Raw genomic sequence first — 41,281 nt, forward strand, 5'->3', positions numbered from 1 at the left:
GGGGATCGTCGAGCTGTCCAAAAATATCTAAAAAATCCATTTCTCCATCGTCCTTGATCAATTGCTTATGCCGCTATTATCTAAAATTCTGTTGGTTGGGTCGCTATTTTTAATGAGGTAGCCCTGGCCGGAAATCGCCTAAGTATTGATTTTAATATAAATGGACTTATAGTTGCTGGTTAAATTACTTGTTAAGGATTCTTTTATGCAGCATTTTCGACTTTCTTTTATTGTCACCGCCATTAGTTTGGCAATTGCCTTTTACTGGGGCAGCATTTCTGGTGGTGTGGCGGGCGGCGTGGCGGGGGCGCTCATCGCCATGATTTTGGGGGTGCTGGAAGTCAGCTTGTCATTCGACAACGCCGTGGTCAATGCGTCCATACTTAAACGCATGGACGAACGCTGGCAGCAATACTTTCTGACCTGGGGGATTTTGATCGCCGTGTTCGGTATGCGCTTATTGTTCCCCATCACCATCGTGGCGATGGCGACGGGCATAGATTTTATCGGGGTCACGCAAATGGCCTTGCATGAGCCTGCAACCTACGCCCAGCATTTGACCGAATCGCACGTCCAAATCGCCGCGTTTGGAGGCATGTTCCTGCTAATGGTGTTTTTCTCGTTCATTTTTGACGAAAACAAGGAACTGCATTGGTTAGGTTATATCGAGAAAAAAATGGCGGGTTTCGGCAAACTGGAGTCGATTGAAATCATCCTGGCTTTGGGATTGTTGCTGGGAACCCAATACTGGTTGCCTGAAGCCATCCGCCATGAAGCCCTGGTGGCTGGCGTATTTGGCGTGATTTTATACGTCATTGTCGATAGTTTGTCGGCCTTGTTTGAAGATGAGGAAGAAGGCGAAGAACTGGCGGACGTGCTGAAAAAAGGCAGTGTCATGAGCTTTTTGTACCTAGAAGTGTTGGATGCGTCCTTTTCTTTTGACGGCGTCATCGGCGCGTTTGCGATCACCCAAGATGTCGTCATCATCATGCTGGGCTTGGCGATAGGCGCGATGTTTGTACGGAGTCTGACCGTTTATCTGGTGCGTAAAGGTACGCTGGATGAATATGTGTTTCTGGAACACGGCGCCCACTATGCCATCGGCAGCTTGGCGGCGATTATGCTGGTCAGCATGGTGCATGAAATTCCTGAAGTGGTGACGGGCTTGGTTGGCGCGGTGTTGATTGGCTTGTCGGTGTTTTCATCTATCCGTTATAAAAAAGCCCTTGAAGAATAACGCATTTGCCAGAAGACCTTTCAGGTTTTAGAAACCTGAAAGGTCTAGTCACTCATTTCATTAACTAGCAGAGATTTTTTATGAGCAACGTATTTAGCTTTACCGGAACCATAGGCCGCGATGCCGAAGTCAGATACACCCCCGCCGGATTGGCGGTGCTGAACGTTAATGTCGCCAACAACATCGGTTTTGGCGATAAACAACAAACTTTATGGATACGCGTCGCCTTATTTGGCAAACGCGCCGAAGGCAGTTTGCAGAACTACCTGAAAAAAGGCCAACAAGTGTTTGTTTCTGGAGAGCTTTCCATGAACGAATACAAAGCCAACGACGGCAGCATGAAAACCGCCTTGGAATTAAACGCCAACATCATTGACTTGGTCGGCAAACGCAACGAAGGCGGCACGCCTGTAGGCTCCCCCGCCCCAGGCCGCGCCAGTGCGCCCCAATCCCAAGCACCCAGCCACGACAATTTCGACGAGCCTTATGATGACGATATTCCATTTTAATCGGTGGTTGGTTAGTAGGATGTAAAAAAACAAAAAAGCCCATGTTTTATGGGCTTTTTTGTTTTTGCTACGTTTATAGGATGTGCCGAACGGGAGGCGCATCATTCGCGTTTGTACACTCGACAGACGCGCTTCGTGCCTTTTATGTCCTGTGGGTACAGCACATCCTATGTAGTGCATTTTTTGCGTTGAATTTCCCTAATAGCTGCTTGGGCAAGGATACCCGATAAAAACCGGAAACGGACACTTTCCATTTTGTGTGCATGTTTCCAGTCTATTTTTCTTCTGTCATAACTCTTAGATACCCTCTCGGTGTAGCTTCCTTAATATGATTGCCCGATGCCGAACCCAATCGGACAATAAATCAATACTTATCTTATCGGTATAATTCAGTTCCTTTTAATTAGGGTGTATCAAATTATTTGGCTGCAATGGCTACCGGGAGCCAAATGCGTTGGGTTTGCCGCGACAAAGTGGGTGCTGATTGGAAACCTGATTTTTTATACTTTTATAATCATCTTGTTTTTGCAAGCTTCGCTTTGACGCCCTGCAAGCATCTTAACATCCACTGCACCGTGGCAGACCGGAAAATACTCAGATGTTCAATAGGGCGTTGCCCCGTACACCAAAATAATTGCTCCGGTTTGGCGTTGGTATAAAACTCCACATAGCGTACCCGCTTGAGCAAAAACTCCCGTTCAATCAACAGATAAAGCATCAAGTGGCTAGGGCTGTAAAACGAAAAAGATTCATTAAAAGTGGTTTTAAGCGTTATTAGCATCTCAGTGTTAATAAGACAAATACGGGAGGCGGCCAATTGGTCATTTATATAAAATTCAATAATTTCTGCTTGCCCTGTGGTGGCAAACGCTTTTAGGACATCGATATAAAACAACCCTTGAAGATTGGAAGCATGGATGGCGGTGCCTTCCCCGCCTTTCCATCCTGAGGTTTCGATTTCCCCATAACGCGCCAGGGCGTCTGGCATCTCTTCAATATTTGAAACGATTTTAATTTGGCTGTCCAAGCCATTTTTTTTCAGCCGATTTGAATAGCTCCTGATGTTTTGCCGTAAGTTTTTCGGGCGTTGTTGCCAGTAATCGGCAAAATTATTGGTGACATCAATATTGATGGTCAAAGCGTGGCTTAAATTATCAGTGTAATCCAGGGATTGGGTCAAAAAGGTATAGAGCGGATCTTGGCATAGCACATCTATCATGACCGGCAAACCTGGCAGTACGGCAAACAAGCCGGGCAACGCTTCTGGATAGCCACACAGCAACGGGGCGATTTGGGTTTGGCTAGGCATAAATGTCCCCCAGACACCCAGTTTTCTAGGTTCTAGCAACAACAAATTGCCGCGGTGTCCGGCGGTTGCAGGGTAGACGGCAAGGATCGCTTGCGGATTGCCAAAATGTTTGAGCAGCGCACCGACAAAACGCGAATCAAATAAAGGGTGGGATTGGTAAAGTTGTTGATTCAGCGCATCCCATTGTCCGGTATATTCAGAAAAAGCAGAGACGGGTAACAGTTTCCAGGTGGTCATGGTTTAGGCTTTCCTAAAATGTCGCTAAATTGGTCGATGATCCAATCAATTTGCGAGGCGGTAATATTTTGATGGCAGGGTATTTGGAGTAATTGCAATCTATAGCGTTGGCTAACCGGACAATCACTGGTGGCAAGCTCTTCCCATCGCCAAAGTGGGACGCCGGCATGTTTTAAGCGGTCGAAACCGGACTCCCCAGATTCCAATAAAACCGGAAACATGTAAGGCACAACATGGGCGGGGAGTTCTGGAAATAGCGGTTTCACATGCGGTATCCCGGCAATGCCCGCCATAAGCCTGGCGTAATTCCTACGCCTGCTGTCGATGATACTTTGCAAGTGGCTGTATTTCATCAATAGCCGGGACACATCCAAGCCTCTGACGGGCATTAAATCAGGGTCAAACCAACTCCACTGCGCTGTTGTTTCTGCTATTGTCGCCGGAGCTGATTGGGGCTGGGGTTTAGGTTTAAGCCTAGTCCGATATTTATCAAGCAGCAAAATGAGCCGCCCAAGCTTACCTAAACTGCCAAATTCCGCCGCGAGCAATAGCATTTGCAGGGTAGCGTGGAGCTGGCGCCTAAAGTCGGGTTTAATTGTTGCTGTTATGCTTGAAGGCAATTTTTCGCCGATCAAAATACCGCCATCAGGGCTGCAAAAAAATTTTCTGACACTAGCGACTGAATAATGGCCGCCAGTACCTAGGGTTTTGCCTTGGCTGGTCGTGCCAAAAAAGGCGTGGGCACAATCTTCAATTAATTTTAGCTTGTTCGCGTCGCAGAAAGTACGCCAATAATCAATATCTTGCGGAAAACCAAAATAATGCGGCAATAACAAGGCGCGGACTGGTTTGGTGGCGTCGCCCAATAATTTTTCCAGATGCTTTCGATTTGGCGATAAATCAGCATCCTGCTGATATAGCAAAACGTCGGCATTCAACCACAATGCAGGTTCAACCATTGAGCCGCAGTGGTAAGCGGGTATCAGCACCGCGCTGTCTGCGTTGACGCCTGATAAGGCAAAAGCGTGGGCTAAACAAGTCCTGGCGTTGCCAAAAAAAAGGCCTTGTTTAGTAAATACAGAAGCGTGGGTATTGTCGCTGGATTTTAAATTTAACGTGGAAAAATCAAATACAGGCTGTACGGGCAATTTTGCTTTAGGATAGAATTGAGCAAACGAATTGATGGTGTTAAAGTGGATGGTCATTTTAGAGGCAGTTTAGGCTTGGGTGTTCGCATTGTAACTAGATTAAATTGAAATACGCCGATTTTCGCTTACTATTTTTAACGTTTCTAGTTCCTTAGCCCCGCTTTTTCTTATCATTTAAACTCAATATTATGTCAATAAACGATAGCGTTATAACACTTCTAATAGAGGTTTTCCAGTTTCAGAATAAGGGCTTCCAATTTTCTACAGACACGCCTTTGCTAGGCTCCATCCCCGAATTTGATTCAATGGCGGTGGTTTCCATCATCACCGCACTGGAAAACCGTTTTGGCTTTATAGTCGATGATGATGAAATTGACGCGTCAATATTTGCAACCGTCGGCTCCTTAGTGGCATTTGTCGAGCAAAAACTGGCATGAACCCTTGCTTGCTATGAAGCCATTATTCATCCCCTGCCAATCGGGGCAGTTGTTTTGTGGATTTTACCCACCCATTAACAATGATGTTAGCCGCGCAATCATCCATATCCCCGCTTTTGCTGAGGAAATGAACAAATCCCGGCGTATGGTGGCTTTACAGGCACAAGCGTTTGCCCAGCAAGCTTATGCCGTTTTGGTTTTGGACTTGTTCGGTACTGGCGACAGTACCGGAGATTTTGGCGACGCAACGTGGGAAATTTGGTTGCAAAATATTGATACCACGATTGCTTGGCTAAGGCAGCAAGGGGCACAATCCATTGATTTATGGGGATTAAGGGCAGGTGTGTTGTTGGCAATGGATTTTGCCAACCGTACCCGGCATCCCATCGCACACCTCATCGCCTGGCAACCCGTTGTCAATGGCGATATTTTCCTCACCCAATTTTTACGGTTGCGGGTGGCGGCGGCAATGATGGACAGCAACGCCCCACGGGAAAAAACGGCTGATCTAAAACAACAATTGTTGGCAGGGCAAGCTTTAGAAGTCGCCGGATATGGGTTAAACCCCGATTTAGCCCGGCCTTTAATGGCATTACGCGCCGAGCAACTGCCATGTCAAACCGTTAAAGAAATGGCTTTGTTTGAAGTGGTGTCCAACCCGGACACGCCTATTGCCTTGGCCAACACGCAATGGCTTGCCACCTTGCAAGCCCAACACATCAATGCTTCGTTGACAAAAATTGTCGGCGACAGCTTTTGGGCCAGCCAAGAAATCAGCGAGGCACCTGATTTGATCACCGCCAGTTGTAAGAAGCTTGGGCAATGGCGGTAACGACCATCCACCAATTGCTACTGACAGCCTTACCGCCATCAATACCCCAAACTATTTGAATTCCATCCCGATTTGAACCCCCGGTCTTTATGATAACCAAACCAGGCTTATTGTGTTAAGCGAGCTTCAAGCGACAGAAAACCTAACTGAAATCCCGGTTATCTTTGCCTGCCAAGGACAAAACCTACACGGGATTATCCACCAAGCCGATATAAGCGCGGCCCTTGGCGTGTTAATGATCGTGGGTGGCCCACAATACCGGGTCGGCAGCCATCGCCAGTTTGTCTTGCTGGCGCGCCATCTGGCAGCCCAAGGCATCCCTGTCATGCGTTTCGATGTCCGTGGCATGGGCGACTCACAAGGCCAGCCGCACAATTTCGGGCAAATTGACGATGACATACGGGCGGCAAGCGATTATTTTTTTGCCTCCTGCCCGGCACTCAGCCAAGTGGTGCTCTGGGGATTATGTGACGGGGCTTCTGCCGCTTTGTTTTATGCGTATCAAGATCAACGGGTTAAAGGCATGGTGTTGCTAAATCCGTGGGTATTTACCGAACAAGGTTCAGCCAAGACTTATTTAAGACATTACTACCTGCAACGATTTTTTAGCAAGGATTTTTGGCTGAAGGTATTGTCGCTAAAATTCAATTACGCCAGTTCGGTGCTTTCGTTGTGGCGGATAGTGAAGCAAGCGGCCAGTAAATCCGCAACGCCAGAATCACAACATAAAGTGACAAAAGTCGATGAACATCTCGCCCTGCCGACACGCATGCGCGAATGCCTAAAGCAATTTGAATATCCCGTCTTGTTGATCCTTAGCGGACGTGATTTGACCGCCGACGAATTCAAAGAAACCGTTAAAGCTGATCCTGAATGGCAATCTTTGCTGAGTAACCCGCGCGTTTTTCGCCGTGATTTTGCCGAAGCCGACCATACCTTTTCTTCGGCGGCCTGGCGCGACCAAGTAGCCGAATGGTCATCCGACTGGGTAAAGAAATTATCATAATAGAGGCCGCCAAACCTGATACCAGAGAACAAAGAGGCTTTAACCGGTCTGGTTTCCATTAAAAATCACCATAAAATCCACTAGCCGATCCGATCAAATCCCCCGGAGAGCCGTTTTGTCCAATCAAGAAAATCAACCAATGCCAGCGTGTAGCGGGGATCAACCTTTGGTTTCCGTCGTAGTGCCCGTTTATAACGATGAAAGTACAATCAATGACACGCTTACCAGTATTTTCTCGCAGGATTATAAAAATCTCGAAGTCATCGTCATCAATGACGGCTCCACCGACGGCACGGCGGCGATTCTCGACCAGTACCTCGACCAATACAAAGATAGGATTAAAATAATCGACCAAAGCAATGCCGGCTCCGCTGTCGCTAGAAACCAAGGGATAAAAACAGCACAAGGCAAATATATTGCTTTCATTGACGCCGATGATCTTTGGGTGCCTTGGAAAATCAGTACCCAAGTTGGCTATCTCGAACAGCATCAAGATATTGGCATGGTCTATAACACATGGATAGAGCTGCATGATAGCGCCGATGGTTTGCCTAAAACGCCCCCAAATGCTACCGAATTGGACGCCATCGCAGAAGAAAAATCAGGCTGGCTTTATACACGTTTGCTGATGGAGTGTATTGTGCATACGTCTTCAGTATTGATAGTAAAGAAAATTTGCGATGAAGCCGGTGGGTTTGATCCAAACTTACGTCGAGGCCAAGATTATGACTATTGGTTGAGGGCCTCCCAAGCCACTCAAATCATGAAACTAAAAAGTGTTTTATCTGCTTACCGGATACACTCCAGCAGCATAACCAAAACCGCACCGCAAAAAAACTTTGAGGCCATGCTTCTAAGCAAAGCCGTGCAAAAATTTGGTTTGCGTGACAAGGACGGCACGGCAATCGGCAACCCTGTCATGAATAAACGGCTGGCTGATAGTTGGGAGAGTTTTTGTTGGCAAACCTTTGACGCAGGCCAATATGCAAAATCTTTTTCCAGTGCGATAGAAATACTCAAGTACAGGCCGCTCTATTACAAAGGCTGGCTATATTTAATCGCTTCATTGGCTAAAATGATTGTCAATGCCCCCGCCCGGACTTAAATCAGCACTTCCGCCGCCTCCGGCTGGCTAAGAAATTTACTAGGGCTGGCGGTATAGCCATAAGCCCCTGATTGGTAAACCACCACCAAATCGCCAATTTCCACTTTCGGCAACCGCATTTTGTCGGCAAGGCTGTCTAACGGTGTGCACAACGGCCCGACGATATTGACGTTTTCCAGCTCCTCGCCAGCCATGTTCGTTCCTATCGCCACTGGATAATTTTTGCGGATGACCTGCCCGAAATTGCCCGATGCCGCCAGGTGATGATGGAGTCCGCCATCGACCATCAAAAAAATCTGCCCACGCGAGACTTTTTTATCTATGACTTTTGCCACATAAATCCCCGCTTCACCGACTAGATAACGCCCCAGTTCGATGACGATTTCGGTATCGGCTTGCGCGGTTTTGAAGCTTGCCATTGCCACTGCCAGCGCGTTGCCGACTTGGCGGGTGTCCAAGCGCGTTTCCCCAGGGAAATACGGAATGCCGTAACCGCCGCCGATATTGAGCTTGCGTATCGGGCCGGGGCAAGCGTCAGCGAGTTGCAATGCGAGTTGCAGGCTTTTTTGCTGGGCTTCAATAATTGATTCGGCTTTCAGGTTTTGCGAGCCGCTGTAGATGTGGAAACCTTGAAAATCGAATCCCCGTGTTTTGATATGCAGCAAGGCTTCGGGGATTAATTCTTCATCAATGCCAAATTGCTTCGCCCCACCGCCCATTTTCATGCCGGAGGCTTTCAGCTCAAATGCGGGGTTGATACGCAATGCCACGCGTGGCGTGATGCCGATTTGCCCGGCAATCCGCGCGAGCGTGTCCAATTCATGGAAGGATTCGGCGTTGATGGTGATGCCGGCCGCCACCGCTTGCCGCAATTCGTCAGGGCGTTTGCCCGGCCCGGCCATGCTGATGTGCTCGGCGGACATAGTGGTGTCCAGCGCGACTTTCATTTCCCCTGCCGACGCCAGATCAAAACCATCGACGATGCTTGCCATGTGTTGCGCCACGGCGGGCATGGGGTTGGCTTTCATCGCGTAATGGATTTTTAACTCCGGCGGCATATCACGGCGCAGTTCGGCGACTCGTTGCGTCAGTAGCTGGCGGTCATAGGCATAAAACGGTGTGCCGCCGATACGCTGGGCAAGTCGTGATAGCGGAATGCCGCCGATCAGCAATTCGTTGTTGGAGACGGCGAATTGGGTCATGGGGGCGTGTTGGGGGATAGTTGAGTTCATCGCTGGTTTAAAATTTTACAAAAGTTTTTGTAACTGGTCGCGGGTCAAATCACAATCCCGAAGGATTTTAGCAAGCAGGCCAGGGCCGATGGTTTCGTTGCCATGCAGGCACAACGGTTGAGCGTCCATCCGCATGACGAAAGAAATGATGGCTGCCTTTAACACGCAATAATTCAAAACCTGTACCAACCAAAACAGCTAAAAGCTTTTTACCTGTTACACTGGGAAACGATGTCATGCCGCTATTGAAATCCGTTGAATACCTACAAACTCAAGGGATTCTGATACTTCATCCTGGACTTCAAGACACAATTCAATCGCCTCACGGATACGTTCCATCAATTCGTCCAGCGATTTGGCCTGGGTATGGCAACCCGCCAATGCAGGTACGGACGCGACAAAATAGCCTTCGGAATCTTTTTCAACAATCACATCAAATTCGCGTGCCATTGTGTAACTCCTTTAATGTTTGGTGGGAATATAAGCATGAAAAATCCTTTAAACCTATACTCTGAACGGTCACGATTTCGGTTTTTTTAGGTAGGGTACGCTGTGCGTACCTTTTGCATTGATTTTATGATGATTTTTAAAGGTACGCACAGCGTACCCTACGATGGATTGCAAAAACCGAAAACGTGACCGTTTGAAGTATATTCAACCCTAACTAGCTATTTTCATTGAAAATATTTGCAAACTGCCCAGTCAGTGACTTCCGGTCAATCTTTCCATTGGGATTTTTGGGCAAGCCCGCTAAGGCGATGACTTTGGCAGGAACCATGAAATTGGGCAATTGGGCTTTGCAGACATTGACAATCGTTTGTCCATCAAAGGCTTCCGGCTCGTCGGCACTGACCACGACCACCACCGCTTGCCCCAGAACATCATGTTCAATCCCCAGCGCGGCGGCTTCTTTGGCAAGACCGGAGGCGTAGACGACTTCTTCGATTTCCGTGGGGCTGACGCGGTAACCGGAGGTTTTGATCATGTCGTCCTTGCGCCCGACGAAATACAAATAGCCTGCTTCATCGCGCGTCACCGTGTCGCCCGACCACACGGCGATTTCCGTCAACGGCAATTGTGGCAACTGCCCAGGTGCGGGTTTGAACCGCACCGCCGTGGTGGCCGGGTCATTCCAATACCCCATCGCCACCAGCGAGCCACGATGCACCAGTTCGCCCGCCTCGTGCGCGTCGCAAAGGCTGCCATCTTCGCGCACCACCAAAATTTCGGCGTTGGGGATGGCTTTGCCCATCGAGTCGGGGCGGATGTCGATTTGTTCCGGCGGCAAATAGGTCGAGCGGAACGCTTCGGTGAGTCCGTACATCAGGAAAAAACGGCTGTCCGGCACTTTGGCGCGGATCGCCGCCAAAATGGCCTTGGGCATTTTGCCGCCGGAGTTGGTCATATAGCGCAAATGCCCATTGATGCCCTCAGGCCAAGTGACGTTCGCCAGTTGCGCCCATAGCGGCGGCACGGCGGCAAGTCCGGTGATTTGGTAAGTTTCCATCGCCATCACGACATCACGCGGCAACAGATAATCCAGCAACACGCAAGTCGCGCCTTTCAGCAAAGCCGTGGTGAGTTGGTTCAGACCATAATCAAAGCTGAACGGCAACACCGCCAGCAAACGGTCGGCGGCGGTGATGGACAAGTATTCACTGACGCTGATCGCGCCTGTAATCAGGTTGCGATGAGAAATCACCACACCTTTGGGTTTGCCTGTACTGCCGGAAGTGTACAAAATCGCCGCCATGTCGGTGTCGATGGTCGGTGGTGTTTGCAAGGTTTCCGCCGCATTGGCCATAAACCGCTGCCAGCTTATAACGCTTTTGCCCGCCACGGCTTCGTAGTCGATGTCTTCCGCGTCAGTGATGGCAATGGCCTGCAAATCCGGGCATTCCGCCAGCACTTCGGTTAGCCCAGGCAAGCGGTTTTTCGAGGTGACAAGGATAGTGACGTTGCAATTGCTGAGGATATAGCCAAGCTGCGCCGCTTTCAGCACCGGATTGACAGGCACAAACACGCCGCCCGCCAGACTAATCGCCAAAAAACTGCTGACGGTTTCGATTTGTTTAGGCAGGTATACAGCAACCCGTTGTTGCGGCTGCAAATTCAGGGCTTGCAGGGCGCGGGCTTGTTGCTGGACAAGCTGGCCTAGTTGTTTGTATGTCCAAGTCAATTTTTTATGGACAATCGCCTCGGCATCGGGGCTTATCGCCTGGGTTTCGGTGAGCAGGTGGTGGAATAGGGTTGGCATGGTGGTGGTTCTACTATAAAAAAATCGTATCTTTAATGATGCGTAGCCCAATGGGGTACTTGAAAACTCAGGTGTGAAGCACTTTATCCGCGTAATCTTTGCCCGCCGTTGCAGGCGGCAAATAATCCCCGTTCTCAAGGAAGCTTGCGATGGTTTCATCGACGATTTCACAAAGTTCGGCAAAGACTTGCTTTTCGTCAGTACCGTGACAACCACCATAAAAAAGCCCTGGACAACTGCCAACAAAACACTGGTCTGCATCAGACCATTCCACGATTTTTACATATCGGTATTTTTCATTCATTTTTTCGCCTCCGCGATCGCCGCTTCAACCGCCTTTTCTTGATATTTTTTGGCATCATCGCCCGCTTTTCCAGAAATGACCACTGATCTTATGAGGAGTGGGTGCATAAAATTTCTATGGCTGCCTTTTTCGCCCCGATTGACGAAACCAGCCTTTTCAAGTTCAGCAATCAATTCTCTGATTTTTTTGGTCATGAGGTCTGTGAACGATTCGGTGGCACAGTTGCAACCATCTGGTTTTATTTGATCTGCCCAATAATCCCGTCCAACTCATCCAAGCTGGTGTAAGTGATGACCAGTTTGCCACCGCCGTTTTCCTTGTGGTCGATGACTACTTTCGCGCCTAGCTTTGCAGTCAGCTCATTCTGCAAGCGCAAGGTATCGTTATCAATGCGTTTTTCTACTGGTGTTTTCGGTTCGGCGTGGCATTGTTTGACCAATTGCTCGGCGGCGCGGACGGTCAGGCCGTCTTTGACTATTTTTTGGGCGATGGTGAGTTGTTGGCTGTCGCTGAGCGACAATAAGGCGCGGGCATGGCCCATTTCCAATTGCCGGTTAATCAGCAGCTTTTTGACTTCAGGGTTCAGCTCGATCAGGCGCAACAAATTGGTGATGGTGGTGCGGGATTTGCCCACGGCATCGGCGATTTGCTGGTGGGTCATCGCAAATTCGTCGAGCAATTTGCGTAAGGCGTCGGCTTCTTCCAGTGGGTTGAGGTCTTCGCGCTGGATGTTTTCGATCAAGGCAATCGCCATTGCGGCACGGTCGTCGATCTCGCGCACCAATACCGGCACGTCTTGCAAACCCGCCAATTGCGCGGCCCGCCAACGGCGTTCACCGGCGACAATTTCGTATTTTTCGGCGGCGATTTGGCGCACGACGATAGGCTGGATAATGCCTTGCGCCCGGATGGAATCGGCCAATTCCTGCAATTTTTCAGGGTTCATATCCTTGCGCGGCTGGTATTTGCCGCGTTGCAGATATTCTATCGGCAGGTGTTGGGTCGGGTTGGTCGCCGCTTGGACCGCTTTATCCTCTGTTTCCTTGCCACCGTCTTTCGGCGCAATTTCACCCAATAAAGCATCCAGCCCACGGCCTAATCCACGTTTTTGTACAGCCATTGCTTTGCTACTTGTTTGTTTTAAGTGATTGGAAAAAGGCAGGGCCATACTGGGCGGGATGGATTTGCCACCCATCCCGATGTGAGTAATGGCCGATTGGATGGAATCAATGCAAATCAGCGCGGATGATCAATTCAAATTCCAGCAGCAAAATTCTCAGGGCTTCGGCTTCTTTTAAAAGCTGTAAGCACTCAGTCCGCAAAGCGTCATTGGATGTTTGCGTATTTTCCGCAGGCTTGCCTTTTTCGGCAGGGTCGGCAGGGTTTGCATCGGCAGGGTTTGTAGAGGTTGAATGCAAGGCGTCCATGGATTGCGTGTCAGCCAACAGCACTTCAAGCCCTCTGCCCAAGCCACGTTTTTTTTCAGTCAAGTGATTATTTTTTTTCATTTTGTATCATTTCATCGGCGAGGGACGTATAAGCCGTAGCTCCACGCGAGCTTTTGTCATAAGCCAATATGGGCAAACCATGACTGGGCGCTTCAGCCAAACGGATATTTCTGGGTATGCAAGTCCTAAAAACTTGATCGCCAAAATAGCGCAGCAATTGCTCGGATACGTCTTTGGTCAAACGGTTGCGGTCATCGAACATGGTGCGCAGTATGCCTTCCAAATACAGGCCGGGATTGACCGTGCTTTGGATGTTTTTCAGTGTCCCCATCAGCGCCGACAAGCCTTCCAGAGCGTAATACTCGCATTGCACCGGAATCAACAGGCTATTGGCGGCGACCATCGCATTTAAGGTCAGCATGTTCAGCGATGGCGGGCAGTCGATCAGGATGTAATCGTATTGCATGGTAACTTGCGTCAAGGCATAGCGCAGACGCAATTCTTTCCGGTCGGCATTCATCAATTGCACTTCGGCGGCGGTCAAATCGGCATTGCCCGGAATGACCGAGAATCCCAATTCTGGGCGCACCACCGCCGCCGCGCTGACTGGCACATCTTCCATCAGCACATCATAACTGGAGTAACTGATGTCTTCTTTATCAACACCACAACCCATGGCGGCATTACCTTGCGGATCAAGATCCACCAATAAGACGCGGCGATTGGCTGCGGCCAATGAAGCCGCCAAGTTGACGCTGGTTGTTGTTTTGCCTACGCCGCCTTTTTGATTGGTGACGGCAATTATTTTTCCCACTTACTTACCTCGGTTGGTCTAGCGTTTCTACCCGTATCAGGCATCTTTCGGCGGCAATGCCAGGCACGTTGATGGGGATCAGTGTTGTTTTAGCGGAAACTTGCGCCGATTCCGCCTCGGCTTGTTGGCCTTTCATGGCTAATAGCACACCGTTTTCCGCCAGCAAATGGGCGGTCAAGGCGATAATGTCCGGCAAACTGGCAAAGGCCCGTGTGAGGATGGAGTCAAAACCTTGTGTTGGTTGATAATCTTCCACCCGTTGATGGCAGACAGTAACATTTTTCAGTTTCAGTTCCAAGACGGCTTGCTGCACAAAACGGGTTTTTTTCGCATTGCAATCCAGCAAAGTGAATTCGCGTTCGGGACAGCAAACCGCCAACGGAATGCCCGGAAGCCCCGCCCCCGTACCGATGTCGATGATGCGTGTGCCGTGCAAATGCGGCAAAATCGCCAGGCTGTCCAGCAAATGCAGCCCGACCATTTCTTCTTTTTTACGGATGGCGGTGAGGTTATAGGCTTTGTTCCATTTTTCGATCAGGGCGATAAAGTCCAGTAAGGATTTGATGGCGGGCGGCTCCAAGGGCAAATCCAACGCCCTTAAGCCTTCTAGCAATTCTTGTCCGCAATTATCCATCAGGCAGATTTTTTCTTTAAATAAACCAGCAACAGGGAAATTGCCGCCGGGGTGATGCCTTGGATGCGGGAAGCTTGCCCCAAGGTTTCAGGCCGTTGTTTACGGAGTTTTTCACTAAGCTCATTCGATAAGCCAGGAATACCTTGATAATCCAAGCTTTCCGGCAGTTTCAAATGGTCATGACGCAAGGATTTGTCAATTTCGGACTGCTGCCTGACGATATAGCCCGCGTATTTTGCCTGTATTTCCGCCTGTTCGCTGACTGCTTCAGGAATTTCCCCACAGTCAGGCAAAAAATTCAGCAATTGCAAAACGTCAACTTCAGGGCGGCGCAACAATTCCATCAAGTTGGCTTCTTTTAACAAGGGCTTGCCCCAGTAGGTCTCCACTTGCAAGGCTGCTTCGCTTTCTGCCCTTATCCAGGTCTTTTTCAAGGTATCTTGTAAGCTGGTGACGGCGTCACGTTTGCTGACAAACGCCTGCCAACGGTCATCATCGACCAAGCCCAGTTCACGCCCTTTTTCAGTCAAACGCAAATCGGCATTATCTTCCCGCAACAACAAGCGGTATTCGGCGCGGCTGGTGAACATGCGGTACGGCTCTTGGGTTCCGCGCGTGATCAAATCATCAATCATCACGCCGATATAGGCTTCATCCCGCGCCGGACACCAGCTTTCCAGCCCCAACACTTGCCGGGCCGCATTCAAGCCGGCAATCAAGCCTTGCGCCGCAGCTTCTTCATAGCCGGTGGTGCCGTTGACTTGGCCGGCGAAAAACAGGCCGTCCAAGTGTTTGGTTTCCAGCGACATTTTCAAATCGCGCGGGTCGAAGAAGTCATATTCAATCGCATAACCTGGGCGGATGATTTCGGCATTCTCAAATCCTGGCATCGAGCGCACAAAATCGTATTGCACATCGAACGGCAAGCTGGTGGAAATACCGTTCGGGTAAATTTCGTGGGTATCCAGCCCTTCCGGTTCGATAAAAATCTGGTGTGAATCGCGGTCGGCGAAACGCACAATTTTGTCTTCTATCGACGGGCAATAACGCGGGCCTATGCCTTCGATCACGCCGGAATACAAGGGTGAACGATCCAGCCCCGCACGGATGATGTCATGGGTTTGCTGCGTGGTGCGGGTGATATGGCAAGGGATTTGCCGTGGATGCTGTCCGCGTTTGCCCATGAACGAAAACACGGGGACGGGCGTGTCGCCATGCTGCTCTTGTAGCTGGCTGAAATCTATCGTGCGCCCGTCTATGCGCGGCGGTGTGCCGGTTTTTAAGCGGTCGATGCGGAACGGCATTTCCCGCAAACGTTCCGCCAAGGCAATCGACGCCGGATCACCCGCACGTCCACCGCTATAATTTTCCAGGCCGATATGGATTTTACCGCCCAAAAACGTACCGGTCGTCAACACCACGGCTTTGGCTTTAAAATCCAGGCCCATTTGGGTTTTGACACCGGCGACGCGGTTGTTTTCAACGATCAAATCGGCAACGGTTTGTTGAAATAAGGCCAAGTCCGGCTGGTTTTCCAACACGCCCCGAACCGCTTGCTTGTACAACTTACGGTCGGCTTGCGCACGGGTCGCCCTGACCGCAGGGCCTTTGCTGGCATTCAAGGTACGGAACTGGATACCGCCCACATCTATGGCTTTCGCCATAATCCCACCCAGCGCATCCACTTCTTTGACCAAATGGCCTTTGCCGATGCCGCCTATCGCGGGGTTGCAGCTCATTTGCCCCACCGTGTCGAGATTTTGAGTCAGCAACAAGGTCTTCGCCCCACATCGCGCCGCCGCCAAGGCCGCCTCGGTTCCGGCATGTCCGCCACCGACCACAATCACATCAAAATCTTTTTTGAACTTCATGGTTTTTGCTTTACTCTGTTCTGTGCGCTAAACAGCGCAGGTCGAAAATGTTTTATATTATAAGAGGTAATCCATGAAAAAACGTAAAAATCAACGCCAATTGGACAGTTTGCCGCAGCAAAATCCCGTTGCCAAATTCGCCCACCAATTCAATAAAACCCAGGCTTTCTGTGATAAAACCCAATATCGCCGCAAAGCCAAACACTCGAAGCAGGAGGCTTCTGCAAACATTTTAACAACCAGAATGTTTGCACAAGCTTTTTGCTTCGTTTAATTCGAAGTGGTATTGGTACGTTAAATTCGGCTCAATTGTAAAATTTCTGCACAACTAAAAACGCTAAACCCCTGCTCCATCTTCAATAACCGTTGGTCCCCCCATCCAAACCAATCAGCGGTTCAAGAAGATGGCTGACCTGTGAGCTAACCCGCCCATCGGGATACAGTTGGATATGGCGGTAAGCAGGTGAAGCGTCATCCAATGCGAACTCTACGCTTTTGGGTTTGAATTGGAAACAAGTTGACGGTGTGCCCAACACCCGCAAGCTTGGAGTTTGTTTATCCATTGATTGGTGGATATGTCCGTTGAGAACCACTTTAGCCTGCGGGTATTGTCCAACTAAAGCTAAAAAATCTCCGCTATTGGTAATCATCATGGTGTCCATCCAGACACTTTCCGTCGCTAAAACATGATGATGCACGGCAATCAATGCGTATTGGCCTGGATACTGGCTTAAACACCGGTCAAGGAATGCCAATTCTTCTGACGGCAAAAAACCGCCTTCTTCACCAATAATCTGGCTATTTAGGCTAATAATTTGCCAATTCTTTAAAAACAATTGCTTACGGCAATTTACCAGCCTGGTGTTGAGGATTTTTTGCATTAGCGCGTAATCATCATGATTGCCGGGCAAACACACACACGGAGTACCGTAGCCAGTTATGTGCTCCAAAACGTATTGATAGCTTTCCATCACCGGTTGTTGTGCAATATCGCCGGTGAGCATAATCAAATCAAAAGTTTTTCTTTCAGCGAACGCCTGCGCCAACACTGCCCGAAAATAATAGGCGGTATCAACGCCAAGCAAGGTGGCAGATGGAGTGGCGAGGATATGGGTATCGGATAACTGCAATATCGACAGGCATTCGGTAGATAATGTCATCGTCAGGGCTATTCAATGTCTTTACAAAGAACCTTGGAATTTCTTTGTGGGTTATAAAGTGCCTTAAGCGGCTCAGGAAGATTGCTAAGATCTGACGATATAAAACCTCGCTCGATAAACCAGTGTACCGTTTGCGTCGATAAAACAAATAATTTTTTCAGGTTAAGCTGTTTGGCTTTACGGCAGGCATGGTCTAACAGACGATTTGCACGGGCGGAACGTTGATAATTTGGATGCACGGCAAGACAAGCCAAAATCCCAAAATGCCGTTGCAAATAGGCATGCAAGGCAATACAGCCAATAATCAGGCCGTCGCGCTCGATCACAAAATAATCGGCAATTTCCATTTCTATTTTTTCCCTGGAACGTTTCGCCAGTATCCCTTGTTGCTCTAGCGGCTTGATCAGTTCCAAAATACCGCCAATGTCGTTCATGATAGCAGGACGTAAATCTTCAAACGGCGTAGAACTGACCAAGGTACCGATACCATCACGCGTGAACAGTTCCAATAACAATGCCCCATTTTGGAGCCGATTGATTAAATGTACCCGTGCAATCCCTGAATTACAAGCATGAATTGCGGCTTTCAGAGGCAAGCTAATAATTTCATGAAGATTTTTATGTTCGTCAAGAAAAGCGGTGACCTCGGCTGTGGTCATTTGCTGGATTTTTTCGCCGCTGTCAGGATGGCAACAATTTTGTTCCGTCAACAAAACCAATTTTTCCGCTTTTAAGGCGATAGCCACGGCGGTCGCCACTTGTTCGGCGGACAGGTTAAAAATCTCCCCGCTGGGCGAATAACCAATCGGCGAAATCAGCACGACATTGTCTTGGTCAAGTTGCTGGTGGATCGCCTCGCTATCAATCCGGCGCACTTCCCCCGTATGGCAATAATCTATGCCATCAATGATTCCCAAGGGCTTGGCAGTGACAAAATTGCCCGACGCGACCTTGATTTTCGCCCCCGCCATCGGCGAATTCGCCAAGCCTAGCGACAACAACGCCTCAATTTCAACGCGCACCAGGCCCGCCGCTTCCTTCACGGCTTGCAAGGCTAAACCATCGGTAATCCGCAGATGATTATGGAAGCGTGGTGGTGCGGAGTTTTGCAGACGTTGGTCGATTTGCGGACGGATGCCATGCACCAGCACCAGGCGGATGCCTAAGCTATTGAGCAAGGCAAAATCATGGACATGGTGTTCAAAATCAGCCGCCAACACCGCTTCGCCACCAAACGAGATAACAAAGGTTTTGTTACGATGGGCGTGGATGTAAGGGGAAGAAGAGCGGAACCAGTTGACGAATTCGTGGGGTACAGTCATTGGGTATGTGTGGGATGGTTCATATAAATTGCGTAGCCCGTATGGCGCGATAGCGGAATACGGATTCTACATCAAACACCCTATTTCGTTGCACTTCATACAGGCTTGCTTTGTGCATACTTGAATTTAAAAGCTGGCATATAGGTAATATCACCAACGTAGACTTGATCGGGTCGGCTCACCTTAAATTCACGATCCAGAAAATTCGGTGAAATAGGCTTGTCATGTTTAGAATCGGTGGTCGCTTTAAACTTACGCTTGGTTTGGGCAATGGGTTTGTCGCTCTCATTGGCCAGCTTGACGGCTGGCTCTCTAAATCCGGCGGTATACATCAAACACCCATGCAAGCCGTTCAAAAATGGCAAGAAGATAAGCCTGGGTTGTTTGTTAAAAGGTTTATTATCAGGCGGGACTTGACATCAAGGGTTATATTTTCTCACACTGGGAAGGTTAATGCACTTTGCGCCCAACGTTACGGGGCGTGCCGCTAACGAAAGCCAAACGAAGCCGCCGGACCTTGATAAAAATGAAATTTTAAAACCGCCAACGGGCGGCGCGTCCCTTTAACTGGCTTGTTGGGCATTCAGCACGACGCATTAAAGCGGATAAGGGTAAACCCAAAACAATTTAGGCCTGTGCATAAAAAACATGCTCGATAACTTGAGCAGGAAGAGTAATTCTATCGAATAAAGATGCCGGATATAAAAAATCCTCGCCAGATTCATCAATCACCCGAATTTGGTTATGTTTTTCTGCCTCAGCATCCGCCAAAATTTCATAGAGCTTACGGGGTTCCAATGAAACTTCATAGCCACGGTTATTGATACAGATTACGAATTCGTGTTTGTGTTTGTTCATGATTGTGTGTCAATGTAACGTTTAATTTTAAATTCCCGTTTGCCAATGCCCGATGCTTCGTACCAATGAATTTCTGCTTCGCGGAGCGTTCCATCTTGCAAACGCACTGTGGCAAAGCCCTTACGCTTACGCCATAAACCCCTGCCCATGAATTTTACGAAGCCTTGGTAACTACCTAATGCCTGAGCCACGAGCAAAAGTTTCGGGATGCCTAATATTGCCAATAATTTCAAATTCCATTTTGGGATTGTAGCGCAATACATCAGAAACGCCCAAAGTTACAGAAATCCGTAGATGTTGCACAAGGGCGACAAAACCAACATGCAGGAAAAACAGATTGAAACAATTGCTGCCTTTCCGCTGTGAGAAATAGTCAAATCTGGTGTATGGTCGGCCTGAATCAGGCGGTCATCTGCTGATTTCGGCGGCCAGCGTCAGATGAAACACCAAGCCCAGTAATGTATTCCTCGACACGCAATTCTTGGTGCGGGTGGTCCGATGCCGGATTGTGGCAAAGGTCGATTCAATCGGGTTCGTCGTGCGGATGTGTAGCCAGTGCTCGGCGGGAAAATGGGATACAAACTACGTTACTGCGTAACGTCAGTTCATAATATCCGCAAAGAGTTGGTTGATAAACTCACTGCGCTGGTCAACCAAACGCGCGGCTTGTTGAGTAAAAGAGGCATTGTTATCAACCAAGGTATTACGCAAGTTAGACAGCAATTATCCTTGATATTGGAAGATGCTAAAATGGCTTAACTACCTTAAGTCGTGAACTGTTTGCCGGGCAATGAAATGACCGGCAATTATGCGCTGATATTGCCGTTGTTTGTCGCCTGCTTTACCGCATTGCTTATTACCGACTGGCTGGAAAGTCCACCCGTTTATGAGGCGTTGCTGGAAAACAATTTGCGAAAAGAACAGATTCAGTGATTACTTCATTGAATTCACCTAAAATTAACTGCATTGCCAATCCGCACTAACCTAGGAGACAGATATGGAATCTTACCGTATAGCGCTATTTGTGATCGCTCTTGTGGCGGCTCTCGCACCCTTGCTTGCCAGCATGCCCACCCGCTTTCGCATGCCGGTCGTGGTGGCTGAAATGCTGCTAGGAATGATTATAGGCCCCCATATTTTCAACTGGGTAACCCCGGATGGCTTAGTGGGTATGTTAGGTGAGCTAGGTTTGACCTTTTTGCTGTTCATGGTGGGCTTGGAAATCAATCTCGGCGAAATTCAAGGCAAGCCCTTGACGCTGGCCGTCGGAGGCTGGTTTCTTTCTTTTATTGTTGCCATGATTTGCATGTATCTCGTCCATGCCATCGGTCTGATTCAAGCGCCGCCGTTATTGGCCGCCGTGGCTTTGTCGACCACCGCGCTCGGTATATTGGTTCCCATACTACGGGATGATGGTACTTTGGCTACGGACTTCGGCAAATTGCTTCTGTCGGCCGCGGCGATGGGTGAATTCGGCCCATTGATGGTCATCTCCTTGCTGATCATCCCGGCGCATAGTACGTCTTTACATACCGTCTTCATCGTGGCTTTTGTGGGCATTACCTGTTTGATTGCGGCTACGGCTGTCCGCGCCCGGTCTTCCGCGGTGATCGACATCCTGGCCAAAACCATGCAAAGCAGCGGCCAATTGCCGGTTCGTCTCTGTATTGCTCTCCAGGCTTTGTTAGTGGTTTTAGCCGGTGAGTTTGGGATGAATGTAGTGGTTGGCGCGTTTGCGGCCGGCATGGTGGTGGGCATGGCCAGTAAAGGCGAAGGCGGTGTGCTGCTCCGGCAGAAGCTGGATGCCATCGGCTATGGCTTTTTAATTCCCATTTTTTTCATCATCGCCGGCATGAAATTTGACATTGCCGCGCTGTGGGCGAATCCGTTGGCATCCGTCCAGATCATCAGCCTATTGGGTTTGCTCGTCGTGGTGCGCGGAGCGCCGGTCTTGCTTTACCGTCAAGTTTTATCTTCAGCCGATCGGCTGCCTTTTGCCCTTTATTCCGCCACGGGCTTACCGATGATCGTCATCATTTCAGAAATCGGCGTCTCGTCCGACCTTATGTTGCCGGATCGGGCGGCCGTTCTGGTTAGTGCCGGCATGATTTCCGTATTACTGTTTCCTATGATTGCCGAAAGGATGAGACAAGATAACAAATGAATTAATGAAAAACTTGCCGAGTTTGCGGAACTTATTGTTTGGTTATAAAAAATAGGCTAAAAACGTTTTAAAATAATAGCTTCTTTAGATATTTTTCGGCTGCGTTGGCGTGGATCCCTCAACTTGAACGGAACGTTAGTTCACGCCGCCTTCAGGATAAAAACACTTTGTCTAAACTCGCACCGCCTATTTTCACTTCAGCAAGTCAACAGAAACCTTAGGGATTTCAACCGCAAGCTTTTGGGCGTTGCCGCATTGCTGCAAAAAAATGGCTTCTATCCCCTCCAGCACAGAGAATTCGGCACCCAGTTCCAACAATCCGTCCCTCAATCCCGGCCAGACTGTACAAATCTTGTCCGCCAATTGTGTCAATTCGCGGCTGACCAGTTTGGGATTGAGCCGGCATTCATACGCCATCAACGCCCAGTCATAGGCCGTCAACGCGGTGGGGTTAAAATTGTCGCCAATCGCCATCGCCAGGGTATCGGATATGCCGTCCCCGGCATAGCGCAAACAGCAGACCAAATCATAAGCCGGTGCCAGGCTCAAGCCGCCTGTGTCCATGAAAAACGACAGGTTTTTGCCGTGGGCATCGGTGTTGCCGATCAACACCTGAAAGATCGCCCAACGTAACAAGGCCAAGCGGTCGACCGCCGGTTTTGAGCTGGCTTGGGTCAACAAGGCAAACAGCTTGGGCAAAGACGCCCCATCGCGCAGATGTTGCACATCGCGGCCATCGCCATAAGGGCGTTCATATTTCATGCTGACACCGAGACCTAAGGCTTGGCAGCCATCAATGCAGTGGAGCCGCTGCACACCGTCGGCCTTGCTGATCCGGTCAAAGCGGCGGATCAATACTACGGGTTCGGGTAGCCATTCCAGGCGGATGTCCGCCGTTGGCAAACCCACGGCCTGGGCCAGGCGCATACAAGCCAGTTCATTGCTGGTCATGCCTTGCAGGCGGGTGCGTAGCGGTTCGGGTTTGAGGATATGGGTGGAGGCCAAGCGGTCGCCATCGACCAGATACCAGTGCCGGTTTTCTTCCAACACGGCAATTTTATCCTGGTGTCCGGCAATCGACAGCCTGACTTTGCCGTCCCAGACGGTGAACGCCTCTTGCGGGCGCGAGCGGATGCGTTGGGACAATTCATCCCGGCTGAGCAAGCGTTTTGTGGTTTCCCGGTGGGCGGGTGATAGCGGATCAGCCAAACTGAGCGACAACGCCCCGGCGGTTTCTTGCCCCAAGGCGATCAGCAAACCCATCAGGTTGGATTTAGAGACTTTGTTGGCTTGCGCGGCATCGTCCAACGCCTGGCCTTCCGGCAACAGATTCTGGAAAAACTGCCGCACGGCGGCACTGTGTTGTTCGGGTGTGATTGCTCCGGCAGCCAGGGGCAAGGCCGGGCTTAACGGGAAGCGGATGTCTTTTGCCAGCCAATCCGGTGCATAAGCAAAAGCAAACAGGCCGCTGCCGCTGTCCAGACTGAGCCAGCCGAGCAACTCCCCGTTGGCTTTAACGTCCAGCTTCATAGCGGCGGTTGGGTCAGCTCAGCCAAACGCCGGCGGGCATTATCGCGTTGCGATTGCGGCAGGACGAACAGCGACACCCCCAAGCCTTGCGCCACTTGCAGAATTTTGCCAATACTGACCCCCGGCTGGCCGGTTTCAATATCAATCAAGGTCTGCAAGGCAACGCCAATGCTTAAGGCGGCATCGACTTGGCGCATACCCGCCTGGGTGCGGGCGGCACGGATCGCCGCACCCAAGGTGGCAGGGCTATCAAGACAAGGATCGGCAGGAAAGGCTGTAGGGATGACACGCTTCATATAATTCTCCAATACTGGATTTATAGAGGCAATGTCTTATCATGTCAATTAAAATCTACTTTAATAGATTTTATTAATTATGATAGGTAGTCATTTGTTAAAATCCATTATAGTGGATTTTATTGATTGCCGAATGATCCTTCTAGGCGTTGTTATCTGAACATTAGCTACATAGGCGTTAGGGGAACAAGGCTTGGCATAAGGACATCACGACTGGAGACTCTTACGGTAATCCTGCACGGCATCGCGGATCTTCCCCAACAAGCCGAGCTGTTTTCGGATGTCGGCAAATTCCGTTTCCAGTTCTTCCACCAACTCGGCCTCCCATTGGGGCTCGCCTTTCAGGAAATTCCCCAATGGATAGCGGTAGCCCGCGCCTTTTTTGAGATACTGGGCGATGGATTTGGCCTGGCCGTTTTGACGGATCAACGCCTGCATCTGTTGGCGTTTCTGTTTTCTTGCCTTGCTTTTTAAAATCACTCAAAAGCAGCCGTAGACAATGTGCAAAATGACGTTTGGCTGAAGGGTAAAAACCGACCCACTGCTGTCATAGAAGCCAGATTGACGAATGGCTGCACGCTCACCTAAAGCTGTCCTTGATATTAATTGACTTACTGCCAGCATAACAACTGAAAAAATAAGTCGTTTTGACTTTATTAATCGGAGTAATATGATATGCGATATGAAAATACCCCGTGTTGTTTTGGATACCAACGTTCTCGTCGCCGCATCACGAAGCCGGAATGGAGCTTCGTTTGCATTGCTATTGGCGCTAAAAAACGGTCAATTTATAGCACTGGCGTCGGTGCCGCTGATGCTGGAATACGAAGCTGTGCTGAAGCGACCAGAACAATTGGCTGTCAGCGAACGAACCGAGGCTACGACCGATGCCTTCCTGGACGCACTGTCGTTATTTATTGAACCCGTACACCTGCATTACCTTTGGCGACCACAATTACGCGACCCGGCTGACGAGATGGTACTGGAAACCGCATTAAATGGCCGTGCCGAAGTGCTGGTGACCTTGAATACTGCTGATTTTGTTCCAGCCAGCCATTTTCGACTGCCGGTGTTGACCCCAGGCGCTTTTTTGCGCCAACTGCAAGAGGAGAATACCTGATGACTAACTATGCGTTGCGCGTCCCCGAATCTCTGTTTTCTTACGCCCGCAAGGTGGCGGAGGAAGAGCATGTATCAATGAACCAGTTTTTCGTCATGGCCATTGCCGAAAAGGTTTCCGCATTGAAGACCGAGACCTATTTTCGTGAGCGACAATCTCGAGGCGAACTCAATGCTTTTGACACCTGGCTCAACGCCAGTCCAGATAGAGAACCGATGGCAGGCGATGAACTGACTTGACCTCCTGATAGGTATCCACAAAAGGGTAAAATGGCTATTGAAGGTGGTAAATGTTGAACGTGTTTTTTGTCCATAACAAAATAAGTGGGTAAAAATTGGGTAAACAGGATATGCAAGGATACAGGCACAAACTAATAGGCCATTGCCTGCGATTGATAGTTTATTCCTTAACTGTGGGCAGTTACACCAGAGCGTGGGAACCCATAACTTCTGATGTCTTTTGCGGCGGCCACTTTGACGTCAGGCATGGTTTACCCCTCCCATGTTATGAAATAATGTATAATTGCCCGCTGTTATGCGAATGGCGGGTAAGCTTGGCATATATTTTCATCATCCCAGTGACGCCGCACAATTATCCCTTCTGATGCCTGACCAAACCCATAAGCTTTTTCAGTATCGGGATATTGCCATCCAAGCGGCTAAACGCCTATGCCTAAGAATGATGGATATGGGCGTGATCAAAAACCTACCTATGGCGTAGCCATATCACCTAACATCGACTGTAAAGCCGCTATCAACGATGATTCAATTGCTACAGAATTTGGGGAAAAGCACCCGATCCAGTTTTACTAAACTGGGACGGGCGACTTTCTTTCTGCTACAAACCCTGTCAGGTATTTTAAGTGTCTTGTTGAGACCGCGTTTATTGCTGAACCAACTGTATTCGGTGGGAGTGCTCTCGTTTCTGATCATTACCGTATCCGGCTTGTTTGTCGGCATGGTATTGGGCTTGCAAGGCTATTACACGCTGTCTGATTTTGGTGCGGAAGCGACCTTGGGCGTGATGGTCTCGGCTTCTTTGGTGCGCGAGTTAGGGCCGGTGGTTTCCGCCCTATTGTTTGCGGGTAGGGCCGGGTCGGCGTTGACCGCTGAAATCGGCTTGATGAAAGCCACCGAGCAGTTGTCAGGCATGGAAATGATGGCGGTTGATCCGGTCAGGCGCATCATTTCCCCGCGTTTTTTGGCAGGGTGTTTGTCCATGCCATTATTGGCGGCGATATTCAGTGCCGTCGGCATTGTCGGCGGGCAATTGATCGGCTCCGGCTTGTTGGGTGTCGATGAAGGTGCTTACTGGTCACAAATGCAGGCCAGTATTGATTTTCAGGATGACATTCTTAATGGTGTCTTCAAAAGTTTTGTGTTTGGCTGGGTGACCTCATGGATTGCCTTGTTTGAAGGTTACGACGCCATCCCCACGTCGGAGGGGGTCAGCCGCGCTACAACACGTACCGTGGTCAATTCTGCATTCAGTATTTTAGGCCTTGATTTTATTCTTACCGCTCTCATGTTTGGAGACAATTAACATGCAGCACACTAGCACTCAGGATACCCTTGTTGGACTGTTTGTCGCAGCAGGGATTGCCGGACTGTTTTTTCTGAGCTTTCAAGTCAGTAACTTAAGTTCTTTTACTCAACAAGACACATACACGTTGACCGCCCGTTTTGAAAATTCCGGCGGATTAAAAGTCAAATCGCCCGTGTCGGCGGCAGGCGTTAAAATCGGCCAGGTCAGCGGCATTAGTTTTGATCCGAAAACCTACCAGTCCGTGGTTGTCATGAAAATTGACTCGCAGTACAACACCTTGCCCGATGACACGACGGCCAGCGTCTTTACCGCCGGATTGTTGGGCGAGCAATACGTCAGCCTGGAGCCGGGCGGTTCAGATGCTTTCCTGAAAGATAATGGCAGCATTGATATTACCCAGCCCGCCATCATCCTTGAAAAAGCCATTGGACAATTCCTGTTCAAATCGGCATCGGAAGAAAAAAAGTGAGTTGCCTGCAAATTATTGATGAAGGCGGCGGACGTTTTGCGGTCAACGGTGACCTGACCTTCATAACCATTGCCAAAGACACGGTCAAGTCGCTGACATTTTTAGCTTCGGCAAAAAACATCACCATTGACTTAAGCCGCGTCACCAATACTGACAGTGCCGGACTTGCGCTGATGATAGAGTGCATTAAACAGGCGCGTAGCAATAAGACAGCGCTTAAGTTTTGTAATATCCCTAAGCAGTTGCTGAATCTTGCCAAGATCAGCGGTCTCGACGAACCCCCTTATTTTACTAGCCAGCTTGAAAACTGATTCAGCTTGCTTACAATTTATTTTTTATAAATCAATAATATAAATCAATAGCATGGATAAATTAATTATTACCGGCGGCGCACAACTTTCTGGCGAACTACGTATTTCAGGCGCCAAAAACGCCGCTTTGCCCATCTTGGCGGCGACCTTGCTTTCCGAATCCCCTGTGCGCGTAGGCAACATACCGCATTTGCATGACATCACCACCACGATGGAATTGTTAGGGCGTATGGGCGTACATTTGTTGGTCGATGAAAAAATGAACATCGAAGTCGACAGCAGCACCATCAACAGCTACGAAGCCCCTTACGAATTGGTCAAAACCATGCGGGCCTCGATTTTGGTGTTGGGCCCGTTGTTGGCGCGATTTGGCAAAGCCTATGTATCCTTGCCTGGAGGCTGTGCGATAGGTACCCGTCCGGTTGACATTCATTTAAACGGCATGATGAAAATGGGGGCCGACATCACCGTCGAAAACGGTTATATCCATGCCACAGCCAAACGCTTAAAAGGCTGCCGCTTGGTGTTGCCGCAAGTCACGGTGACGGGAACTGAAAATTTGCTGATGGCGGCGGTATTGGCGGAAGGCGTCACCGTGCTTGAAAATGCCGCCAAAGAACCCGAAGTCACCGATTTGGCGCATTTCCTCAACAAAATGGGCGCGAAAATCACGGGTATCGGCACCGATGTGCTGGTTATCGAAGGCATCGAAAAATTGGGAGAAACCGGCATCCATTACGACATTTTGCCTGACCGCATCGAAACCGGCACCTATCTGGTCGCGGCGGCGATCACCGGAGGCAAAGTCAAACTGAAAAAAACCCGCCCCGACATCCTTGATGCGGTGTTGGATAAATTGACCGAAGCGGGTGCCGACATTACTACCGGCAAAGATTGGATCCAACTGGACATGCACGGTAAAAAGCCCAAGGCCGTGTCTTTGCGCACCGCGCCGTATCCGGCATTCCCCACCGATATGCAGGCGCAGTTCATCGCCCTGAACACCGTTGCCGAAGGCGTGGGCGTGATCACCGAAACCATTTTTGAAAACCGCTTCATGCACGTCCAGGAACTGCACCGTATGGGCGCGGACATCAAGCTGGAATCCAACACCGCGATTTGTACCGGGGTCAAACGCCTGACTGGTGCGCCCGTCATGGCGACTGATCTGCGGGCTTCCGCCAGCTTGGTGATCGCGGGCCTGGTCGCCGAAGGCAGCACCCTCGTTGACCGCATTTACCATATCGACCGTGGTTACGACCACATCGAAGAAAAATTGACCCAGCTCGGCGCCACCATCCGCCGGGTCGCCAAATAAAGGTTGTACTATGTTGACGATAGCTGTATCCAAAGGCCGCATTTACGAAGAAGCCCTGCCGTTCTTGGCGGAAGCGGGCATCGTGCCGACCGACGACCCCGACAAATGCCGCAAGCTTATCCTGCAAACCACGCGCCCCGATGTGCAACTGGTCATCATCCGCGCCACCGACGTGCCGACGTTCGTCGAATACGGCGCGGCGGATTTAGGGATTGCCGGAAAAGACGTGCTGCTTGAACACGGCACGGAAGCTTTGTACGAGCCGCTGGATTTGAACATCGCCCGTTGCCGATTGATGACCGCCGCCCACAAAGACGCGCCGCCCATCACCGGACGCGTGCGTGTCGCCACCAAATACGTCAAAACCGCACAACGCTATTTCGCCAGCCTGGGCATACAAGCGGAAATCATCAAACTCTACGGCTCCATGGAGCTTGCCCCATTAGTAGGCTTGGCCGATTGCATCGTCGATTTGGTCGATACCGGCAACACCTTAAAAGCCAATGATCTGGAACCACGCGAATTGATCATGAACATCAGCTCCCGCTTGGTGGTCAACAAAGCCGCGATGAAAATGAAGAACGCCGCCATTGCCGAGTTGTTGGCGCAGTTTGAGCAGACATTGGCGAAACGATAACACATTGATATGGGGGTAAGCTGTTATGGTAACTATAGAGCTTGAAGATGAAACAGCATTGGTACTTAACAAGCTAGCGAGCCATGAACATCTTCAACCTGAACAATTGATTAAGAAACTACTGAACAGCTACGCCGCATCAAGTAAAAAATCCGAGCTGTTAATTGATATTGTGAATGAATTGCCCGATTTGCCATCATTTAAAAATGATCCTTTAGCCATTCAAAACGATATGCGTAATGAGTGGAATTAAATACTTGCTCGATACCAATATCATTATCGGCATGTATCAAAGATCGTCTGCGGTATTGGCACTTTTGGCAGATAAAAACATAAGCATTAACGAATGCGCCTACTGTTCCATCACAAAAATGGAATTGTTAAGTTTTTCTACTATTACGGAATCAGAAACAGTGGCTATTAATAGCTTATTGGATCGAATGGCATATTTAAGCATCGATGACAAAATCGAAGAACTCGCTATCAAGTTTAGGCGCACCCATAAAACCAAATTGCCTGATTCAATTATTGCAGCCAGCGCACAAGCCTATCATATTGAATTACTTACACTCGATAAAAAGTTGGCGGCTAAAGTCAATCTGATTGAATGATAAAGAACCACCTAATCGACAGATTCGGAATACCCTTGGAAAATCGAAGATTTACTATAAATCAACCTAAAAACTAAGCGCATCATGGAAAAATTAGTCATCGACAACTTTCTTGCCATTGAACATGCGGAAATTGAGATTAAGAAAATCAATCTCTTCATCGGCCCGCAAGCGCAAGGGAAGAGTTTGATTTCTAAGTTGATTTATTTTTTTAAGGAATATCCGCAGACGTTGATTGAAGCGGTCTATCGTGGCATGACTACCAAGGAAGGTTGCGATAAACTGGCTTTAACTAAATTCAAAAAGATTTTTCCTGAATATACTTGGGAAAATCAAAAGTTTATTGTTTCTTACTCAAACAAATATTATTCGGTCTCAATTGCTAATCGCTTGGTAGATAATCAAAATGAATCTTCATCCCAACTTCTTTTGGAATTAAACAGCAATTTTATTATCCGTGATGTTTTTTTTCATTTAAAAGATGCTCGAGATCAAGACCCCTATTTAGATGGTCGATTTGATATAAAAAAAGCCATTCACAACCCATTATTTTTTAAAGGAAAAAATAGAAATTTAAATATACTGTTGGCTGAGTCATTTTCATTCTTGGAAGCAGTTTTAATTGATATTTTATTTGAAAATAATCCAAAACCTTATTTAGAAAGAGTTTTTTACATTCCGGCTGGCCGCTCTTTTTTCGCCAATTTGGACAAGAGTATTTTTTCTTATCTCAGTTCAGAAATAAAAATAGATTATTTTTTAACTCGGTTTGGAAAACATTATGAACAAGCAAGACAATATATAGAAAAATGGCCTCACAAAGAACGGACAAGCTCTGCCATTAAGAAAATTATTGGTGGTGATTTTGCATTTGAGGAAGGCAAAGATTGGATTATCAATGAAAAAGGTAAAATCGATATTGCCGATGCCTCATCTGGACAGCAAGAAGCTTTGCCGTTGGTAGTGCTTTTGTCAACAGAGCCTTATAGACGAGGTTCTTATATTGCCTGTCATTTTATAATTGAAGAACCTGAAACACATCTGTTCCCTGTATCCCAAAATGAAATGGTTTTACTGGTTGCTAATGCTTACAATTATTTGAAGGAACTAAGTGGAAAAGAAAATCTTGTCATCAATGGCTTCAATTCCTTTACGATAGCCACTCACAGCCCCTACATCCTGACCGCCTTCAACAACCTCATCCAAGCGGGTAATGTCGCAGCATCAAAAAACTACCAAGATTTGGACGCGCTCCGCGAAGTCGTCCCGGAATCTGAATGGGTGGATTTTAACGATGTGACGGCTTATGTTGTCAATAACGGCACGGTAAAATCCATCCTTAACCAAGAATTGAAATTGATTGATGCCAATATGATTGATGAGGTCTCAGAGCATTTTGCCTACCTATTTGAAAAATTAACTTTCATGGAAGATATTGATGGATGACCCATGTGAAATAGTGGGGCATACAAAAATTGTATTTAAAGATGAAGAACATCGTGAATGCAAATCCCAATTTATTATGGAAAATGAAGGGAAACGCGAAATTAGAAAATGCAAAATTGACGGTAAAAATAGTATTTTTGAAAACGATGTTCTTGCAAATGGTGTCCTTTTCAAAAAATGCGATTGGCTTGCGATTGATGTGGAAACAAAACTTGAAATCTATATTGAGTTGAAAAGTACCTACGATGTTAAAGCTGGTGTAAATCAAATAAAAAACACTATCGATAAGTTGTCGGAAAAAAAGGAATTGCAAGAACTGCGGGATAATAAAAGCAAGTTTTTGAAAATTGGGTACATCATACATTCGTCAAGGATTCCGAAATTGGAAGTAAAACATCAAACTCTAATCGAAGAAGCTAAACGTACTCACAGATTAAAGTTGCGGTTTAGAAAAACGCCACACACAGAAGAAATAACAGATGTAATCAAATAAATGCTCCGGCTCTCGGATCGCTAAATGTTTTCACTTATTAAAAGCCCTGTTTAAATAATTTTGTATGCCTATCACCATCAAAAAACTCACCACCCAATCCCCAGACTTCAACCAACAACTAAACCAACTGTTAGCCTGGGACGAAACCGATGACTTGGACATCCAACAACGGGTCTTAGCCATCCTCGCCGATGTCCGCAAAAATGGTGATGAAGCCGTCATCAACTACACCAACCGCTTCGACCACCGCAGCATCAGCAATGCCAACGAATTGGAATTGTCCAAAACCGCATTGAAAGCCGCGTGGGAGAACCTGCCCGCCGCGCAATCCGAAGCGTTGCAAACCGCCGCCGGGCGTATCCGCGCCTATGCCGAGCATCAAAAAATGCAATCGTGGCAATATGAAGAAGCGGACGGTACGGTGCTGGGGCAAAAAATCACGCCGTTGGACAGCGTAGGTTTATATGTGCCGGGTGGTAAGGCGGCTTACCCGTCTTCCGTGTTGATGAACGCGATTCCTGCCAAAGTCGCGGGCGTGGCGGATTTGATTATGGTGGTGCCTACACCGAATGGCGAGACCAACGGATTGGTCTTGGCGGCGGCCTATATCGCTGGCGTAGACCGTGTGTTCAGCATCGGCGGCGCACAAGCGGTGGCGGCCTTGGCGTATGGCACGGCGACCATCCCGAAAGTCGCCAAAATCGTCGGCCCTGGTAATATTTATGTCGCCACGGCGAAAAAACTGGTGTTCGGGCAAGTCGGCATCGACATGATTGCCGGGCCTTCAGAAATTTTGGTGATTTGCGACGGCAAGACCAACCCGGATTGGATTGCGATGGATTTGTTTTCGCAAGCCGAGCATGACGAAAACGCCCAGTCGATTTTATTGAGTGACGACGCGGATTTTCTTGCCGCCGTCGAAACCAGCATCAACAAATTGCTGCCAACGATGGAACGCGCCGACATTATCCGCGTTTCGTTAAGTACACGCGGGGCATTGATAAAAGTCCAAAACCTTGATGAAGCGGTGGAGGTCGCCAACCTCATCGCACCGGAACATTTGGAATTGTCGGTGGCAAACCCTGAAAGCCTGTGCGAAAAAATCCGCCACGCCGGGGCGATTTTCATGGGCCGTTACACCGCCGAAGCCTTGGGCGATTATTGCGCCGGCCCCAACCATGTTTTGCCGACCTCCAGCACCGCACGTTTTTCGTCACCGCTGGGTGTGTATGATTTCCAAAAACGCACCAGCCTGATTAACTGCTCGGAATCCGGCGCGGACAAACTGGGCAAAATCGCTTCGGTGTTGGCGCGGGGTGAGAGCCTGACCGCCCATGCCCGCTCGGCGGAATATCGCATTAAGGCAAGCCGCAAACAATAAACCGCCACAGATTCGCAACAACTGATTAATCATTTGTCCACGAAATACACTAAAAGCACGAAAAACATCACAAATTGATATGTTTTCTTGATTTTTTCGTGTTTTTCGTGTTTTTCGTGGACAATGTTTTTTCTTTTTGCCTAAATAAACCATAACCGACACCCGCCATCGAAAATCGCTTGCATTTACGATGATGGGCGTTACCCTGTTTAGGGCCTGTGCCAACCTCAAAACCACGCCGGACACGCATACGATAGTGGCCTGCGTGGTTTTATGCTTTTAGCCTAACGCCAAAAAAGGACAACCTGTGCAACCACAAGAACAAATCAACGAACTAAAAAATATCGTCCAAAACCTGCTGGACGAAGCCGCTCGCCAAGGCGCTGCGGCCGCCGAAGCGGGCTTGAGCCAAGAAAACGGTTTGTCAATTTCCGTGCGCCTGGGCGAGGTCGAAACCATCGAACACCATTGCGACCAAGGCTTGGGCATCACCGTGTATTTCGGGCAACGCAAAGGCTCGGCCAGCACCAACGACTTGTCGCCCGAAGCGATTAAAGAGACCGTCAGCGCGGCATGTAGCATCGCCCGTTACACCAGCGAAGACGAATTCGCCGGTTTGCCAGATAACGCTCTGTTGCAAACTGAATTCCCCGATTTGGATTTATACCATCCGTGGCAAGTCAGTGCCGGGCAAGCGATTGCCTTGGCGATTGAGTGCGAAGACGCGGCGCGGGGCTACCATGCTGAAATCAGCAATTCCGAAGGCGCGTCGGTCAACACCCACCAAGGCATCCGCGTCTTAGGCAACACGCTGGGCTTTTTGCAAGGCTATGCGTCCACCCGCCATTCCTTGAGCTGTTCGGTGCTGGCGCAACGCGGCGACAGTATGCAGCGCGATTATTGGTACACCGTCGCCAGAAATGCGGAGTTGTTGGAGCCGGCGGTCAGTGTCGGTATCAAAGCGGGCGAGCGCACTGTACGACGCTTGGGCGCACGGTCATTAAGCACCCGCCAATGTCGGGTGTTGTACAGCGCGGAAATCGCCAGCAGTTTGTTAGGTTCATTTATCGGCGCCATCAGTGGCGGCAATTTATACCGCAAATCTTCGTTTTTGCTGGATGCATTGGGTACGCAAATCTTCCCTGACTTTGTCCATATCCACGAACAGCCTTACCTGCTAGGCGCATTAGGCAGCGCAGCTTATGACGGCGAAGGCGTGGCGACTAAAGCCCGCGATTTAGTTAGTGGCGGTGTGTTGCAAGGCTATGTGTTGGGCACTTATTCGGCGCGGAAACTGGGCTTGCAAAGCACCGGCAATTCCGGCGGCGTACACAACCTGACCATCACTCCCGGCGAACAGGATTTTGCCGCGATGCTCAAACAACTGGACACAGGCTTGCTGGTCACGGAATTGATGGGGCAGGGCGTGAACATGGTCACGGGCGATTATTCACGCGGCGCGGCGGGTTTTTGGGTGGAAAACGGCGTGATCCAATATCCGGTCGAAGAAATCACCATCGCGGGAAATTTGAAAGACATGTTCAAGCAGATTGTCGCCATCGGCAATGATGTCGATTATCGCGGCAACATCCGTACCGGGTCGATCTTGCTTGAGAAAATGTCGGTGGCCGGGGAATAATTTTAGGGCATTTTTAACTAGGGGACAGCCATGTCAGCAAATTTACAAATCAAGACTTTTTGGATGAGTGAAGACGAATACCTGGAAGGTGAGTTAATCAGCGAAACCAAGCATGAGTACATAGACGGTGAAGTGTTCGCAATGGCGGGCGCAAGCCGTAACCATGAACGCATCGCCGGGAATATTTATCGGCATTTGGGCAACCATTTGCAAGGCAAACCCTGCGAACCATTCAGCTCCGACCTGAAAGTCAAAGTTGGCAGCAAGTTTTTCTACCCCGATGCGATGGTGGTTTGTGATGAGCCAAACCCGCACAGCTATTACAGCCAATCACCGACGCTGATTGTGGAAGTGTTGTCAAAAAGCTCGCGGCGCATGGACGAAACCACCAAACGCCTGGCCTACCAAAGCATCCCCAGCTTGCAAGAATATGTGCTGATCGAGCAGGATTTTGTTGATGTTGAAGTCTGCCGCCTTAGCCAGGGCTGGGTTTCCGAGCATTATTTCTGGGGCGATAGCGTGTGTTTTGAGTCGGTCGGCCTGACGCTGACTGTCGCTGAGATTTATGATCGGGTGGATAATGAAGAGGTGCTGGGGTTGTTGCAGCAAGAATAGGATTTGAATCCGCGACAAAGCGTTATCTCTGTTTAAAATAAGGAAAGGCAATGTTTGTATCTCGTTTATAGTGGACCCCGAAATCCAGACAGTAGTTTAAGCCATACTCTGATCCAAAATTGAGACAGAAAATGGGTGAAAGCAAACGCAAGGTATTTACGGGAACCCAAAAAGCCAAGGTTGCCCTAGAAGCGATCAAAGGCATGGGGTACACCCGAAGGTGAGTCAATGGAAAAAAGAGCTACTGGAAAATGCCGGCAGCTTGTTTGAAGGTAAACGAGGGCCCAAAGTGGCCGACGCACAGAGCGGCCCTGACCGGTTATACGCCAAGATTGGGCAGTTGGATATGGAGCTGGATTGGCTTATACCCTCTGTACCCTCTGGGGCATAAAGGGCACAAGAAAAAAAGTCTGGGCTCAGCCTTTAACTGAACGCCAGAGTTGGATAGAACCCAATGATGCGGTTGCATTATCAACGCAATGCAGGCTTCTTAAGGTCACACGTCCAGTCGTTTATGAGCAGAACAAGCGTTTGTTGAAAGCGCCGGATCAGGATGAGCTCGTGTTATTGCGCTTGTTGGATGAAGAGTACACGCGACCCCCGTCGCCTAAAGCGCCTACTGTTGGTTTATGGTTCACGCCGTATGAAGGAATACCTGAGTGAATGCGGCTATAGCGTCAACCGCAAGCGGGTGCAGAAACTCATACCCTCAGGGCACAAGTGCAAAAACTGGGCTTGGTCGGCATGTCCCCCGGCCCGAATACCCGCAAACCGCATCCGCAGCACAAGGTTTACCCCTACCTGCCGGCGTTGAGATTACCCGGCCCAATCAGGTCTGGAGCACTGGCATCACTTATATCCGGCTGCCGCGCGGATTTGTTTATCTGGCCGCGATCATCGACTGGTACAGCCGCACCAACAGTAGGCGCTTTAGGCGAGGTGCTGTCATGGCGGCTGTCGAATACGATGGATGCCGGATTTTGCGTGGACAGTCTGGAAGAGGCCATCACGCTATACGGCACACCGGCTATTTTTAACACCGACCAAGGCGCCCAGTTTACCAGCGATGCCTTTACCGGTGTGTTACTGAAGAACAACATCACCATCAGCATGGACAGATATTTGCTCCTGCAATATCTGCATTTCCCACATCCATGTGGGTCATGGGCGAGGCCGGGCGCTGGACAACATTTTTGTCGGGCGCTTGTGGCGGACCGTGAAATACGAAGAAGTGTATTTAAAGCAGCACGGCAACCTGCCGGACTTGTTGATGGGATTGACGCAGTACTTCCAATTCTATAACCAGGAACGCCGGCATCAATCACTGGCTTACAAAACGCCCGATGAAGTCCATAAAACGGCTATCGGCGGCGGTGCAAAGATTGTGGATAAATTTAATGATACGGGTGAGGCATCAGAACCCGTACAACAAAATCGGGACGGCGCCGTTCAGCTGGAGTGCTAATTGAGTTCTATCTTAACACAGGTGTTTTTTGTCTGGGTTTTGGGGGCCACTTTAATTTATCATGAAATTACTGAACGGATGAATGATAGAAATGATGGGTTCTGTCATTCTGTTTTAGCGACATTGAAAAACGAAAAATTACAAATTCTTAAGGATGCACAGAGTAATCCTAGAATGCTTGCAACATGGCTGTATGAAAACCAAGGTGAAATGCGTTTTGGTTCTGAAAACAGATTATTCCTTGTGCTTGTTGATTCAGATGGTTTTAATAGCTCTTGGAAATTGAAGCGAAATCTTGACCTGCTAGAACCGACAATTACGAAATATCTCGATAACTTCAAAAGCAAAAAAATGGAAGATTTGAAAGTCACTTTTGGTTACAAAGGAAAACCGCAAGTTTTTACTGCCTTGGCAGATGTGATTTTTGTAGTCAGGTAGGGTGAACAAGCTTTTTTGACCACCGTTTACAACACCCAAGCTTAAAGCTTTAAATAAACGGAACGGATGGAGTTGATTGTTACACAAATTTTTCCACGCTGCTTTGGTTTTGTTTCGTTGGTAAAGTCCGGTTATTGCAGGGTTAGGCGTTAGTCGCACATCGGGGCAAACTGGTCTGCTTTTGTTGGTGGTTGCTGAGCTTTGGCGGGTATTGCCTGGCCTAACAAGTCAGTCAAAGGGACGCGCCGCCCGTTGGCGGTTTTGAAGTTTGGTTTTTTTCAAGGTTCGGTGGCTTCGTTTCGCTTTCGTCAGCGGCGTGCCCCTTACCGTAACGTTAGGCTTTTTTATAGCCCGTCCTAATCAGCAACGAAAAAAAACACTTCATCTCAAATCAACAGCAAGCTGTTAAAATCATCAGGTTACTTTCATTCACCCCTGATTAGGAGAAATCATGCTTTATATTGCCCCCAACCAACCTGATAGCAAAATCCAATTCAAAGCGTGTTACGGTAATTTTATTGGCGGCAACTGGGTTGCACCCGTTAAAGGCCAGTATTTTGACAATTTAAGCCCTGTCAACGGTGAAGTGTTCTGCCAAATACCCCGCTCCTCTGCTGAGGATATAGAGTTGGCACTGGATGCAGCCCATGCAGCACGGGAAGCTTGGGGCAAAACCTCAGTCACAACCCGTTCCAATATACTGCTGAAAATCGCCGACCGACTCGAAGCGAATCTTGAACTATTAGCCATTGCTGAAACTTGGGACAACGGCAAGCCCATACGCGAAACCCTCGCCGCTGATGTTCCGTTGGCAGTCGATCATTTCCGTTATTTTGCCGGTTGTATTCGCGCCCAGGAAGGCTCGATTGGTGAAATTGATGAAAACACCGTGGCCTATCATTTTCATGAACCGCTCGGTGTGGTTGGGCAAATCATTCCGTGGAATTTCCCGTTACTGATGGCTTGCTGGAAACTGGCTCCCGCCTTAGCCGCCGGTAATTGTGTGGTGATGAAACCCGCCGAGCAAACACCCGCGTCGATTTTGGTGATGATGGAACTCATTGGTGATTTATTGCCTGCGGGTGTGGTGAATATTGTCAACGGTTACGGTGTGGAAGCAGGTCAGGCATTAGCCACCAGCAAGCGCATTGCAAAAATTGCGTTCACGGGCTCAACGCCTGTCGGTTCGCACATCTTAAAATGCGCGGCTGAAAATATTATCCCTTCAACCGTTGAGTTGGGCGGTAAATCACCGAATATCTTTTTTGCGGATGTTTTGGATCAGGAAGATGCGTTTGTCAGCAAATGTGTTGAAGGTGCAATGTTGGCATTTTTTAATCAAGGCGAAGTCTGCACTTGCCCTTCACGCTTGTTGATTCAAGAATCCATCTATGATGAATTTATCGCCAAAGTCATTGCCCGCGCCAAACAAATTAAACGTGGCAATCCGTTGGATACCGAAACCATGGTAGGCGCACAAGCCTCTAAGCAACAATTTGATAAAATTTTGAGCTATATCGAAATCGGCAGGAATGAAGGTGCTGATGTTTTAACCGGCGGCAATGTCGCGTCGATAAGCGGTGGATTTTTAGGAGGCTATTATATTGAGCCAACGATTATGAAGGGCAGCAATAACATGCGTATCTTTCAGGAGGAAATTTTCGGCCCAGTCATTGCGGTAACGGTATTTACCGATGAAGCGGAAGCCTTGGCGATTGCTAACGATACGCAATTTGGCTTAGGCGCGGGTGTATGGACACGCGATATGAACCGCGCATACCGCATGGGGCGAGGCATTCAAGCAGGTCGTGTGTGGACGAATTGTTATCATCATTACCCAGCCCATGCCGCATTCGGTGGCTATAAAAAGTCAGGCGTGGGACGTGAAAATCATAAAATGATGTTGGATCATTACCAGCAAACCAAAAATATGCTGGTCAGTTATGACATCAATCCGCTAGGTTTTTTCTAAGATATAAGGCAGCGTTCGGTGTGTGGTTTGGTTTTTTACTCGGTGTTGGGTTTAGCTACATTGCATAGTTTGGCGGCCTAATATTACGCTCAAGCGGGATGCGCCTTTTCGTGGCGGTTTTGAAGATTTGAAGTTTTTTCAGCTTTGGTGGTTTCGCCAGTCTTCCGTGACAGGCGAGCCCCTTAGCTTTACGTTAGGCTGTTCTGGGGTGAAGGGTTCAAGTTTCGGTTTGCCTTCGTCAGCTTCGGTGGTGACGGGCAAGTTTTTGGGTTTGGTTCGGGCTGCCGTTTTTCATTTGCAGCTTGGCTTTAGCTTTTGCCTTGTCTGGCTTTAGCTTCGGTTTGCTCAGTTGGCTACTTTTTTTGGCAGGCTTGGCGGGTTAAGTGGTTGGTTTCCGTTGCTCTCCAAAACTCGGTTTTAGGTTTGGCTTTGTTGGTTTCGGCGTTTACCTGAATCTCTGCCGGCAACAGTTAGCTTTTGTCAGGTGGTGCTTCCTGCCCACCTTTGTGGTTATTGGCTCTTTTAGTTGGCATTTTTGGTCGGGCTTGGGCTTTTGTTGCGTTTTTGGCCTGGTTGCTTTCGTCCTTGCCGCTTCTGCCTGCAAGCTGGGTTTGGCTTCAGGTTGTTTTGTGCGGCGCGTTAGCGGTAAGCAAGCCGTTCGTGTCGGCTCTGGCGTTTCTACTTTTTGGGTCTTGGTTGTTTACCGGTTGCCCCCATCTTTTTCAAGTTGCCCACGTTTGGCTCCGGTGGTAAAGTCCGGTCATCGTTGGGTTTGGCGTTCGCCGTACATCGGGGCAAATCAAGCTGTTTTGGTAGGTGGCGGTTTAGCTTTGGTTGTATTGCTGAGACTAACAAGTCAGTTAAAGGGATGCACCGCCCGTTGGTGGTTTTGGAATTTGGTTTTTTATCAAGGTTCGGCGGCTTCGTTTCGCTTTCGTTAGCGGCGCGCCCCTTACCGTAACGTTGGGCATTCAGGAATAAAAATGAAGCTATCACTCCGCTTTGTAGGTTTTGCCGGATTTATGCTGTTCGCATTCGTGTTTGTTGCCACCTTCTTGTCGCCCATCCACTTTGAGCAAGCTGGTAAGGAGTTTATCCGCACTCAAGTGGAAGCCAAGGTTCGCAATAAATTTGAAAATCTTCTTCATCCGTCTCTTGAGAAAGCCGCAGGCTTCCTCGCTAAACAGTATCAAGGCGAAATTGCCAGTCTTCAGCAAGCCCTCAAAGAAGGTCTATCCGAGAAGGTGACCGCCGTTGTCGCACAGATGGGCGATCTCAGTTGTGAGTGCCGCAAGAAGCTCGCTGGCAATATCCGGCAGGGCTTTGATTGGCGCATGACTTCCCTCAGTCAAGCGCAGTCTAATCTAGTTGCGCTAATTCAAGGCAAATACGCTGAGGTTGTCGAAAAACTATTGCTTGACATTAGGATATTCTCAGGTACAAACGCTGTTGTGTTCGGGCTTCTGGTCATTGCCTCGTTTCTAAAAGAGCGTGCCGTTGCACAACTATTCTTGCCGGGTAGCCTATTGTTTACGGCTACGCTGTTCAGCACTTATTTTTATCTCTTCGAGCAAAATTGGTTTTTCGCCATTATTTTTAACAATTACATAGGCTATGGGTACATTGCGTATGTGTCTGTGGTGTTTCTGTTCTTGTGTGATGTTGTTTTGAACAGGGCAAGGGTTTCTACCGAAATAATGAACCAGGCTTTTAGTGCCATCGGTAGCGGGGTATCGCTTACCTCATGCTGAATAATGTTCAAAAGCCATTAAGCGGGCAACACTTAGCTTGGTGGGTGTTGTTTAGCCCAACAAGCCGGTTAAAGGGACGTGCCGCCGTTCCGGCAGGCGAAGTTAGTTTTTTTCACAGGTAAGCGGCTTTGCTGTAGGCCATAGGGCGGGCAGCCCCCTTACCGTAACGTTGGGCTTCTCGATAAATGGCTAATATCTGTATAATTTTTGATTTGGACGGTACGCTCGTTGACAGTGAGGGACTTTGCAATCAAGCGTTTCTCGATCTGCTTCCACAATTGAATGATACTGTAGAGTCATTGATCCAGCGGTATCGCGGCAAAAAGCTAGCCTCAATTCTTGTTGATATTGAAAGTCGGC

Annotated in this window: 48 protein-coding genes and 3 pseudogenes; 29 read left to right on the plus strand and 22 right to left on the minus strand. The window is 48.9% G+C overall.

Annotation, left to right across the window (positions count from 1 at the left end):
• Positions 1-205 precede the first annotated feature (205 nt).
• Together PHH59_RS13775 and PHH59_RS13780 are read left to right on the plus strand one after the other, a co-directional pair.
• A complete protein-coding gene (locus PHH59_RS13775; RefSeq protein WP_300017258.1) occupies positions 206-1,237 on the plus strand; it encodes a DUF475 domain-containing protein in 1,032 nt (343 codons plus the stop codon).
• 80 nt (positions 1,238-1,317) lie between these two features.
• A complete protein-coding gene (locus PHH59_RS13780) occupies positions 1,318-1,746 on the plus strand; it encodes a single-stranded DNA-binding protein (protein ID WP_300017260.1) in 429 nt (142 codons plus the stop codon).
• Positions 1,747-2,260: 514 nt separating this feature from the next.
• Here the strand turns inward: PHH59_RS13780 and PHH59_RS13785 are convergent.
• Together PHH59_RS13785 and PHH59_RS13790 are read right to left on the minus strand one after the other, a co-directional pair.
• Entirely contained in the window at positions 2,261-3,292 is a 1,032-nt protein-coding gene (locus tag PHH59_RS13785; protein WP_300017263.1) for a GNAT family N-acetyltransferase, read from the minus strand.
• Positions 3,289-4,497: a DegT/DnrJ/EryC1/StrS family aminotransferase gene (locus PHH59_RS13790; protein ID WP_300017266.1), complete on the minus strand. Its 1,209-nt coding sequence runs from the start codon at positions 4,495-4,497 to the stop codon at positions 3,289-3,291. The genes PHH59_RS13785 and PHH59_RS13790 overlap by 4 nt, the downstream gene beginning before the upstream one ends.
• A gap of 131 nt (positions 4,498-4,628) precedes the next feature.
• Here PHH59_RS13790 and PHH59_RS13795 point away from each other — a divergent pair, with 131 nt between their 5' ends.
• From PHH59_RS13795 to PHH59_RS13810, 4 genes are all read left to right on the plus strand, one after another.
• Complete coding sequence (locus PHH59_RS13795; RefSeq protein ID WP_300017269.1) at positions 4,629-4,877, plus strand: phosphopantetheine-binding protein; 249 nt, start codon at positions 4,629-4,631, stop codon at positions 4,875-4,877.
• A gap of 13 nt (positions 4,878-4,890) precedes the next feature.
• Positions 4,891-5,709, plus strand: a complete 819-nt coding sequence (locus PHH59_RS13800; protein ID WP_300017272.1) for a hydrolase 2, exosortase A system-associated — start codon at positions 4,891-4,893, stop codon at positions 5,707-5,709.
• A gap of 112 nt (positions 5,710-5,821) precedes the next feature.
• The gene (locus PHH59_RS13805; RefSeq protein WP_300017275.1) at positions 5,822-6,715 is read left to right on the plus strand and encodes a hydrolase 1, exosortase A system-associated; all 894 of its coding nucleotides are present in this window, start codon (positions 5,822-5,824) and stop codon (positions 6,713-6,715) included.
• Positions 6,716-6,830: 115 nt separating this feature from the next.
• Complete coding sequence (locus PHH59_RS13810; protein WP_300017278.1) at positions 6,831-7,820, plus strand: glycosyltransferase family 2 protein; 990 nt, start codon at positions 6,831-6,833, stop codon at positions 7,818-7,820.
• On the opposite strand, the gene PHH59_RS13815 is transcribed toward PHH59_RS13810, so the two are convergent.
• The 11 genes from PHH59_RS13815 to mnmG all read right to left on the minus strand — a co-directional run bounded on the left by PHH59_RS13815 (position 7,817) and on the right by mnmG (position 16,380).
• Positions 7,817-9,022: a pyridoxal-dependent decarboxylase, exosortase A system-associated gene (locus PHH59_RS13815; RefSeq protein ID WP_300017281.1), complete on the minus strand. Its 1,206-nt coding sequence runs from the start codon at positions 9,020-9,022 to the stop codon at positions 7,817-7,819. The genes PHH59_RS13810 and PHH59_RS13815 overlap by 4 nt on opposite strands.
• 97 nt (positions 9,023-9,119) lie before the next feature.
• The gene (locus PHH59_RS16965) at positions 9,120-9,290 is read right to left on the minus strand and encodes a type II toxin-antitoxin system HicA family toxin (RefSeq protein WP_366905065.1); all 171 of its coding nucleotides are present in this window, start codon (positions 9,288-9,290) and stop codon (positions 9,120-9,122) included.
• On the minus strand, positions 9,287-9,502 hold the full coding sequence (locus PHH59_RS13825) for a type II toxin-antitoxin system HicB family antitoxin (protein WP_300017287.1): 216 nt from the start codon (positions 9,500-9,502) through the stop codon (positions 9,287-9,289). Before PHH59_RS13825 ends, PHH59_RS16965 begins: the two co-directional genes overlap by 4 nt.
• Positions 9,503-9,716: 214 nt before the next feature.
• A complete protein-coding gene (locus tag PHH59_RS13830; RefSeq protein ID WP_300017290.1) occupies positions 9,717-11,309 on the minus strand; it encodes an acyl-CoA ligase (AMP-forming), exosortase A system-associated in 1,593 nt (530 codons plus the stop codon).
• A 67-nt stretch (positions 11,310-11,376) separates the two neighbouring features.
• The gene (locus PHH59_RS13835) at positions 11,377-11,613 is read right to left on the minus strand and encodes a hypothetical protein (protein WP_300017293.1); all 237 of its coding nucleotides are present in this window, start codon (positions 11,611-11,613) and stop codon (positions 11,377-11,379) included.
• Positions 11,610-11,807: a type II toxin-antitoxin system HicA family toxin gene (locus PHH59_RS13840; RefSeq protein ID WP_300017296.1), complete on the minus strand. Its 198-nt coding sequence runs from the start codon at positions 11,805-11,807 to the stop codon at positions 11,610-11,612. The genes PHH59_RS13835 and PHH59_RS13840 overlap by 4 nt, the downstream gene beginning before the upstream one ends.
• Positions 11,808-11,851: 44 nt before the next feature.
• A complete protein-coding gene (locus tag PHH59_RS13845) occupies positions 11,852-12,733 on the minus strand; it encodes a ParB/RepB/Spo0J family partition protein (RefSeq protein WP_300017299.1) in 882 nt (293 codons plus the stop codon).
• A 106-nt stretch (positions 12,734-12,839) separates the two neighbouring features.
• Positions 12,840-13,121 (minus strand): hypothetical protein, encoded by a 282-nt coding sequence (locus PHH59_RS13850; RefSeq protein WP_300017302.1) that lies wholly within the window; start codon positions 13,119-13,121, stop codon positions 12,840-12,842.
• Positions 13,108-13,875, minus strand: coding sequence for a ParA family protein (locus tag PHH59_RS13855; RefSeq protein ID WP_300017305.1), 768 nt, complete (start codon positions 13,873-13,875; stop codon positions 13,108-13,110). Before PHH59_RS13855 ends, PHH59_RS13850 begins: the two co-directional genes overlap by 14 nt.
• A 4-nt stretch (positions 13,876-13,879) precedes the next feature.
• A complete protein-coding gene (gene rsmG, locus PHH59_RS13860) occupies positions 13,880-14,509 on the minus strand; it encodes a 16S rRNA (guanine(527)-N(7))-methyltransferase RsmG (protein ID WP_300017308.1) in 630 nt (209 codons plus the stop codon).
• On the minus strand, positions 14,509-16,380 hold the full coding sequence (gene mnmG, locus PHH59_RS13865; RefSeq protein WP_300017311.1) for a tRNA uridine-5-carboxymethylaminomethyl(34) synthesis enzyme MnmG: 1,872 nt from the start codon (positions 16,378-16,380) through the stop codon (positions 14,509-14,511). Before mnmG ends, rsmG begins: the two co-directional genes overlap by 1 nt.
• Positions 16,381-16,453: 73 nt before the next feature.
• On the opposite strand from mnmG, the gene PHH59_RS13870 reads away from it, so the two are divergent.
• Positions 16,454-16,654, plus strand: a complete 201-nt coding sequence (locus PHH59_RS13870) for a hypothetical protein (RefSeq protein ID WP_300017314.1) — start codon at positions 16,454-16,456, stop codon at positions 16,652-16,654.
• 82 nt (positions 16,655-16,736) lie between these two features.
• On the opposite strand, the gene cpdA is transcribed toward PHH59_RS13870, so the two are convergent.
• The 6 genes and pseudogenes from cpdA to PHH59_RS13900 all read right to left on the minus strand — a co-directional run.
• Complete coding sequence (gene cpdA, locus PHH59_RS13875) at positions 16,737-17,540, minus strand: 3',5'-cyclic-AMP phosphodiesterase (protein WP_300017317.1); 804 nt, start codon at positions 17,538-17,540, stop codon at positions 16,737-16,739.
• A gap of 8 nt (positions 17,541-17,548) precedes the next feature.
• Entirely contained in the window at positions 17,549-18,862 is a 1,314-nt protein-coding gene (argA, locus tag PHH59_RS13880; protein WP_300017320.1) for an amino-acid N-acetyltransferase, read from the minus strand.
• Between the two features lie 134 nt (positions 18,863-18,996).
• Positions 18,997-19,122: pseudogene (locus PHH59_RS13885) on the minus strand (IS3 family transposase); the annotation flags it as partial.
• A gap of 367 nt (positions 19,123-19,489) precedes the next feature.
• A complete protein-coding gene (locus PHH59_RS13890; RefSeq protein WP_300017323.1) occupies positions 19,490-19,720 on the minus strand; it encodes a hypothetical protein in 231 nt (76 codons plus the stop codon).
• Positions 19,717-19,953 (minus strand): hypothetical protein, encoded by a 237-nt coding sequence (locus PHH59_RS13895; RefSeq protein WP_300017326.1) that lies wholly within the window; start codon positions 19,951-19,953, stop codon positions 19,717-19,719. Before PHH59_RS13895 ends, PHH59_RS13890 begins: the two co-directional genes overlap by 4 nt.
• A 202-nt stretch (positions 19,954-20,155) precedes the next feature.
• Positions 20,156-20,290, minus strand: a pseudogene (locus tag PHH59_RS13900) (IS256 family transposase); the annotation flags it as partial.
• Between PHH59_RS13900 and PHH59_RS13905 the strand changes: the two are divergent.
• The 3 genes from PHH59_RS13905 to PHH59_RS13915 all read left to right on the plus strand — a co-directional run bounded on the left by PHH59_RS13905 (position 20,291) and on the right by PHH59_RS13915 (position 21,884).
• Positions 20,291-20,479 carry a hypothetical protein gene (locus tag PHH59_RS13905; RefSeq protein ID WP_300017328.1) on the plus strand — a complete coding sequence of 63 codons (189 nt, stop codon included), beginning with the start codon at positions 20,291-20,293 and terminating at the stop codon, positions 20,477-20,479. It begins immediately after the preceding pseudogene.
• Between the two features lie 12 nt (positions 20,480-20,491).
• The gene (locus PHH59_RS13910) at positions 20,492-20,653 is read left to right on the plus strand and encodes a hypothetical protein (RefSeq protein WP_300017332.1); all 162 of its coding nucleotides are present in this window, start codon (positions 20,492-20,494) and stop codon (positions 20,651-20,653) included.
• Positions 20,654-20,717: 64 nt separating this feature from the next.
• On the plus strand, positions 20,718-21,884 hold the full coding sequence (locus tag PHH59_RS13915; protein WP_300017336.1) for a cation:proton antiporter: 1,167 nt from the start codon (positions 20,718-20,720) through the stop codon (positions 21,882-21,884).
• A gap of 192 nt (positions 21,885-22,076) precedes the next feature.
• On the opposite strand, the gene PHH59_RS13920 is transcribed toward PHH59_RS13915, so the two are convergent.
• From PHH59_RS13920 to mobI, 3 genes are all read right to left on the minus strand, one after another.
• Positions 22,077-23,414 carry a HipA domain-containing protein gene (locus tag PHH59_RS13920; RefSeq protein WP_300017339.1) on the minus strand — a complete coding sequence of 446 codons (1,338 nt, stop codon included), beginning with the start codon at positions 23,412-23,414 and terminating at the stop codon, positions 22,077-22,079.
• Positions 23,411-23,710, minus strand: a complete 300-nt coding sequence (locus tag PHH59_RS13925) for a helix-turn-helix transcriptional regulator (protein ID WP_300017343.1) — start codon at positions 23,708-23,710, stop codon at positions 23,411-23,413. The genes PHH59_RS13920 and PHH59_RS13925 overlap by 4 nt, the downstream gene beginning before the upstream one ends.
• 207 nt (positions 23,711-23,917) lie before the next feature.
• Positions 23,918-24,190: a conjugative transfer protein MobI(A/C) gene (gene mobI / locus PHH59_RS13930; protein ID WP_300017346.1), complete on the minus strand. Its 273-nt coding sequence runs from the start codon at positions 24,188-24,190 to the stop codon at positions 23,918-23,920.
• Positions 24,191-24,392: 202 nt separating this feature from the next.
• Between mobI and PHH59_RS13935 the strand changes: the two genes are divergently transcribed.
• From PHH59_RS13935 to PHH59_RS14025, 19 genes and pseudogenes are all read left to right on the plus strand, one after another.
• The gene (locus PHH59_RS13935) at positions 24,393-24,830 is read left to right on the plus strand and encodes a putative toxin-antitoxin system toxin component, PIN family (RefSeq protein ID WP_300017349.1); all 438 of its coding nucleotides are present in this window, start codon (positions 24,393-24,395) and stop codon (positions 24,828-24,830) included.
• Positions 24,830-25,069, plus strand: a complete 240-nt coding sequence (locus PHH59_RS13940) for a toxin-antitoxin system HicB family antitoxin (RefSeq protein ID WP_300017350.1) — start codon at positions 24,830-24,832, stop codon at positions 25,067-25,069. The genes PHH59_RS13935 and PHH59_RS13940 overlap by 1 nt, the downstream gene beginning before the upstream one ends.
• Before the next feature lie 520 nt (positions 25,070-25,589).
• Positions 25,590-26,372, plus strand: coding sequence for a lipid asymmetry maintenance ABC transporter permease subunit MlaE (mlaE, locus tag PHH59_RS13945; RefSeq protein WP_300017352.1), 783 nt, complete (start codon positions 25,590-25,592; stop codon positions 26,370-26,372).
• A 1-nt stretch (position 26,373) separates the two neighbouring features.
• Positions 26,374-26,844: an outer membrane lipid asymmetry maintenance protein MlaD gene (gene mlaD, locus PHH59_RS13950; protein ID WP_300017354.1), complete on the plus strand. Its 471-nt coding sequence runs from the start codon at positions 26,374-26,376 to the stop codon at positions 26,842-26,844.
• Positions 26,841-27,155, plus strand: coding sequence for an STAS domain-containing protein (locus PHH59_RS13955; RefSeq protein ID WP_300017356.1), 315 nt, complete (start codon positions 26,841-26,843; stop codon positions 27,153-27,155). The genes mlaD and PHH59_RS13955 overlap by 4 nt, the downstream gene beginning before the upstream one ends.
• Before the next feature lie 52 nt (positions 27,156-27,207).
• Positions 27,208-28,473, plus strand: coding sequence for a UDP-N-acetylglucosamine 1-carboxyvinyltransferase (gene murA / locus PHH59_RS13960; protein WP_300017358.1), 1,266 nt, complete (start codon positions 27,208-27,210; stop codon positions 28,471-28,473).
• 10 nt (positions 28,474-28,483) lie between these two features.
• The gene (hisG, locus tag PHH59_RS13965; RefSeq protein ID WP_019866079.1) at positions 28,484-29,110 is read left to right on the plus strand and encodes an ATP phosphoribosyltransferase; all 627 of its coding nucleotides are present in this window, start codon (positions 28,484-28,486) and stop codon (positions 29,108-29,110) included.
• A 25-nt stretch (positions 29,111-29,135) separates the two neighbouring features.
• The gene (locus PHH59_RS13970; protein ID WP_300017363.1) at positions 29,136-29,363 is read left to right on the plus strand and encodes a hypothetical protein; all 228 of its coding nucleotides are present in this window, start codon (positions 29,136-29,138) and stop codon (positions 29,361-29,363) included.
• Positions 29,350-29,721: a PIN domain-containing protein gene (locus tag PHH59_RS13975; RefSeq protein WP_300017366.1), complete on the plus strand. Its 372-nt coding sequence runs from the start codon at positions 29,350-29,352 to the stop codon at positions 29,719-29,721. Before PHH59_RS13970 ends, PHH59_RS13975 begins: the two co-directional genes overlap by 14 nt.
• 84 nt (positions 29,722-29,805) lie before the next feature.
• A complete protein-coding gene (locus tag PHH59_RS13980; RefSeq protein WP_300017369.1) occupies positions 29,806-31,167 on the plus strand; it encodes an AAA family ATPase in 1,362 nt (453 codons plus the stop codon).
• Complete coding sequence (locus PHH59_RS13985; RefSeq protein ID WP_300017372.1) at positions 31,160-31,660, plus strand: hypothetical protein; 501 nt, start codon at positions 31,160-31,162, stop codon at positions 31,658-31,660. The genes PHH59_RS13980 and PHH59_RS13985 overlap by 8 nt, the downstream gene beginning before the upstream one ends.
• Positions 31,661-31,724: 64 nt before the next feature.
• A complete protein-coding gene (gene hisD, locus PHH59_RS13990) occupies positions 31,725-33,041 on the plus strand; it encodes a histidinol dehydrogenase (RefSeq protein ID WP_366145484.1) in 1,317 nt (438 codons plus the stop codon).
• Positions 33,042-33,348: 307 nt separating this feature from the next.
• Positions 33,349-34,680 carry a metalloprotease PmbA gene (gene pmbA / locus PHH59_RS13995; RefSeq protein WP_300017375.1) on the plus strand — a complete coding sequence of 444 codons (1,332 nt, stop codon included), beginning with the start codon at positions 33,349-33,351 and terminating at the stop codon, positions 34,678-34,680.
• Between the two features lie 30 nt (positions 34,681-34,710).
• Positions 34,711-35,295: a Uma2 family endonuclease gene (locus tag PHH59_RS14000; RefSeq protein ID WP_300017392.1), complete on the plus strand. Its 585-nt coding sequence runs from the start codon at positions 34,711-34,713 to the stop codon at positions 35,293-35,295.
• A 131-nt stretch (positions 35,296-35,426) separates the two neighbouring features.
• Positions 35,427-36,760 (plus strand): annotated as a pseudogene (locus PHH59_RS14005) (IS3 family transposase).
• Positions 36,761-37,198, plus strand: a complete 438-nt coding sequence (locus PHH59_RS14010; protein ID WP_300017395.1) for a hypothetical protein — start codon at positions 36,761-36,763, stop codon at positions 37,196-37,198.
• Positions 37,199-37,649: 451 nt separating this feature from the next.
• Positions 37,650-39,170, plus strand: coding sequence for an aldehyde dehydrogenase family protein (locus PHH59_RS14015; RefSeq protein WP_300017398.1), 1,521 nt, complete (start codon positions 37,650-37,652; stop codon positions 39,168-39,170).
• Between the two features lie 983 nt (positions 39,171-40,153).
• Positions 40,154-40,921, plus strand: a complete 768-nt coding sequence (locus PHH59_RS14020) for a hypothetical protein (RefSeq protein WP_300017401.1) — start codon at positions 40,154-40,156, stop codon at positions 40,919-40,921.
• A gap of 185 nt (positions 40,922-41,106) precedes the next feature.
• Positions 41,107-41,281, plus strand: a 175-nt coding sequence (locus PHH59_RS14025) for an HAD hydrolase-like protein (RefSeq protein ID WP_300017407.1), incomplete at its 3' end; no start/stop codon positions are given.

This window comes from Methylovulum sp., assembly GCF_028687615.1.
Taxonomy (GTDB): domain Bacteria; phylum Pseudomonadota; class Gammaproteobacteria; order Methylococcales; family Methylomonadaceae; genus Methylovulum.

Coding starts and splice junctions, on each gene's coding strand:
- PHH59_RS13775 (WP_300017258.1), top strand. CDS start 206: ATGCAGCATTTTCGACTTTCTTTTATTGTCACCGCCATTAGTTTGGCA.
- PHH59_RS13780 (WP_300017260.1), top strand. CDS start 1,318: ATGAGCAACGTATTTAGCTTTACCGGAACCATAGGCCGCGATGCCGAA.
- PHH59_RS13785 (WP_300017263.1), bottom strand. CDS start 3,292: ATGACCACCTGGAAACTGTTACCCGTCTCTGCTTTTTCTGAATATACC.
- PHH59_RS13790 (WP_300017266.1), bottom strand. CDS start 4,497: ATGACCATCCACTTTAACACCATCAATTCGTTTGCTCAATTCTATCCT.
- PHH59_RS13795 (WP_300017269.1), top strand. CDS start 4,629: ATGTCAATAAACGATAGCGTTATAACACTTCTAATAGAGGTTTTCCAG.
- PHH59_RS13800 (WP_300017272.1), top strand. CDS start 4,891: ATGAAGCCATTATTCATCCCCTGCCAATCGGGGCAGTTGTTTTGTGGA.
- PHH59_RS13815 (WP_300017281.1), bottom strand. CDS start 9,022: ATGACCCAATTCGCCGTCTCCAACAACGAATTGCTGATCGGCGGCATT.
- PHH59_RS16965 (WP_366905065.1), bottom strand. CDS start 9,290: ATGACATCGTTTCCCAGTGTAACAGGTAAAAAGCTTTTAGCTGTTTTG.
- PHH59_RS13825 (WP_300017287.1), bottom strand. CDS start 9,502: ATGGCACGCGAATTTGATGTGATTGTTGAAAAAGATTCCGAAGGCTAT.
- PHH59_RS13830 (WP_300017290.1), bottom strand. CDS start 11,309: ATGCCAACCCTATTCCACCACCTGCTCACCGAAACCCAGGCGATAAGC.
- PHH59_RS13835 (WP_300017293.1), bottom strand. CDS start 11,613: ATGAATGAAAAATACCGATATGTAAAAATCGTGGAATGGTCTGATGCA.
- PHH59_RS13840 (WP_300017296.1), bottom strand. CDS start 11,807: ATGACCAAAAAAATCAGAGAATTGATTGCTGAACTTGAAAAGGCTGGT.
- PHH59_RS13845 (WP_300017299.1), bottom strand. CDS start 12,733: ATGGCTGTACAAAAACGTGGATTAGGCCGTGGGCTGGATGCTTTATTG.
- PHH59_RS13850 (WP_300017302.1), bottom strand. CDS start 13,121: ATGAAAAAAAATAATCACTTGACTGAAAAAAAACGTGGCTTGGGCAGA.
- rsmG (WP_300017308.1), bottom strand. CDS start 14,509: ATGGATAATTGCGGACAAGAATTGCTAGAAGGCTTAAGGGCGTTGGAT.
- mnmG (WP_300017311.1), bottom strand. CDS start 16,380: ATGAAGTTCAAAAAAGATTTTGATGTGATTGTGGTCGGTGGCGGACAT.
- PHH59_RS13870 (WP_300017314.1), top strand. CDS start 16,454: ATGAAAAAACGTAAAAATCAACGCCAATTGGACAGTTTGCCGCAGCAA.
- cpdA (WP_300017317.1), bottom strand. CDS start 17,540: ATGACATTATCTACCGAATGCCTGTCGATATTGCAGTTATCCGATACC.
- argA (WP_300017320.1), bottom strand. CDS start 18,862: ATGACTGTACCCCACGAATTCGTCAACTGGTTCCGCTCTTCTTCCCCT.
- PHH59_RS13890 (WP_300017323.1), bottom strand. CDS start 19,720: ATGAACAAACACAAACACGAATTCGTAATCTGTATCAATAACCGTGGC.
- PHH59_RS13905 (WP_300017328.1), top strand. CDS start 20,291: ATGGGATACAAACTACGTTACTGCGTAACGTCAGTTCATAATATCCGC.
- PHH59_RS13915 (WP_300017336.1), top strand. CDS start 20,718: ATGGAATCTTACCGTATAGCGCTATTTGTGATCGCTCTTGTGGCGGCT.
- PHH59_RS13920 (WP_300017339.1), bottom strand. CDS start 23,414: ATGAAGCTGGACGTTAAAGCCAACGGGGAGTTGCTCGGCTGGCTCAGT.
- PHH59_RS13925 (WP_300017343.1), bottom strand. CDS start 23,710: ATGAAGCGTGTCATCCCTACAGCCTTTCCTGCCGATCCTTGTCTTGAT.
- PHH59_RS13935 (WP_300017349.1), top strand. CDS start 24,393: ATGAAAATACCCCGTGTTGTTTTGGATACCAACGTTCTCGTCGCCGCA.
- PHH59_RS13940 (WP_300017350.1), top strand. CDS start 24,830: ATGACTAACTATGCGTTGCGCGTCCCCGAATCTCTGTTTTCTTACGCC.
- mlaE (WP_300017352.1), top strand. CDS start 25,590: ATGATTCAATTGCTACAGAATTTGGGGAAAAGCACCCGATCCAGTTTT.
- mlaD (WP_300017354.1), top strand. CDS start 26,374: ATGCAGCACACTAGCACTCAGGATACCCTTGTTGGACTGTTTGTCGCA.
- murA (WP_300017358.1), top strand. CDS start 27,208: ATGGATAAATTAATTATTACCGGCGGCGCACAACTTTCTGGCGAACTA.
- hisG (WP_019866079.1), top strand. CDS start 28,484: ATGTTGACGATAGCTGTATCCAAAGGCCGCATTTACGAAGAAGCCCTG.
- PHH59_RS13970 (WP_300017363.1), top strand. CDS start 29,136: ATGGTAACTATAGAGCTTGAAGATGAAACAGCATTGGTACTTAACAAG.
- PHH59_RS13975 (WP_300017366.1), top strand. CDS start 29,350: ATGAGTGGAATTAAATACTTGCTCGATACCAATATCATTATCGGCATG.
- PHH59_RS13980 (WP_300017369.1), top strand. CDS start 29,806: ATGGAAAAATTAGTCATCGACAACTTTCTTGCCATTGAACATGCGGAA.
- PHH59_RS13985 (WP_300017372.1), top strand. CDS start 31,160: ATGGATGACCCATGTGAAATAGTGGGGCATACAAAAATTGTATTTAAA.
- hisD (WP_366145484.1), top strand. CDS start 31,725: ATGCCTATCACCATCAAAAAACTCACCACCCAATCCCCAGACTTCAAC.
- PHH59_RS14000 (WP_300017392.1), top strand. CDS start 34,711: ATGTCAGCAAATTTACAAATCAAGACTTTTTGGATGAGTGAAGACGAA.
- PHH59_RS14015 (WP_300017398.1), top strand. CDS start 37,650: ATGCTTTATATTGCCCCCAACCAACCTGATAGCAAAATCCAATTCAAA.
- PHH59_RS14020 (WP_300017401.1), top strand. CDS start 40,154: ATGAAGCTATCACTCCGCTTTGTAGGTTTTGCCGGATTTATGCTGTTC.